47 protein-coding genes are annotated in these 41,321 nt (G+C 66.1%); 16 read left to right on the top strand and 31 right to left on the bottom strand.

Going from position 1 to position 41,321, the window contains the following annotated elements; translation table 11 throughout:
- Positions 1 to 122: 122 nt before the first annotated feature.
- The 6 genes from FK527_RS15705 to FK527_RS15680 form a co-directional block, all read right to left on the bottom strand.
- Positions 123 to 1,325 (bottom strand): MFS transporter, encoded by a 1,203-nt coding sequence (locus FK527_RS15705; RefSeq protein ID WP_144735413.1) that lies wholly within the window; start codon positions 1,323 to 1,325, stop codon positions 123 to 125.
- A 44-nt stretch (positions 1,326 to 1,369) separates the two neighbouring features.
- Positions 1,370 to 2,746: a CoA transferase gene (locus FK527_RS15700; protein WP_144735411.1), complete on the bottom strand. Its 1,377-nt coding sequence runs from the start codon at positions 2,744 to 2,746 to the stop codon at positions 1,370 to 1,372.
- A 214-nt stretch (positions 2,747 to 2,960) separates the two neighbouring features.
- Complete coding sequence (locus FK527_RS15695; RefSeq protein WP_144735409.1) at positions 2,961 to 3,719, bottom strand: sulfite exporter TauE/SafE family protein; 759 nt, start codon at positions 3,717 to 3,719, stop codon at positions 2,961 to 2,963.
- A gap of 12 nt (positions 3,720 to 3,731) precedes the next feature.
- Positions 3,732 to 4,367 (bottom strand): LysE family translocator, encoded by a 636-nt coding sequence (locus tag FK527_RS15690; protein WP_024889569.1) that lies wholly within the window; start codon positions 4,365 to 4,367, stop codon positions 3,732 to 3,734.
- Between the two features lie 13 nt (positions 4,368 to 4,380).
- On the bottom strand, positions 4,381 to 4,593 hold the full coding sequence (locus FK527_RS15685) for a DUF1737 domain-containing protein (protein ID WP_221886791.1): 213 nt from the start codon (positions 4,591 to 4,593) through the stop codon (positions 4,381 to 4,383).
- Positions 4,590 to 5,201, bottom strand: coding sequence for an RBBP9/YdeN family alpha/beta hydrolase (locus FK527_RS15680; RefSeq protein WP_024889571.1), 612 nt, complete (start codon positions 5,199 to 5,201; stop codon positions 4,590 to 4,592). Before FK527_RS15680 ends, FK527_RS15685 begins: the two co-directional genes overlap by 4 nt.
- Positions 5,202 to 5,385: 184 nt before the next feature.
- On the opposite strand from FK527_RS15680, the gene FK527_RS15675 reads away from it, so the two are divergent.
- Together FK527_RS15675 and FK527_RS15670 are read left to right on the top strand one after the other, a co-directional pair.
- Positions 5,386 to 6,045, top strand: coding sequence for a LysE family translocator (locus FK527_RS15675; RefSeq protein WP_121411126.1), 660 nt, complete (start codon positions 5,386 to 5,388; stop codon positions 6,043 to 6,045).
- A 61-nt stretch (positions 6,046 to 6,106) separates the two neighbouring features.
- The gene (locus FK527_RS15670) at positions 6,107 to 6,994 is read left to right on the top strand and encodes a PhzF family phenazine biosynthesis protein (protein ID WP_134552533.1); all 888 of its coding nucleotides are present in this window, start codon (positions 6,107 to 6,109) and stop codon (positions 6,992 to 6,994) included.
- A gap of 103 nt (positions 6,995 to 7,097) precedes the next feature.
- On the opposite strand, the gene FK527_RS15665 is transcribed toward FK527_RS15670, so the two are convergent.
- From FK527_RS15665 to FK527_RS15645, 5 genes are read right to left on the bottom strand one after another with little or no spacing between them, the layout of a single operon-like run.
- Positions 7,098 to 8,006 (bottom strand): LysR family transcriptional regulator, encoded by a 909-nt coding sequence (locus tag FK527_RS15665; RefSeq protein WP_121411124.1) that lies wholly within the window; start codon positions 8,004 to 8,006, stop codon positions 7,098 to 7,100.
- A gap of 37 nt (positions 8,007 to 8,043) precedes the next feature.
- Positions 8,044 to 8,319 (bottom strand): cytoplasmic protein, encoded by a 276-nt coding sequence (locus tag FK527_RS15660; protein ID WP_114861728.1) that lies wholly within the window; start codon positions 8,317 to 8,319, stop codon positions 8,044 to 8,046.
- Positions 8,316 to 9,158, bottom strand: a complete 843-nt coding sequence (locus FK527_RS15655) for a PfkB family carbohydrate kinase (RefSeq protein WP_024889576.1) — start codon at positions 9,156 to 9,158, stop codon at positions 8,316 to 8,318. The genes FK527_RS15660 and FK527_RS15655 overlap by 4 nt, the downstream gene beginning before the upstream one ends.
- On the bottom strand, positions 9,155 to 9,871 hold the full coding sequence (locus tag FK527_RS15650; protein ID WP_024889577.1) for a glutamine amidotransferase: 717 nt from the start codon (positions 9,869 to 9,871) through the stop codon (positions 9,155 to 9,157). The genes FK527_RS15655 and FK527_RS15650 overlap by 4 nt, the downstream gene beginning before the upstream one ends.
- Positions 9,868 to 10,671, bottom strand: coding sequence for a YggS family pyridoxal phosphate-dependent enzyme (locus FK527_RS15645; protein ID WP_021205431.1), 804 nt, complete (start codon positions 10,669 to 10,671; stop codon positions 9,868 to 9,870). The genes FK527_RS15650 and FK527_RS15645 overlap by 4 nt, the downstream gene beginning before the upstream one ends.
- A gap of 70 nt (positions 10,672 to 10,741) precedes the next feature.
- Here FK527_RS15645 and ptsJ point away from each other — a divergent pair, with 70 nt between their 5' ends.
- Complete coding sequence (ptsJ, locus tag FK527_RS15640; protein WP_144735408.1) at positions 10,742 to 12,043, top strand: MocR-like B6 salvage transcription factor PtsJ; 1,302 nt, start codon at positions 10,742 to 10,744, stop codon at positions 12,041 to 12,043.
- A gap of 65 nt (positions 12,044 to 12,108) precedes the next feature.
- Here ptsJ and ilvE read toward each other — a convergent pair whose 3' ends face one another.
- Positions 12,109 to 13,086, bottom strand: coding sequence for a branched-chain-amino-acid transaminase (gene ilvE / locus FK527_RS15635; RefSeq protein WP_009463302.1), 978 nt, complete (start codon positions 13,084 to 13,086; stop codon positions 12,109 to 12,111).
- Between the two features lie 181 nt (positions 13,087 to 13,267).
- Between ilvE and FK527_RS15630 the strand changes: the two genes are divergently transcribed.
- The 3 genes from FK527_RS15630 to FK527_RS15620 are packed head-to-tail and all read left to right on the top strand — an operon-like array spanning position 13,268 to position 15,266.
- Positions 13,268 to 14,182, top strand: a complete 915-nt coding sequence (locus tag FK527_RS15630; protein WP_144735406.1) for a LysR substrate-binding domain-containing protein — start codon at positions 13,268 to 13,270, stop codon at positions 14,180 to 14,182.
- 6 nt (positions 14,183 to 14,188) lie between these two features.
- Complete coding sequence (locus FK527_RS15625) at positions 14,189 to 14,692, top strand: GNAT family N-acetyltransferase (protein WP_186298451.1); 504 nt, start codon at positions 14,189 to 14,191, stop codon at positions 14,690 to 14,692.
- Between the two features lie 4 nt (positions 14,693 to 14,696).
- Entirely contained in the window at positions 14,697 to 15,266 is a 570-nt protein-coding gene (locus FK527_RS15620) for a peroxiredoxin (protein ID WP_029578119.1), read from the top strand.
- Positions 15,267 to 15,328: 62 nt separating this feature from the next.
- Here the strand turns inward: FK527_RS15620 and FK527_RS17290 are convergent, their stop codons facing one another.
- From FK527_RS17290 to FK527_RS15590, 7 genes are read right to left on the bottom strand one after another with little or no spacing between them, the layout of a single operon-like run.
- The gene (locus FK527_RS17290; protein WP_020649398.1) at positions 15,329 to 15,466 is read right to left on the bottom strand and encodes a hypothetical protein; all 138 of its coding nucleotides are present in this window, start codon (positions 15,464 to 15,466) and stop codon (positions 15,329 to 15,331) included.
- The gene (locus FK527_RS15615) at positions 15,463 to 16,707 is read right to left on the bottom strand and encodes an MFS transporter (protein WP_169518324.1); all 1,245 of its coding nucleotides are present in this window, start codon (positions 16,705 to 16,707) and stop codon (positions 15,463 to 15,465) included. The genes FK527_RS17290 and FK527_RS15615 overlap by 4 nt, the downstream gene beginning before the upstream one ends.
- A complete protein-coding gene (locus tag FK527_RS15610; protein ID WP_144735403.1) occupies positions 16,704 to 17,666 on the bottom strand; it encodes an alpha/beta hydrolase family protein in 963 nt (320 codons plus the stop codon). Before FK527_RS15610 ends, FK527_RS15615 begins: the two co-directional genes overlap by 4 nt.
- Complete coding sequence (locus FK527_RS15605) at positions 17,659 to 17,958, bottom strand: DUF1330 domain-containing protein (RefSeq protein ID WP_144735401.1); 300 nt, start codon at positions 17,956 to 17,958, stop codon at positions 17,659 to 17,661. The genes FK527_RS15610 and FK527_RS15605 overlap by 8 nt, the downstream gene beginning before the upstream one ends.
- Positions 17,955 to 18,356, bottom strand: coding sequence for a cupin domain-containing protein (locus FK527_RS15600; RefSeq protein WP_144735399.1), 402 nt, complete (start codon positions 18,354 to 18,356; stop codon positions 17,955 to 17,957). The genes FK527_RS15605 and FK527_RS15600 overlap by 4 nt, the downstream gene beginning before the upstream one ends.
- A complete protein-coding gene (locus FK527_RS15595; RefSeq protein ID WP_021205444.1) occupies positions 18,353 to 18,745 on the bottom strand; it encodes a nuclear transport factor 2 family protein in 393 nt (130 codons plus the stop codon). The genes FK527_RS15600 and FK527_RS15595 overlap by 4 nt, the downstream gene beginning before the upstream one ends.
- 4 nt (positions 18,746 to 18,749) lie before the next feature.
- Entirely contained in the window at positions 18,750 to 19,343 is a 594-nt protein-coding gene (locus FK527_RS15590) for a LysE family translocator (protein ID WP_020649404.1), read from the bottom strand.
- 231 nt (positions 19,344 to 19,574) lie between these two features.
- Here FK527_RS15590 and FK527_RS15585 point away from each other — a divergent pair, with 231 nt between their 5' ends.
- From FK527_RS15585 to FK527_RS15570, 4 genes are all read left to right on the top strand, one after another.
- Positions 19,575 to 20,369: an enoyl-CoA hydratase/isomerase family protein gene (locus tag FK527_RS15585; RefSeq protein ID WP_114861716.1), complete on the top strand. Its 795-nt coding sequence runs from the start codon at positions 19,575 to 19,577 to the stop codon at positions 20,367 to 20,369.
- Positions 20,370 to 20,373: 4 nt separating this feature from the next.
- Positions 20,374 to 20,832 (top strand): PaaI family thioesterase, encoded by a 459-nt coding sequence (locus FK527_RS15580; RefSeq protein ID WP_024889590.1) that lies wholly within the window; start codon positions 20,374 to 20,376, stop codon positions 20,830 to 20,832.
- Positions 20,833 to 20,896: 64 nt separating this feature from the next.
- A complete protein-coding gene (locus FK527_RS15575) occupies positions 20,897 to 21,490 on the top strand; it encodes a biotin transporter BioY (protein WP_144735397.1) in 594 nt (197 codons plus the stop codon).
- Between the two features lie 31 nt (positions 21,491 to 21,521).
- A complete protein-coding gene (locus FK527_RS15570; protein WP_144735395.1) occupies positions 21,522 to 21,938 on the top strand; it encodes a nuclear transport factor 2 family protein in 417 nt (138 codons plus the stop codon).
- Positions 21,939 to 21,977: 39 nt separating this feature from the next.
- Here FK527_RS15570 and FK527_RS15565 read toward each other — a convergent pair whose 3' ends face one another.
- The 10 genes from FK527_RS15565 to FK527_RS15520 form a co-directional block, all read right to left on the bottom strand.
- Positions 21,978 to 22,754, bottom strand: a complete 777-nt coding sequence (locus FK527_RS15565) for a DsbA family protein (RefSeq protein WP_144735394.1) — start codon at positions 22,752 to 22,754, stop codon at positions 21,978 to 21,980.
- 12 nt (positions 22,755 to 22,766) lie between these two features.
- Positions 22,767 to 25,646, bottom strand: coding sequence for a conjugative transfer ATPase (locus tag FK527_RS15560; RefSeq protein ID WP_144735392.1), 2,880 nt, complete (start codon positions 25,644 to 25,646; stop codon positions 22,767 to 22,769).
- Complete coding sequence (locus FK527_RS15555; protein ID WP_032972565.1) at positions 25,646 to 26,077, bottom strand: TIGR03751 family conjugal transfer lipoprotein; 432 nt, start codon at positions 26,075 to 26,077, stop codon at positions 25,646 to 25,648. Before FK527_RS15555 ends, FK527_RS15560 begins: the two co-directional genes overlap by 1 nt.
- Complete coding sequence (locus tag FK527_RS15550; RefSeq protein ID WP_144735390.1) at positions 26,058 to 27,476, bottom strand: TIGR03752 family integrating conjugative element protein; 1,419 nt, start codon at positions 27,474 to 27,476, stop codon at positions 26,058 to 26,060. The genes FK527_RS15555 and FK527_RS15550 overlap by 20 nt, the downstream gene beginning before the upstream one ends.
- Positions 27,466 to 28,353 (bottom strand): TIGR03749 family integrating conjugative element protein, encoded by an 888-nt coding sequence (locus tag FK527_RS15545; RefSeq protein WP_144735388.1) that lies wholly within the window; start codon positions 28,351 to 28,353, stop codon positions 27,466 to 27,468. The genes FK527_RS15550 and FK527_RS15545 overlap by 11 nt, the downstream gene beginning before the upstream one ends.
- A complete protein-coding gene (locus FK527_RS15540; protein WP_032958271.1) occupies positions 28,350 to 29,039 on the bottom strand; it encodes a PFL_4703 family integrating conjugative element protein in 690 nt (229 codons plus the stop codon). The genes FK527_RS15545 and FK527_RS15540 overlap by 4 nt, the downstream gene beginning before the upstream one ends.
- Positions 29,036 to 29,446, bottom strand: a complete 411-nt coding sequence (locus FK527_RS15535; protein ID WP_144735386.1) for a TIGR03750 family conjugal transfer protein — start codon at positions 29,444 to 29,446, stop codon at positions 29,036 to 29,038. Before FK527_RS15535 ends, FK527_RS15540 begins: the two co-directional genes overlap by 4 nt.
- Positions 29,447 to 29,452: 6 nt before the next feature.
- Entirely contained in the window at positions 29,453 to 29,758 is a 306-nt protein-coding gene (locus FK527_RS15530) for a TIGR03745 family integrating conjugative element membrane protein (protein WP_245540490.1), read from the bottom strand.
- 77 nt (positions 29,759 to 29,835) lie between these two features.
- Complete coding sequence (locus FK527_RS15525; RefSeq protein ID WP_144735384.1) at positions 29,836 to 30,069, bottom strand: TIGR03758 family integrating conjugative element protein; 234 nt, start codon at positions 30,067 to 30,069, stop codon at positions 29,836 to 29,838.
- Complete coding sequence (locus tag FK527_RS15520) at positions 30,066 to 30,431, bottom strand: integrative conjugative element protein, RAQPRD family (protein WP_124086387.1); 366 nt, start codon at positions 30,429 to 30,431, stop codon at positions 30,066 to 30,068. Before FK527_RS15520 ends, FK527_RS15525 begins: the two co-directional genes overlap by 4 nt.
- 80 nt (positions 30,432 to 30,511) lie before the next feature.
- Between FK527_RS15520 and FK527_RS17830 the strand changes: the two genes are divergently transcribed.
- Both FK527_RS17830 and FK527_RS15510 read left to right on the top strand, forming a co-directional pair.
- Entirely contained in the window at positions 30,512 to 30,856 is a 345-nt protein-coding gene (locus FK527_RS17830) for a helix-turn-helix domain-containing protein (protein ID WP_425328440.1), read from the top strand.
- A gap of 61 nt (positions 30,857 to 30,917) precedes the next feature.
- On the top strand, positions 30,918 to 32,537 hold the full coding sequence (locus FK527_RS15510) for a DNA cytosine methyltransferase (protein ID WP_124086385.1): 1,620 nt from the start codon (positions 30,918 to 30,920) through the stop codon (positions 32,535 to 32,537).
- Here the strand turns inward: FK527_RS15510 and FK527_RS15505 are convergent.
- Complete coding sequence (locus tag FK527_RS15505; protein ID WP_009397211.1) at positions 32,534 to 32,992, bottom strand: very short patch repair endonuclease; 459 nt, start codon at positions 32,990 to 32,992, stop codon at positions 32,534 to 32,536. The two genes, FK527_RS15510 and FK527_RS15505, sit on opposite strands and share 4 nt — an antisense overlap.
- Positions 32,993 to 33,127: 135 nt before the next feature.
- Here FK527_RS15505 and FK527_RS15500 point away from each other — a divergent pair, with 135 nt between their 5' ends.
- The 4 genes from FK527_RS15500 to FK527_RS15485 are packed head-to-tail and all read left to right on the top strand — an operon-like array spanning position 33,128 to position 40,293.
- Complete coding sequence (locus tag FK527_RS15500) at positions 33,128 to 34,606, top strand: ATP-binding protein (RefSeq protein ID WP_124086383.1); 1,479 nt, start codon at positions 33,128 to 33,130, stop codon at positions 34,604 to 34,606.
- A complete protein-coding gene (locus FK527_RS15495) occupies positions 34,603 to 37,263 on the top strand; it encodes a Z1 domain-containing protein (protein ID WP_144735382.1) in 2,661 nt (886 codons plus the stop codon). The genes FK527_RS15500 and FK527_RS15495 overlap by 4 nt, the downstream gene beginning before the upstream one ends.
- Positions 37,256 to 38,221: a PD-(D/E)XK motif protein gene (locus FK527_RS15490; RefSeq protein ID WP_144735380.1), complete on the top strand. Its 966-nt coding sequence runs from the start codon at positions 37,256 to 37,258 to the stop codon at positions 38,219 to 38,221. Before FK527_RS15495 ends, FK527_RS15490 begins: the two co-directional genes overlap by 8 nt.
- Entirely contained in the window at positions 38,221 to 40,293 is a 2,073-nt protein-coding gene (locus FK527_RS15485; protein ID WP_144735378.1) for an AIPR family protein, read from the top strand. Before FK527_RS15490 ends, FK527_RS15485 begins: the two co-directional genes overlap by 1 nt.
- A gap of 83 nt (positions 40,294 to 40,376) precedes the next feature.
- Here the strand turns inward: FK527_RS15485 and FK527_RS15480 are convergent, their stop codons facing one another.
- A complete protein-coding gene (locus FK527_RS15480; protein ID WP_050411167.1) occupies positions 40,377 to 40,853 on the bottom strand; it encodes a Mov34/MPN/PAD-1 family protein in 477 nt (158 codons plus the stop codon).
- Positions 40,854 to 41,321 lie beyond the last annotated feature (468 nt).

The following is a 41,321-nucleotide window of genomic DNA, read 5'->3' as shown; positions in this document are numbered from 1 at the left end:
GCGGGTCGAGTTAGCTTTCGCGGTCTGTAGCCATCAAAGGTTTTCGCGACCTCAGCCCTGGCGCAACTGCACTCCTATTGTGTCTTTCATGATCGGGGGTGTGTGAACTCCACTCATGAAAGTTAGCCGAAGAGACAGGCCCACGCAATGGTGGTGCTGAGCATGCCAAAGGCGCAGACCCCGGCCCATCCATGGGCAGTGAAGGCCCACCCGCATGCAGCAGCGCCGAAGGCCCCGCCAAGCAGCATCGTGCCCATGAACACGGTGTTCAGCCGGCTGCGCGCACCCGCATCCAATGCATAGACCATGGTCTGGTTCGCCACCTGGGCCGACTGCACGGCCACGTCGAGCAAGAAGATGCCGAGGACGAGTGCGGGGATCGATGAGCCCCCCAGGTACAGCACGGCAAATGCCATGGCGGTGCACACTGCGCCGGCACGAACGACTGCGCCGTGTCCGCGCCGGTCGGCAAAACGGCCAGCCGCCGGTGCAGCCAACGCGCCGCACACGCCAACCAGCGCGAACAGGCCGGCGGATACCGCGCCGAGCTGCAGCGGCGGCCGCTCCAGCCAGAGCGCGAACGTTGCCCAGAAGCCGATCGTGCTGGCAAACAGCAGGAACTGGACGGCCACAGCCTGGCGCAAGGAAGCGTGCTTGCGCACCAAATGCCACATCGACAGCAGCAATCGTCCATAGCCGAGATCGGAGGACGGTGGTACCACCGGCAGCGTCCATGCCAGCCGAAAGCCCAGTACCAGCATCAGTGCCGCAGAAAAACCGAAGACGGACCGCCAGCCCCAAAGCTCGGTCATCCAGCCGCTCACCACACGGGCCAGCAGGATGCCGATCAGGATGCCGCCCGTCACCACGCCGAGCACCTGCCCCTTGCGGTGGGAGGGCGCCAGGTGGATGGCCAAGGGAACCAGTTGCTGCGCCACGGTGGCGCACAAGCCCACGGCGAGGCTCGCCAGTGCCAATTGAACGAAGCCGGAGGACGCGGCTGCCAGCACCAAGGAGAGCACCAGCGCCGCCAGCGTTCGCAGGATGAGTGACTTGCGCTCCAGGCGGTCACCCAGTGGTGCCAGGAACAGCACGCCCAGGGCATTGCCCGCCTGGGTGAGCACGGGCAGCCAGGTCACGGTCCCCGCAGAGAGCGCGAACTCCCGGCTCAGTTCGCCGAGAAGCGGCTGGTTGTAGTGGCTGTTGGCCACGGATGCGCCCGCCGCCAGGGCAATGGTCCACAGCAGATGGGAGGGCAAGGCTGACGTGGCAGGCATCGGTGCGCCACGCGATGCATCGCCCGGGTGACCTGGGATATCGCTCATTCAAGGGGGCCGGCCGCATCAAGTCTCGGCTTGCGGACAAGCGCTCACCAGTTCGAGCGATCCGTTCCCGGCGGCACCGATGGTCGCGCGTAGCCGGCCGGTGTTCGCGCCAGTTGCGCGCTGGGGCGCACGGCGCGCAGCAGGCCGAAGCCGGAGACTTCGTCGGCGAGCCAGGGGCTGAGGTCCGGCCTGCCAGCCCGCAGGCCCTCTTCGATGCGCCCCAGCCCGCGCAGCCAGTGCCCGGTCTGCGCCAGCGACACCTGCACGTGCCAGCTTCCCCCTTCGCGCGACTGTCGCCACAGCGCGGCGGCGGCGCCGAAAGCCATCAGGAAGCCGCTGGCCTGGTCGAGGATCTGCATCGGCAGCGCGCGCGGCTTGCCGTCGCCCGCCGCCTCGCCCTCGGCGTGGTTGAAACCCATCGCCGTCTGCACCAACGAATCGAAACCGCGCCGACCGGCCCAGGGCCCTTGCGTGCCGTAGGCGGTCAGCGACACGGCGACGATGCCGGGCCGGCGCGCGGCCAGGGCCTCGGGCGAGAAGCCGAGCGCGGCCAGGCCTCCGGGCCGGTACCCCTGTGAGAACACGTGGGCGTCTTCCACGAGCCGCCACAGTGCTTCGCGTCCGGCCTCGCTGCGCAGGTCGATGTGCGCCGAGCGCTTGCCGCGGCTGGTTTCGGCAATGGCGGCGATGTTGGGCAGGTTTGGTGAATTGACCAGCATCACGTCCGCGCCGAACGACGCCATCGCCCGCCCACCGACGGGTCCGGCCAGGATGCGCGTGAGGTCGAGCACGCGCAGGCCGGCGAGCGGCCGCTCATCGGCCGCCAAGTGCGGCAGTGCGCGCGGTGGCGCATCGGCGATTCGGGTGATAGTCATCAGGGGTTGCGAGGCCACCGCCTGACCCTGGGGCGTGGCATCCCACTCGGCGAAGCTGCGCAACGCCGTGGCCACCAGTGCGTGGTCGGCCGCGGCCTGCTCGAAGTCCAGCGCCTTCCAACCCCGCAGGGCCTGCTCGGCGTCGGCGCGTGTGGCAGTTGCGGGGTCCAGGCCCAGCAGGCGCAGTGCGCCATCGCGGTGGTGCGGGAAGTTGGTGTGGACACGCACGTGGCCATCGGCGCAGCGGTACAGGCCGGCGAACGGGTCCCACAGCTCGGGCTCCTGGCCGTCGAGCGTGAACCAGCCGGTGCATTCGGCGGCGGCGTGGGCCATGTCCACGGCGACACGCTGGCGCGGAGCGCCCCGCGCATGGCCCAGTTCGCAGGCGGCGAGCGCGGCCGCGGCAATGCTGGCCTGCGCGGCGGTGCCGACGGCGAAGGACGAGGGAAACACCGGGTCGCGGCCCGCCAGCGCGATCCCGGCCAGCGCCTGCGGCGGCAGCCCGCCCAGCGACCAGAGCGCGGTCAGTGCATCGAGTGGATTCATCGAATGGACTCCTCACAGAAAGTTCGCCAACTGAATCGACACGCTACCCCGTCGGCCGAGTCGGGTTGGCAGATCCAGGCGGGCGGCAGGGTCGGCGCCGCGTTGTCCGCAAACGCAGCGGAGCGCGGAAAGCGGCATCGCCCGCCATTGGCGATGCCGGGGAGCGCCGTGTTCGCACAGGCGTGGGCGTCACGCGCCCGCTGCAAGCGATCCATCATGCGCCCGCCTTCAGCCCGAAGTACGCAGAGAGCGCCAGGCCGGTCGCCACGATCGTCCAACGCAGCGCCAGCGGCGGAATCCAGCGCGCCAACCGAGCGCCGGCATAGCCCCCCACGATCGCGCCCAGCAGGACCGCACTGCCTTGCGCCCAGGCGATGGACCCGGTGGCGACGAAGAGCATCACCGCGGCACTGGTCACGACGGTAGCCATCGCATTCTTGACGGCGTTGGCCTCCTGGACATCGCGCACACCCAGCAAGGTCAGGATCGCCATCAGCATGATGCCCAGGCCGGCGCCGAAGTAGCCGCCATAGAGTGCGGTCAGGAACTCCGCCCCCGCAGCCGCCAGGTGCGGCACCTGACCGCGAGCATGCCGCTCGATGGCCTGGCGCAGCCAGGGCCCCAGGGCGAACAGAACGGTCGCGACGAGGATCAGCCACGGCACCAGACGGCTGAACTGTGCATCTCCGGTGAACACCAACAGTGCGGCGCCCACCAGCGAACCGGCACCGACCACGGGCAGGCTGCGCCGCAACGCGGCGCGGTGGCGCCCGAGTTCGCTGCGATAGCCGAGCAGACTGCTCGCATGCCCCGGCCAGATCGACACCGCGCTGGTGGCGTTGGCCACCACGGGTGGTACGCCGGCAGCCAGCAGCGCGGGAAAGGTGAAGAATGTGCCGCCGCCGGCCACCGCATTGCAGATGCCGCCGATCATGCCGGCACCGGCCAGCAGCAGGAAGGTTCCGATGTCCATGCCGCTCGCACCTCAGCTCGTCGGCCTGGACAGGGCCAGACGCAGGCCAAACCCCATCAGTGCCAGGCCGGTGAGCGCATCGAGCGAGCGCATCACCGTGGGCCGGCGCAGCCAGCGTGCCAGGGGCCGCGTGGCCAGCACCAGTGCGGCGAACCAGAGCAGTCCCATCGCGGCGTGGATGCCGGCCAACAGCACGCTGAACGCGACCACCGGCACATCGGCGGGAACGAACTGTGGCAGGAGGCTCACGTAGAACACCCCGACCTTGGGATTGAGCAGATTCGTCAGCAGACCGCGCAGGAACCAGCGCTCGCCACGCACGAGCGGCGGATCGTCTGCGGGCAGCGTCGGCCGGCTCTTGAGCGCGCCAGAGATCAGCTTCCAGCCGAGCCAGAGCAGATAGGCCGCGCCCGCGATCTGCAGCAGGGTGTAGGCGAGTCGGGAGACCGCGAGCACCGCGCCGAGCCCGAGGGCCGCGATCAGCCCCCAGATCAGCACGCCGGTCACGATGCCGCCGCCCGCCCTCATCGCCTTGCGCCCCCCTTCCACAGCGGCCGTGCGAAGTACCAGCGCCGTGTCCAGGCCGGGGGTCAAGGTGAGCAGCAGCGCCGTCAGCGTGAAGCCCAGGATCGCAGTCGATGCATCCATTGGGGGATCTCCGTCAGAGCACAGACAAGTCCAGTGACTCGCTGTACGTCGTCGATTCGATGGTCTTGACGATGGCCTGGCCGCAGATCACTGCGCCACGCGCCGCGTCGTAGGTCAGGCTCGGCGCGCCATACAGCTCCCAGCCGCTGTTCAGGGCCGCGGTGACGCGGTGGCAGAACGCCGCGTCGTCGATGCCGGTCAGGTAGCGGTACGCGCGCATGCTCATGCTCCCGGTCGATTCGATGCCGGCATCTGGACGCGCAGCCCCGCTCCGAATGCCTGCAGCAGATGCCAGCCGGTGTCCCAGTCGCCCACGCCGCTGGCGGCATTGATATGCCCGAGGGCGCCGACTTCCAAGCATCCCGCTGCCCAACCCATGGCCATGCGCCGGGCGTGCTCCGGCGAGCCATAGGGGTCGTCGCTGCTGGCGACCACCAGTGCGGGAAACGGCAGGGGTTCGGTCGGTGGCGGGCCGAACTCGCTCGCCTCGCCTGGAAACGCCGGTGCGCCGGGGTCAGGGACGGCAACCAGGAAGGCGCCCCGGACCTGGGCGATCCGATGCTGGATGTCTTCTCCGATTCCCGGCCGCGATGCCCAGTGCGCGACGAGCAGGCACGAAAGGCTGTGTGCGACCAAGACGACGGGCGCACCGCACTCGTCGATAGCCGCATCGAGTGCCTGCAGCCAGTCGGCCAGGTCCGGCCTGTCCCAGTCGGCAGGCTGGAATCGCCGGCCATGCTCCTGGCGCGACGCCCAGCGCGTCTGCCAATGCTCCGGCCCGGAATTGCCGATACCGGGAAGCATCAAGAGGCGAACGGTCTGAAGGTGGCTCATGGTGGCGTGCGCGGATATCCGGGGTGAGGTTGTCTGGCTGGAAACCTTAAGACCGATGCGTCGAATTGCCGAGTGAGAAGGTCTCAGCAAGCGTCGAGAAAAGCTCAATGGTCAGCTCGAATGGCCTTGGCTATCGTCGAAGTGCACTTCCTTCACAACCGACGAAGAAGCCCCCGAGTTCGCCATGTCCGATATCCCGCTCCTGATTTCCTACGTCCTGGCGGCCTGGCTGTCCATCCTTACGCCCGGCCCGGCCATCCTGCTGGCGATGCGCAATGGCGCTCGCCAGGGCGTGGTCGCGAGCCTGTGGTCGACGCTGGGCAACATGTTGGGGTTGCTCGTGGTTTCCGCGGCGGCCGCGTGGGGCGTCGGCCTGTTCCTGCTTGCATCCGTCCACGCGATGACCGCACTGCGGCTGGCCGGCGCCGCCTACCTGGCGTACCTCGGTCTTCGCCTGCTTGTGCAGGGCAGACACACACGGCCGCCGGACGCCGGTGCCCATGACGCAGGGCCGGTGCAGGCCTTCGCGCTGGCGAAGGAAGGATTCCTGGTGGCGACATCCAATCCGAAGTCGATCCTCTTCTTCACCGCCTTCTTCCCCCAGTTCATCCGGGCCGACCAGGCGCTCATCCCTCAGTTCATGGGCCTGACCGCGATCTTCGTGATCCTCAGCGGCGCCACCTTGACCGGCTATGCCGCCATTGCAAGCCGGGTGCGGGGAGCATTGGGCACTTCCGTCTGGCGCCAGCGCTGCACGCGCCTGGCGGGCATCGGCTTCCTCGGATTCGCCGCATGGATTCTTTTGTGGAGACCGTCGAGCGGCGCCAAGGCCCTGGCCGCGTGATTCATTCCCGGCCACGCGCACGCAACCGAGCACAGGCGGTGCGACCGAACCTGGAGAAGCGATGAACAAATCCTTCCTGCAAGTCGATGTGTTCACGAGCCAGCCGCTCAGGGGCAACCCGGCTGCCGTCGTGTTCGATGCCGACGACCTCGATGCGCGGACCATGCAGCGGATCGCGCGCGAGATGAACCTGTCCGAGACGGTCTTCGTGCTGGCCCCGGAATCGCCCGACACCGACTATCGGGTGCGCATCTTCACGCCCTCCAGCGAGCTGCCGTTCGCGGGGCACCCCACCATCGCCACTGCGAGCGCGGTGCGTGCGCACCGTGGCGATCTGGTCGATGCAAGTCTGCTGCGGCAGGCCTGCGGCATCGGCATCGTGCCTGTCGAAGTCGTTCCGACCGAGGGCTCGCCGATCTACTGGATGACCCAGGCCAGCCCGCAGTTCCGCAACACGGCCATCGGTCCTGGGGAAATGTCGGCCCTGCTGGGCTGCGATGCGAACATGCTGGCCGCGATGCCGGTAGAAGTCGTCTCCACCGGCATCCCGTGGCTGATCGCCGAGCTGCGCAGCGTCGCCGCCCTGGCGTCGCTGCGTCCCAACCTGCCTCGCATCGCCGAACGCTGCCGCGCATCGGGTGCCGTCGGCGTGACCGTCTTTGCCGAGCACGAGGCCGACGCGCCGGTACGCTTGCGCCTGCGCACGTTTGCGCCAGGCGAAGGCGTGGCCGAGGATCCCGTCTGCGGGTCTGGAAACGGGTGTGTCGCGGCATTCCTGGCAAGGCACCGGCACGCATCGGCTCTCCAGGGTGGCTACCTTGCGGAGCAAGGCATCGAGATGGGACGCGACGGCCTGATCCATGTCGAATGGACCCGAAACGGCGACGAACTGACGGTGCGCGTCGGAGGCCAGGCCGTGACCGTCGCCAGCGGCACCCTGCATCTGTAGACGCGGCGGCACGTTCAGCCGCTCGGTCGCCCATGGCTTACCATGGCGCCTGCGCGGCGTCCCCGACGAAGGCCTGTGCTGCGACGAAGGCGGTTGCGCAGGGCTAGATCGGATCGACGGCGGGACTGTCGTCGCGCGAGAGCATGGCGCGTTCGATGAAGTGCTGCAGCGGTTCCGAGGGCTCGCTGTCCGGCCGCAACAGGTAGGTGGTCATGCATGCCGACGGGTCCGACAGGGGCCGCGCAATGATCTCGGGATGGCGGCAGACCGAAATCTGCGCCGCCGTGGCGAGACCCAGTCCGTAGCCCGCAGCCACCAGCGTCAACATCAATTCCAGTGTCGCGACCCGCTCGGCAATCCGGGGCTGGATGGCGGCCGTGCGGAGCAGCCGTTTGATCTGCCGGTACGCGCCCTCGCAAGCTTCCGGGTGGCACTTGATCAGGGGATAGCGCAGCAGTTCATCCAGAGGGACCTGCCTGAAGGCCAGCAAAGGATGGCGCGTCGGAATGGCCACCAGGATGGGATCGGACCAGACCGCCTCGCACAGGATGCCCTCTCCAGCCTCGTCAGACTGCGCAAACCCGGCATCGAAAGTGTCGTCGCGCAACCCGCGCACTTGCGATGCGAGCGGCGTCTCGAACAGGCGGATTTCCACATCGGGCTCCTCCTCCCGGCACAGGGCCAGGAGTGCCGCGAGGCGTGTCTGCGCGATACCGTCCGACAGCGCGAGGCGCAGCATGCCGCGATAGCCCGTGGCGGCGGCCCGGACGTTGGTTCGTGCCTGTTCCAGCACCGCGAACACGCGGCGGGCATCTTCCAGCAGCACCTGGCCCGCCCAGGTGAGCTGGGTGCCGCGCCGATTGCGCTCGAACAGCGTGGCGCCGAGGTCGGACTCCAGCTCCCGGATGGTGCGCGACAGCGGAGACTGCTCGATATGGAGCCGCACCGCCGCACGCGTGAAGTGCAGTTCCTCGGCCACTGCCACGAAACAGCGCAGGTGTCGCAGCTCCATCGCGCCACCTACGCGTACGTGAGGCCGGGAGCTTGATTCACGCGAGCGGCTCCTCGGGCGCCGTGCCGGACAGCAGCGCCGTGATCGGCAAGGGTTGGAACAACGGCTCACGGCCGAGGACCTTCAGACCGCCAGGACCGCTTTCGAGCAATCTGCGCTCTTCGCGCGCGACGAACAGTTCGGTGCGATAACCATCGCATTCGGGAAGTCGCTGTAGCAGGTCGCGGATCGCGTCACCCGCCCAGGGCGTATCGCTGTCGAACTGACCCAGCAGCCGGCCATGCCGGGAAATCACGAGGCGGTAGGCATTCATGGCCGGACGCTCCCGGCCATAGCGTGGATGGCCATTTCCTCCCAGCCCAGGCGCCGGGTGCGGGTCAGTTGCTCGGCGGTTTCGCCGCAGGCGCGCTCGACGGCCTGAGGCATCTCTATGCCAAGCAGGCAATGGCCGGTCAGGCGCGCGGCGAAGTAGTCGCCGGCCCCTTTCACCACGCAGGGCACGCGGGGATGCTCGAAGAGGCGCGATACCCCCTCTCGCGTCTCCAGCAGCGTCTGGACGACGGCGCTTTCAGGATCATCCTGGACACTGGTCACCACCACCCATTGGGTGGGGCCGCGCAACAGCGCACGGGCAGCCTCGCGGCAATCCGCCAGACCCTGCAGCGTTCTGCCGGTGACCTGTTCCAGCTCGAACCGATTGGGGACGAGGCCGTGGGCTTCTGGAATCAGCAGCGTGCGCCAGGCCTCGGCCATGCCAGCCGCCGCATACACGCCTTGGTCGTAGTCGCCAATGACCGGATCCAGGTGCAGGCGCAGTTGCGGGTGGCGCTCGCGCATCGTCGACCACCAGGATGCGAGGATCCGTGCCTGCGACGGCGCGCCGAGGAAGCCGACCTGCACAACGCGAGCGCACGCGGGGATGCCGCGCGCCTCCAGGTCATCCAACCAGCCAGCGAACCACGCGTCGGGCACCGCACCGCCATGGACCGAGGGATAGTGCGGGGTGTTGCTGAGCAGCGCGGTCGGCACCGCGGTCGTAAGCAGCCCGCAGGCTTCCAACGCGGGAATCGCCGCGTTGTTGCCGACCCGCCCGTAGACCACCTGGGACTGGATGCTGATGACATCGATGGGCACAGGTTGGGTCACCGTCATTCAGGACGCCCCCCCGTGTCCTGCTGCCGGTCCAGCCACGCGCCGATCGTGCGGTGGGCCGCAGCCTTCAGCGTTGCCCCATGCCGCTCGGCATCCGCGCGCAGCGTGCGCGGATCGACGCCGGCCTGGCCCAGCTCGCAGCAATGGCCGACCAGCCAGCGTTCGATTCGGCTGGCATCGGCTTCCAGGTGGAACTGCAGACCCAGCACCCGGTTGCCGACCGCGTAGGCCTGCTGCACGCAGCTTTCGGTGCTCGCCAGCAGTTCACTGCCCTCAGGCAGCTCGAAGCGGTCGCCGTGCCAATGCAGCACCGGCACGCCGGCCAGCGGTGCCAGCACCGAGCGGCGGCCCGCATCCGTCAGCGTCAGCGCGCCGAAGCCGATCTCCTTGAAGCCCATGGGGGCGACGGCGGCGCCGAGCAGGCGCGCGATCAATTGCGCGCCCAAACAAATGCCGAGCAGCGGCCGGCCGCTGGCCAAGCGCCGTTCGAGCAGACGCAGTTCGTCGGCAAGAAAGGGATAGGCCCGCTCGTCGAAGGCGCCGATCGGCCCACCCAGTGCAATGAGAAGATCGCTTGCCGCGGCCTCCTCACCGGCCAGGTCGTCCGTCGCGGGGTCGAGGTAGCGCACGTCGAATCCACGCTCGCGCAGCAGCGGTTCGAGCGTGCCGAGGTCTTCGAAATGGATGTGGCGCAGGGCCAGGGCGGTCTTCATGCGGTCTGCTCCGATGCGGTCGATGTCGCAGCCCGGTCGTCGTCGGGCCAGTAATGGCTGTCCGGCGTCGCGCGAGCGCCAAAGATGGCCTGGCCGACGCGCACGACGGTGGCGCCTTCCTCAATGGCCAGCTCGAAGTCGCCGGACATCCCCATCGACAGTTCGTCCATGCCGATGCCCGCCGGCGCCTCCTGGCGCAGCCGATCACGCAGTTCGCGCAACAGCACGAAGCAGGGACGGACCCGCGCCGGATCGGCCGACAGCAGCGCCAGTGTCATCAGGCCTCGCACGCGCAGGGTGGAGAAGCCCGGCAGCGCCCGGACGAAGCCGGCCACCTCGGAAGGCGGCAAGCCGAACTTGCTGGCCTCGCCCGAGGTGTTGACCTGCACGAACACATCCAGTGCGCGCCCTTCGGCTTGCAGGCGACGGTCCAGCGCCTCCGCCACACGCAGGCTGTCCAGGGCCTGGAACTCGCTGGCGAAGCGTGCCACGACCTTGGCCTTGTTGGTCTGCAGGTGGCCGATGACCGACCAGCGCAGGTCGGCGAGATCCACCATCGCTTCGGCCTTGCGCTGCGCCTCCTGCACCTTGTTCTCACCCAGGTCGCGGCAGCCGGCGGCGTAAGCCAGACGGATGCGCTCCTCCGGCACGGTCTTGCTGACCGGCAGCAGGCGCACATCGGACGGATCGCGTCCCGCGCGGGAGCAGGCATCGGCGATGCGCCGATGCACCGCCGCCAGATTGCGCCGAAAGTCCTCGACGCTGTGTGCGGTGGGCCAGGGATGCGTCTGCGCGTTCATGGACAAGGGGTTCTCCGTGCTGCTAACATTGTCATAGGACAAAATATACATTGTCACGGGACAAACGGGAATGGCAGAAAAGACCGCGTCGGACATCTTTGAGCGCATTCGCCGCGAGGCACATGCGGGCCAGCTTGCCGCGGGCCAGACACTGCCGTCCGTGCGCGAGATGGCCGATCAACTGGGCGTCAACCGCAACACGGTCGCCGCCGCGTACCGGAAGCTGGTGGCCGCAGGCATTGCCGAGACGCTGGGGCGCAACGGAACGGTGATCCGGCCAGCGGCGCGTCTCGGTGAGCAGGAGGGCCTGCAGCCCGGCTCGGCGCTGGCGGATCTGGCCAGCGGCAATCCGGACCCGGCCTGGCTGCCCGATCCATTGCAGGCGCTGGCAGCCAGCGGCTACCGGCCCGCGCTGTATGGCCAGCCTGTACTCGACCCAGCACTCGAACGGCTGGCGCGGCAGTGGTTCGGAGCGGATCTCCGGGAGGGTGACGGTCTGGTGCTGGCGCATGGTGCGGTCGATGCGATCGAGCGTCTGTTGGCTGCCTACCTCGTCGCCGGCGACAAGGTGGCGGTGGAGGACCCGTGCTTCCTCGGCAGCCTCAACATCCTGCACAGCACGGGCCTGGCAGCGGTGCCCGTGGCCATGGATGCGCACGGCATGCGCCCGCAGGCGCTGGAAGCGGCGCTGGCCAATGGCGCCCAGGCGGTGCTGTGCACACCAAGGGCGCAAAACCCCACCGGCTGCGGCCTGAGCGAGCAGCGCGCCCGCGAACTGCGCCGCGTGCTCGCCCGCCATCCGCACGTGCTGGTGATCGAGGACGACCACTTCGCCTTGCTGGCCGAGACGCCGTACTTCTCTATCGCGCCCGCGGCCACCACGCGGCGGGCGCTGGTGCGCTCCGTGTCCAAGGGCTTCGGCCCGGACCTGCGGCTGGCCTTCATCGCTACCGATGCGGGGACCGCCGCAAGGCTCGGCATGCGACTGGCTCCCGGCACGACCTGGGTCAGCCACCTGCTGCAGGCGGCCGTGCGCGGCCTGCTCGGATCCGACGCGGCCACGGCGCGCCTGCATGCGGCCAAGACCGCCTACGCCATGCGTCGCAAGGCCCTGATCGATGCACTCGGCGCCGTGGGCATCGCCGCCTGGCAGCCCTGCGACGGGTTCAATGTGTGGATTCCGTTGCCGGAAGACCGTGACGTTCACCGCACCGCGCAAAGCCTCGCACGCTGCGGCTGGGCCGTGCGAACCGGCGATGCCTTCGCGATCGCGCCCGCGGCCCCCGCGCTGCGAGTCACGGTCTCGACGCTCGAACCCGGGGAGGCGGCGCGCTTTGCCGCGCAACTGCGCGACTGTCTGGGGCGTGTATGAAGCCAGTCTGCATGGCATCGTGCCTGTCCTCTCGCGGGTCCGTCTGCGTACCGGTCCATGGCGCGCTACGGCGCCTGCAAGGCGGAGGCGACGCGAGCGGGCCACGGGCGCCGTTCCAACAAGCCGGTCTCCCGTTCCCGCAGCGTCCGGCCGACCTGGCTCGCCTCGGTCACGGACGCGCGAAAGTCCCGGATCAGTTGTCGCGTCACCGGCCCCACGGGCCATTCGGTGGTCGCCGCATCCTCGACCAGCGCCACCACCGGCTGCAGTTCGACCGAGGTGCCGGCGGTGAATACCTCGGAGGCGGCGCGCAGTTCGTCCAGCGTCACGGTCCGCTCCTCGACCCGCAGCCCGCGCTGGCGCGCCAGTCCCATCACGTGCCGCTTGGTGATGCCGTCGAGGAAGCAGGTCGGCAATGGGGTCACCAGCACCCCGTCATGGACCATCAACAGGTTGGTTGCCGTGGTCTCGGCGACCCGGCCTTCGCTGTCGAGCAGCAGTGCGTCGTCGCAGCCCGCCGCTGCGGCGGCATGGCGCGCAAGGGTACCGATCATGTACAGCCCCGAGCACTTGGCCGCGGTGGGTGCGGTGTCAGGACGGGGACGCCGCCAACTCGCCAGCTGCAGCCGGATGCCTTCCTCGGCGCGGCCCTGGGACGCCGCCGTGGGCCAGTCCCAGGCCGCGATCGCCACGTGGATGCGGGCGCGCGGCGAAGCGATGGAAACACTCTCCGCGCCGCGCCAGGCCACCGGGCGGATGTAGGCGTCGTCGAGCTGGTTGGCCCACAGCACCGCCTCGATGGCCTGTGTCAGTTCGCCTTGCGACCACGGCAGGTGGTAGTCCAGCAGCGCGGCGGACTGCTGGAAGCGTTCCAGGTGAGGCGCATTGAGGAAGACATGACCGCCATAGGCGCGCATGCCCTCGAAGACGGCCCCGCCCATATGCAGCGCATGCGTGAGCACGTGCAGGCGCGCCTCGCGCCAGGGCAGCAGCTCGCCATCGAGCCAGATCAGGCCATCGCGATCGTCAAGGGAATTGAGCATGGTGCGCACCGCTGTACAGGTTGTCGATGGCGTAAGTGTGCGGCCGGTTCGCCGTCGGCACGAGTGAGCAAATCTCAGACGATGCTGAGTTTTGGTCCTCGTGTCGGCGAGCGTGGAGACGACGATTTCCGGTTTAATGAGTCCATGAACGACCAATGACTTCCAGGAGGGTGAATCCCCCATGCGCATCCCTGTCCCGTTGAATGCCTTGCGCGCCTTCGAGGCTGCGGCGCGCCATCTCTCGATCAAGGACGCGGCCCTGGAACTGGCGGTCACCCCCTCGGCGGTCAGCCACCAGTTGCGCACGCTGGAGGACATGCTCGGCGTCGAACTGCTGCGCCGCATCGGTACGCGGCTGGAATTGACCAGCGCCGGCCGCCGGCTGGCACCTAGCCTCAACGAGGGTTTCGCCCTGATCGCCGAGGGCGTGAGCAGCTTGCGCGAGGAGCGGCGCGACGGGCCCCTGCGCGTGAACATGCTGCCGACCTTCGCGACCAACTGGCTGTCGCCCCGCCTGAGCCTGTATCCGTTCGAGCGGCGCGGCTTCTCGCTGGACATCTCCACCACGCAGGACGACGTGGATCTGGCCGCCGGCGTGGCCGATGCCGGCATCTGGTATGGCGACGGCCAGTGGGCCGGCCTGCAGGCCGACCTGTTGTTCGAGGCCACCATCGATCTGTACGCGCGCCCGGGCTTTGCCACCGGCTCGCGCCGGGAACGCCTCAAGCAGGTCGCGCGCGCCAACCTGTTCGTGTCGCGGCATTGCCTCAGCTGGCGGCGCTGGATGGACAGCCTGCCCGGTGGACCGTTCGAGCCGGCTGTCGTAACCCGCGTGGACTCGGGCGGCCTGACGATGCAGGCGGCCGCCGATGGGGCCGGCGTGTCGATCGCCGTCTGCGAACTGGCCGAGAGTGCCGTCCGGCTCGGACGCCTGGCCTCGGTCTTCGACCACCCTGTGAGCGCGGGCGTCGGCTTCTGGCTCGTCTATCCCGAGGCGCTATCCGAAGATCGACGGCTGGATAACCTGCGCGGCTGGCTGCGCGAGCAATGTCAGTCGGAAAGCGGAACTCGGAACCCAGAAGCGCGGACAGCATAGACACGTATGAGTAACGCATATCCAAAAGACCAGAAAGCACCGCCGGATGACGATGTGACGCTTCGACGGCTCGTTGCCCATGACGCCGTTGCACTTGCCTCCCTGCTGGCCGCCTATGGCGACGAAATGCGCCACGAGCAAGGCGCCGGGGCGAATGCACTGGCCCGTGCCAATGCCTTGATCGCCGATCCGATCGTGGAAGTGCTGGGTGGCTTTCTCGGCGACGAGCTCGTCGCCTTCGCAGTGTTCTTCGATCTGCCCGAGGCGATCTCCGGAGGGCGGTCGGGTCAGCTCGACGACCTGTACGTCCTGCCCGCCGCGCGCGGGAAACGACTCGCTCAGCGGCTCATCGCGGCCATCGCCGATATCGGTCGATCACGCGCCTGGATCCATCTGCGCTGGCTGGTCCCCGAGGACAACCCCGACGCCATCCGGGCCTACGCGCGCTTCGCCGAACCCGCCGGCTGGAAGAGCTACGTGCTTTGGCTGGCCGGTAGCGAGCGGTGGTAAAGCCATGAACAACCTGCAGCAGGTCGATTGGTCGCGCCTTCCGCAGCCGGAGGATGATGGCGGCGCCCGCCACCTGACGGGCATGCGCCTGCCCACGCTTGAACTGGCATCGACGGATGGTGGCCGTGTCGATCCTTCGCGCCTGCGCGGACGCACGGTGCTTTATCTCTTCCCGATGACGGGCCGGCCAGATGTCGCACTGCCTCCAGGCTGGGACGAGATTCCAGGAGCACGGGGCTGCACCCCGCAATCCTGTGCCTTCAGGGATCATTTCGCCGAACTGAAGTCCTTGGGCGCCGCCCAGTTGTTCGGCGTGTCCACGCAGGACACCGCGTACCAATGTGAGGCGGTGGCGCGCCTGCACCTGCCTTTCCCGTTGCTGTCCGACCATCGCCTTTCATTCGCAACCGCGCTCGGTCTGCCGGTCTTCGAGGTGCAAGGCCTGGCGCTGCTCAAGCGACTGACCCTGATTGCGCGCGATGGCGTGATCGAGCATGTGTTCTATCCTGTGTTCCCGCCGGACCGGAATGCCGACGATGTCGTCGCGTGGTTGAGGCAACAGCCAGCCACTTGACCTTGGCCAGTCAGCGACACGATCAGCGCTCATGGTCGTGCGAAGTTCTCGTCAGGTCCCGCTCACCCGCAGAAGGACCACTGCTCCAACCACACCCACAGCAGTTCCATCGACAGCCAGGCGCGGAACACCAGCACGCCCGCAGCCAGCAGCACAGCCAGCGGTGCCCAACGTTTCAACCATTCGCGGCCTTGCCTCATGAAGTCGCCAACCGTGGATCGGCGCGAACGATGGTCCTGTCGTCGATCGGCCAGTGCAGAACCGTCGCCAGCAGGCCCAGCGCAATCGCCAGCAGCCAGATGCTCAGGTACGACCCAGTAGCCTCGAACATGCGGCCACCAAGCCAGACACCGAAGAATGATCCCAACTGGTGGCCGAAGAAGACGAAACCGAACAATGTGGTGATGTAGCGCACGCCGAAGATCTGAGACACCAGGCCATTGGTCAGCGGAACCGTCCCGAGCCAGAGGAACCCCATCACTGCAGCGAACAGGTAAACGCCCCATGTGCTGAGCGGCAGCAGGACGAACAGGGCCATCGCCACCGTGCGCGCCAGGTACAGGCCTGCAAGCAGGTACTTCCTGCGCAGCGTGCCACCCCAAAGCCCCAGCAGGTAGGTGCCGGCCACATTGGTCAGCGCAATGATCGCCAGCGCGGCGACGGCATCGGTGGCGGCCAGGCCCCGGTCCAGCAGGTAGGCTGGGAGGTGCGTGGCGATGAAGGCGAGTTGGAAGCCACAGGCCAGGAAGCCCAGGTTCAGCAGCCAGAAGCCGCGGTGGCGGAAGGCTTCACCGATCGCCGCCTTCATCGACAGCTCCGTGCCGACCACCGCGTTCGAGATGCTTGCGTCGCGCATCGGGAACGCCAGCGGCAGCAGCAACGCCATGACCACTGACAGAATCAGCAGCGCACCCGTCCAGGCCCAACCGCCGATCAAGGCCTGCGCAACCGGGACCATGGCGAACTGCCCGAGGCCACCGATGGCGCCGGCCAGCCCCAGTGCCCAACTGCGGCGCTCAGCCTGCACGAGGCGGCTGAGCGCGCCGTAGATCGCACCGAATGCCGTGCCCGACAGCGCGATGCCGACGCACACGCCAGCGCCCAGAACAAAGGCCACGTGGCTGTGCGCCTGAACCATGAAGAAAAGCCCCAGCGCATAGAACACGAGCCCGCCCGCGATGACCTTGGCCGAACCGTAGCGGTCGGCAATCATCCCGGTGAAGGGTTGGGCGAGACCCCAGGTCAGGTTCTGCACCGCCATCGCGAAACCGAACATTTCGCGCGACCAACCGCGATCCATCGTCACCGGCAGCAGAAACAAGCCTTGCACGTGCCGCACACCGAGGGCCAAACCCATGATCAGTCCGCCGGCCAGGATCGGAATCCAGAGCGATCGGCGCTCGTTTGCCGATGCTGTCGAGGGGGCGAGGTTCGTGTTCATGTCGTGGCTCCCGCTGCTTGCGGATCGTCCGCAGGTCGATGCTTCAGTACGCCGAGGGGGCGGGTTGGTGGCTCGCCGGTACGCAACCAGTCCAGCGCCAGGGGCCACAGCGCCTCGCGGAAGCGCTCGTGGAAGAAGGCGAAATGGCCGATTTCGGCCTGCTCGATGGCCGCGGGAGCCAAGCGCAGGTGATGACGCTCGCTGCCGGTGTAGTAATCCAGCAGGCGGTCCAGCGCCGGGACCGTGCCGAACGGATCGTCCTCGATGCCCAGCGCCAGGATCGGTGCGCGCACCTGGCCGAAGCGCCGTGCCAGCATTTCGGCTTCGGGCTCGCCTTCCAGTGTCTCCCGACCTCGGCGCACCGTGCCCTCGAAGCGGGGACCCATGCGTGCCCAGTCCAGTGCCACGCCCTTGGGCGTGTCCTCCATCCATCCCAGGCGCTTGGCTGGCACGTAGCCAAGCACCCGCGCCAGCAGCGGCATGGCCACGTGCCAGCGCAGGAACATGGCGCGGCGTGCGGCGGGCGCATAGTCGCGCCAGTAGGCGTACTGCGCCCCCATGGTGAAGATGCGCCGCACGCGGTGTGCGGACGCGGCCAGCCCGATCACGAAGCCCCCAGCGGAGTGGCCGACCACGTCGATCGGCTGGCCGGGGAATCGCCAGGCGAGGTACTGCAGCACACCCTCGAAATCGTGCTGCCCCCAGTCGATCCAGTCGGCCTGCAGCCGACGCAGCCCACGGTGTCGCGATTCGCCGATGCCGCGGTAGTCGTAGGTCACCACGTCCCATCCGTGGCTGTGGAGCCAGTCGGCAAAGCGCGCGTAGTACCGGCAGCGCACCGAGGTGGCCGCGTTGATGACTGCGACCGGATGCGGGCGTCGTGGATCACAGGGGCGGCGCCAGGCAAATCCACCCAGGGCATAGCCGTCGGCGGCGCGAATGTCGATGGGCTCAGCCATTCACAGCGAGACCCTGGACCAGCAGCACCACGGCCTGTGCGCCGGCTTTGCGATCCTGAGCAATGCGTTGGTACTCGTCCGATTCCGCCCAGTCATGGAAGGCGGCTTCGTCGGGAAAGGACATGAGCACGAGCTTCTGGTACGGCCAGGTGCCTTCGATGGTGCGAGGCTGCTCGTCCGCGGCCAGCAGACGTCCCCGGTGGTGGCGGAACACCTCCATGAAGCGGGCCTGGTAGCGGTCGTAGGCGGTCCGGTCGTGGATGGTGAGTTGAGCAATGGCGAAAACGGTCATGACGCAGGCTCCTCGTCCCGATGGCGATCCGGTTTGGCGGCCGAGGCCGATTCGATGCGGTCGCCCTGTGTGCTGGGGCTGGAGAACACCAGAAAATTCACGTCCTCGTCGCCACCATTGGCGGCAATGTGGCGAGTGCCGGCCGGGACATGCACGCCTTGACCGGCTTCCAGCAACACGTCCTGGTCGGGCGTGCTCAGGCACAGGTGGCCACCGAGCACGTAGAAAAACTGGTGAGCCCTGGCGTGCCAGTGGGGTGCCTCGGCGCCGCCTGCGGGCATCCATTCCTGCCGCACCTGCATGTGTTGCAGTTCCAGCAGTCGCCAGCCCAGGCAGACCCCACCCCAGTCATAGCGGTTGCCGTCGTCGGGCCGGACGGCGCGCAGCCGCGCCGTCATGGCGTGCCCTCCTCGGCGGGGACGCCGTGCAGGGCCTCGCCTTGGACCTGCCGTCCATTCTCGAAACGCATGATCTCGCACATGCGCGTGCGCTTGCCGCCAGCCTGCGCCACGTAATGGACGACGACGGTCTGCGCCTCGACGTCGCAGATGGCCGAGATGAGTTCGAACCGCAGGTCCGGCCTGTCGGCGAGCGCGGCCAGCCAGTAGCGGCGCAGCGCGTCCTTGCCTTGTACCCGCGTGCCACCGGTATAGGGCTGCGCCAGCGCGCTCACGAACAGTGCATCGTCGGCATAGGCCGCCAGCACCGCCGGCACGTCGCGGCGGTTCCAATCGTCGATCCAGGCCAGCGCATGGGCCCGGAGTTGATCATGAGAGAGTGTCGTCATGGCATCACATCCAGAAGAGAAGAACGGTCAGGGCGGCCAGGGTCGCCATGGCACGATTGACCACGCGAGCGACGGCGCGGTCGCGCAGCCAGGGCCGCAGGCCGGCGCCGAAGGCGGCCCAGACCAGCATGCAGGGCAGTCCGATGGCGGCGAACACCAGGCTGACCACCAGCAGGCGCAGTGCGTAGCCTTCGCCCGGCGGCAGGAAGGTGGACACCACCGTCACCGAGATCAGCCAGGCCTTCGGATTGACGAACTGGAAGGCCAGCGCCTGCATGAAGCCGATGGGCCGGCCGGCCTCGGTCTCCTCCAACTCGGCCGCGCGCCACAGGCGCGCGGCCAGCCAGAGCAGGTAGAGGCTGCCCACGACCTTCAATGCGACCTGCAGGCGCGGTTCAAGGGCGAACACCGCACCGAGGCCGGCGCCGGTGATCCCGAGTTGCACCATCACGCCCGCAGGGATGCCCAGCAGGTGCGGCCAGGTTCGACCCAGGCCGAAGAGCAGGCCCGAGGACATCAGCATCACGTTGTTGGGACCGGGCGTGATCGACATGACGAAGGCGTAGACGATCAGCGCCACGAGGGCGGTGTGTTCCATGGGAGTTCGCTGGGACGGGGAGTACCGGGGCGTTGAGGGAAAGACGAGGCCCGTCCGCGAATTGATTCTGGGCCGGGCATGGCGTCGGCTCCAGCGAGAAATTTTCAGTCCCACCTGAGATATTCGCGCTTGGCCGCAAGCGTCATCGCGCAGCAGACTTCGCAGGTACTGCCCGGCGCTGCCGAATCGATGACGGCCCGGCACTTCGGGCGGTTCCTCGCAGGAGAACCCATGTCTTCCGATTTCATTCGATGCGCGTCGCACCCAGACGGCTATGCCGAGTTGGTCATCGACCGGCCGGCAGCCCGCAACGCCCTGTGCCGCTCACTGACCGATGCGATGGCCGCGCACCTCGACAGGCTGGCGACCGACGCCGCCGTGCGGGTGGTCCTGCTGCGCGCCGAAGGCGAACACTTCGCGGCCGGTGCCGATCTCAAGGAAATGCTGGGCATCAGCGCGGAGCAGGCGCGGGCCACTGACTTCGCCGGTTGCTGCGCGCCGCTGGGCACGTTCCCCAAGCCCGTGGTGGCGCTGGTGCAGGGCTTCGCGCTCGGCGGCGGCTGCGAACTGGTCGAGATGTGCGACATCGTGCTGGCGGCCGAGAACGCCGTGTTCGGCCACCCGGAGGTTCGCGTCGGCACCATGCCCGGCGCGGGCGGCACGCAGCGCCTGCCGCGCCTGCTCGGCATGGCCAAGGCGCTGGACCTGCTGCTGACCGGGCGCCGCATGGACGCCCGCGAGGCCGAACGCAGCGGGCTGGTCTCGCGCATCGTGCCCCCCGATCACCTGCTCGAAGAGGGCCGCCGGCTCGCCGCCGACATGGCGTCGCTGTCGGGCGAGGTGCTGGTCCTGATCAAGCAGGCCGCGCGTGCCAGCGCCAGCCTGCCCATGGATGAAGGACTACGCCGCGAGCGGGCCGCCTTCCACCACACCCTTTCGCTGCCCGACCACGAGGAAGGCATGCGTGCATTCCTGGAGAAGCGGCCACCTCGATTCAACCCCCTCTCCACTGCAAAGGAACCTTAGAACGATGACCCAAGCCGCCCCATCCTTGCCGCTCGATCCCCAGGTCGAGCGAATCGTCCGCGACAGCTTCGCCCGCCAGGGCCTGATGCACCACCTGGGCGCCGAACTGCACGAGGTTGCGCGCGGGCGGGTCAGCATCCGGTTGCCGTTCCGCGAAACCCTCACCCAGCAGCATGGCTACTTCCATGCCGGCGGCACCAGCGCCATCGCCGACTCGGCCGGTGGCTACGCGGGCTTCACGCTGTTTCCACCGGACAGCTCCGTGCTGACCGTCGAGTTCAAGATCAACCTGCTCGCCCCCGCGCAGGGCGACTACCTTGAAGCGGTCGGTACGGTGGTGCGCTCCGGACGCACCCTGACCATCTGCCAGCTCGAAGTCTTCGGCGTCACCGAGCAGGGACGGGCCCAGGTGGCGCTCGGCCAGCAAACCCTGATCTGCCTGCAGGGCAAGCAGGATCGATGACGTTTCCGGTGTCCGCGCAAGGATGCGCCCGGCGGCCAGTACCGCCATTCATGAAGGAGAACCCATGACCTCAACCTCGACCCAAACCCTCGGGACCCTCGACACAACCCGCTGGCTGCGCGGACAGTCCACCGCGACCAAGGTGCTGGCGGTGCTGTTCGGCACCCTGGTGCTCACCGCGTCGTCCCACGTCAGCGTGCCCATGGTGCCGGTGCCGATGACCATGCAGACGCTGGCCGTCACGCTGGTCGGCGCACTGTACGGCTGGCGCCTGGGTGGCCTGACGATCCTCGTCTGGCTGGCCCAGGGCGCGCTCGGGTTGCCGGTGTTCGCCGGTGGCACGGGAGGCCTGGCGCGCTTCCTGGGACCGACGGGTGGCTACCTGCTGGCCTTTCCCGTGGCCGGCGCGCTGACCGGCTGGCTGGTCGAGCGCGGCTGGCATGGCGGGCGCGTCGTGATGGCCTTCGCGGCGATGCTGATCGGCAACGCCCTGTGCCTGCTGCTCGGCGGCGCCTGGCTGGCCGCGATGGTCGGCGTGCAGAAAGCCATCTCCGTGGGCGTCGCCCCCTTCGTCCTCGGCGGCGTGCTCAAGTCGGTGCTTGGTGCAGCGCTGCTCAAGGCCATCGACAGCGGTACCCGCAAGGCGGCGCTCCGATGACGCGCGTCCCGGGCCGGCCCGGTACATCACGATGAACGCCCTCGATGCGGAGCAGGCGCGGCGCTTTGCGCTGACGTGGCTGCCCGCCTGGACCGGCAACGATCCTCAGCGGCTGGCTGCCTTCTATTCGGAGGATGCCTTCTATCTCGACCCTGCCGTACCCCAAGGGCTGCGGGGAAAGCCCGCGTTGCTGGGCTATTTCGAGCGCCTGTTGGCGCGCAATCCGGCGTGGGTCTGGACGCAGGTCGAGGGCATCCCCATGGAGGATGGCTTCCTCAACAAATGGCGCGCGGACATCCCGGTCGGCGGTGAGGTGTTGACCGTGGTCGGCGTGTGCCTGGTGCAACTGGACGGTCAAGGAAAGATTCGCCGCAACGAGGTCTATTTCGACCGCTCCGAGCTACTGGCAAGAATTGCCGCAGCTATCGAGCCGCAGAACAGCGAATGAACCGGCAGGGCGGGAAGTGTTGCCGCCTTGACAATCATGCTATCTCGCTCGACGCTCGGTCAGAGCGGCATCGCTTTTCGGTGATTCGGATGCCTTGGGTCCAACAGTTTCTTCTGACGCGACCAAGTCCAGAGCCGACAGCAGCGCATCGCCCTCGACCGGACCGTGCAGCAGCAGCGATTTCCCGGTCAGGCCGTCGTCAAGCCGCACGGTGGGCGTGGCGTTGATGCCGCTGCGCAGGGCCTCGTCGGCCTGGGCGCGGACGATGGCTGCGGGGCGGTCGCTGTCCAGGCAGGTCCGCATGGCGGTCGTCAGCCCTCGCCAGGCCTGATCGGTGGGCAACCCCTGGCCATCGCCGCGGGTGTTTTGGTAGAGCCAGGCGATGGCACCGAAGAAGGCCTCGTGGCCTTGCGCTTCGCCTGCGCACTCGGCCACGCGGGCCAGCCGACTCGCCTCGGGATCGTGCATCGCCAGCGGCAGGTGATGCCACCGCAGGCTGGCCTCGGGATGGGCATCGATCCAGGCCATCAGGGTCGGGTAGTAGGCCTTGCAGAACGGACACTCCAGGTCGGCGTACAGCGTCAGCGTGAAGCGAGCATCGGCTGGGCCGTGACGCCAGGGTGGGCCGGCCGGATGCGCCTGCGCGGCCTCAGGCCCCGTGCGTGGTGCCGGCGCACCGGGCGTGCGGTACAGGAGCCAGCCCAGCAGGCCGACTACAAGGATGCCGGCGACCACCCAGGGCAGCCGTGGCAGGCGCCCAGCGCGCTTGCGAATGGCCTGGGATCGGCTCGGCAAGGTGGTTTGCTTCGAGGACATGACGCGCTCCGGTCATTTCGGCAGGGACAGCGGCGGTGATGCGATGCCACGCGCCTGGTCGATCTTTTCGGCCACCTTGAAGGCGGCATCCAGTTCGCCGATGCCGTACTGGCGCATGAGCTGGTAGCGCTCGGCTTTTTCTTCCGGTTCGGTCTGCGCAAGGGCCAGATAGAGGCTGGGCGGCACGGCGCGGAACAGCACTTCCATCGACTTGGACAGGATGACGCCCTCGCTGAACTTGCCCGCCTCCTTGCGCGCGGAAAGCATCAGCGCCTTCTGCGCGGGCGAAAGTTCGCGGAACCGGGCGATCTTCTCCACCTCGTCGGGCGGCATCGACAGGCAGATCCACCACTCGATCATGTTGAGCATGGGCTCGGCGGCCTTGGGCAGGTCGTCGATGTTCTGCGTCGCCAGCCAGTACCACGCACCGAGCTTGCGCCACATCTTGGTGATCTTGACCACGTAGGGCGCGAGCAGAGGGTTCTTGGTGATGATGTGGCCTTCGTCGGTGACGTTGATGATCGGCCGGCCCAGGAACTGGTCGCGCTCGGCGATATTGTTCACCGTGTTGATCAGCGAGATGTAGGCAATGGAGAGCTGCGCGTTGTAGCCCTCGCGCGCGAAGGTGGCCAGATCCACGATGGTGATGTCCGCCTCGGGCCAGGGCGTGCCCGGACGGTCGAACATCTCGCCGTCTGCGCCCTGGCAGAGCATGTCCATCGCATCGGCCATCTCCAGCAGCCGCGCGCGCCGGGCATCCGGCAGGTTGGCGTCGCGGGCGCGTTCGCGCAGCGCGTCGCGCACGTCGCGGGTCAGCACCGTGCGCGCCTGTGCCACGCAGCGCTGGGCGGCATCCAGGATGCACTGGCGAATCAGGCTGCGGTCGGCGCGCGTCATGCGTGCTTCTTCCTTGTCCTCGCCGCCGGTGATCATCAGTCGGGCGGTGATTTCGAGTTCGCCGAGCACGTCCCGCTGGTCATCCCCGTCGTCGGCCGGATGGGTGTCGCCGTCCTCGTCCAGAGCGTCGGCGTCCAGCGTCTGCACCTGGCCCGGTGTATCGACCAGTCGCCAGGCATCGGCGAATGGCGCCAGGCTTACGCCCGCGCCGGGTGCCAGCTTCACGCGATGCACGCTCAGGCCCAGCCGAGCGGCGAAGTCACCGAACAGGCCAAAGCTGTTGCCGGCCTCGACGATGAACAACCTGGGCCGGTAGATCGCCGTGACCTGGTTGAGGATGTTGTTCAGCGTGGCGCTCTTGCCGGAGCCGGTCGGGCCGAAGAGGAACAGGTGGGCGTTCATCTGCCGGTCGAGCCGGTTCAGCGGATCGAAGGTGATCGTGCCGCCGCCCCGGTTGAAGAAGGTGATGCCTGGATGGCCGGTGCCCTGGCTGCGCCCCCACACCGGCGCCAGATTGGCCGCGTGCTGCGCGAACATCAGTTGCGTGTACCACTGCCGCTTGTCCGCCGCCGGGTCGAACAGACAGGGCAGCCAGCGCAGGTAGGTGTTGAGCGGGGCCACCTCGTCCTCTTCGCGCACCGGCTGCAGGCCCGCATTGAGCATGACATTGACCAGTTGCAGGCTGCGGGCGTCGAGCTGCGCCATGTCGCGGCCGCGCAGGTAGAACGCCAGCGTGCCCCGGTACAGCTTGTGCGCGCTGCCGATGAGGCCGCGGGCCTGCTGCACGTCCTGGCGTGCCTGTTCGCTGGCGAGCGTCTCGCCAACCGCCTTGCGGGCCAGGTGGTTGAGGTGCGCCTCCAGCACATCCTGCGGCGTGGCGACCAGAGTCAGGCACATCACCGTGTCCTCAGGCATCTGGTCGAACAGCGCGTTCATCGCATCGCCGCCCTTGCGCGTCTCGCCGGTCACGTGTCCGGTCGCGGGCGGCGAGCGCAGGCGGTCCATGACGATGGCCCGGTGCGGCATGCCGTCGAAGAACCACAGGCCGCGGGCGACATCCGAGCGCGGTTGACCGAAGAACAGGCGTTGTGCGAAGTCGCCGCTGGCCAGTTCGATCTCACCTTCTTCCCGTTCCTCCGGGTAGCGGGCGAGCGCGTAGAAACGTTCCCGGTCTTCGGCCGTGCTGCCCAGCGCGCCGGGATTCGGGTTGAACCAACGCAGCAGCCAGTCGTGAATGTCCGCCGCGCCGAGGCGCCGGGCCTTGACGCCGGCATTCGCCAGGCCGCCGACCAGGCGGTCGCAAATCGTCGCCAGGGCCTGCTCGGGCGATTGCCCCCGCCGGGCCGATGCGGCGTCCGGGGTGCGGCGATAAACCACCATGCGCACGCGCCGGGTCTGGCCGCGCCACGGCAGGCGTGTGACCGTGGTGTCCTCGAACAGGCCGCCCGGCTTCGCGATCGCGCGCAGGTGCTGCCCGAAGAAGCGCAGATAGAACTCGCTGAACGCGCTGCCCTGCGCGCGTGGATGCAGGTACGCCCCCAGCGTGCGCAGGTAGTGGTCCCAATCGGCTTCGTCCTGCGCGTAGATCTGCACCACCCACGGGTTCTCGTCCAGTTCGTCGAAGGAGTCCTGCAGCGCATTCTCCAGGGCATCGCGGGCCTGCCAGAGCCAGGCGGTCTCGCGCCCTTCGGTACCGATCGGCTGCAACTCGAAGAACGCCGCCACCGATTGGCCATCTTCGAGCAGCATGCTCTTCGTGGCCGGCAGGTACTCGACCCAGGGCAGCAGGTCGGCGAAGGACGGCGCCACGTCGTAGAGCGCCGCGTGGTCGGCCTGCGTCGCGGGTCGCCGATGATGCCGCCCAGGGGCGGCGCCAGGTGCGTCGATGCCGTGCGCGGCGAGGCGGTCGACATGCCGCGTCCAGGCGTCCGGCTCGATGTCGGCCTGGACTGGCCTGGGGGCCGGACGACGCGGCCACGGCAGTCGCCAGCCCATCAGTAGTCCTCCAGCCGCTCGCCGGGCATCGCGTACTGCACGCGCTGGTAGAGCGGGAAGACGGTGCTGTAGCCGGGCACCGGTACTGGGTCGGTGCCGGCCAGGTGCGGAAAGACGTACATCACCAGATCGGGGTTCGGCAGTCGATGGAACTGTCGCTGGATCTCGTTCGCTGCCGTGCGGGTATAGGCCGCGTTCCGGGCGGGCGCCGCGAGGGTGTCAGCGTCGGCCAGCGGGCGGCGCAGGTCCTGGCGTGCGTCGAGCAGCAGGCGGCCGGCCTGGCCGCCGCTGTAGCCGCCAGTCTCGTGCTGCCAGATGTCCAGCATGGTGTGCTCGCCCCGGGGCAGCAGCTTTTCCGAGCTGGTGGCACAACCCGCGAGAACTGCGGCGGCGAGGAAGACAAGGGGGCGGTCAATCCAGGTCCGACGCATGCGCTTCTCCCATGAGGTGATTCACCCGGCGCCCCTTGGCGTCGTGGTCGATGGCGATCGGCTGCTCCAGGTGCACGGCCACCCTGGCGCCGGGCTGCACGTAGACCGCAGCGAAGGCCTGACCGTAGAGTTTGTTGACCCAGTCGGCCATGTCGCGCACGCCACCGGCCAAGATGCGGCCCATGGCCTCGTTGCCCGAAATGCCGACCGTGCCCAGCGAACCGTTGTTGTTGGCGACCACGGCCACGCTGCCGTTGTCGGAATTGATGAGCGAGGCGGCGCCTGCGCCTGCCGCGGTGATCAACGCCTGCGATCCCAGGTACTGCTGGGCATTGCTGCGGCGCTCGCCCGAGACGCACGGGATGCCGTAGGGATCGCTGATCCAGCCCAGGCCATCCAGCAGACTGGTGCTGTTCTGGCTTCGACTGCGCTTGCCGTCGTCCTCCGGCACCGTGCGGATGGTGCCGTCGCTAAACACGAAGGTGATGGAACGGATCTGCCCACGCACGCACGAGAGCGTCCAGTCGCCCGAGGCCGTGCCGCTCACCACCGCACCGGCCACGTCGGGAATCTCGATGCCGTTGCCCGCCAGGTTGTCGGCCCCGATCAGCACCTTGAAGGGAAACGGGTCGTTGACGGTGCCGTCGATGGGGATGCGACCGATCAACGCGGTCATGGCGACCGAGCCCATCAGCGTGGCGTTGGTGGGCAACGTATAGACCGCCTGGGTGGTGCCGCCAACGGCCTGCGCCGTCCTGTCGCTGACGGCCTCCGCCGCGGCCGAAAGCTCCGGCGAGGCCGGGCCGAAGCTGGAGGGAAAGGCGGGCAAGCGCAGGCTGCTCGAACCGCCCTTGGGATCGGGCCGGGCGTCATCCGGTTCGATCCAGCGCATGCCGCCATCCTTGAGCGGCAAGCCGTCATGCCCGTCCAGTCCAAGGCCGATCGGCAGGTCGGCGGCACCGCCCTTGCCGGACAGCCCGTCCAGGCGGCGCTGCAAGTCCTGCATCAGCCCTTGCGTCTGCTGCCGGTCGCTGGCGGCCTGGGTTCGCTCCTGCTCCAGGCGGCGGCGTTCGCTGTCGAGGGCGTTCTGGATGCGCTGGTCGATCGCACCCTCGCGGGTACGCAGGCGCTCGTTCTCCGCCTTGTGCTGGCGGTTGTCGCTCAGCGCGGTCTGCAGCTCGGTGCGGAGCTGCTTGACCTGCGCGACCAGGGTGGCGACGGTATCGCGCGGGGTGTCGCCCGCGATGCCGAGCGCCTTCATTTCTTCGGGAGTGAGCTGCCCCGGGACATCCTGCTTGCCAGGTGCAGCGTCACTGCCTGAGAACAACCTGGCACCGACGAACACCAGCAACAATGCCATCGGAATCAGCAGCCACTTCAACAGGGGATTACTCCTCATCGGACGTCCTCCCCGCAGCGGCGGCCGGCGGCAAGTTCGTGCCGGCATCGATGGGGCTGAGCACCGGCATCAGGGACTCGGCCAGGCCACGGCCGCGCGTGACCAGATAGACCACCGTGGTGTCGGTCGAAGCGCCCGCCGGCCCCAGGTCGGGATGCTGGAAGGTCGCGGCCACGAAGTCGCCTTGCAGCACCCTTGGATCGAGATCGATACGGTGAGGCGAGGTGTTGGTCAGGCGCACCGCGGTGACCCACTGGTCTTCGAGTCGCCAGGCCGCCAGCGCCCGCGCCTTGAGCGGCAGCGTTGGCAGCAGTGTGTCCAGCGCGAGCGGGCGCCGCAGCGGCACGCGCCCGATGCCGGCCACGGGCTCGACGGTGCGCAGCGGTGCGTAAAGGTTCTGCGCCGCGTAGCGCGTCAGGACAACGGCTACCGGCGTCTGCCGACGCCTGGCGGGTTGCGCTGCTTGGGTTGGACCGGCGGCAGTGTCACCGCTGGCCTCCGCGGCGGCGTCCTGCAGGACGATGCGTACAGGCTCCAGCGGCTGCTCGCCTTCCCCGGCGTCCGTGGCTGCGATGTCGACCAGCACGATGGCGCCGGATTCCACGTCCTGCAGTTGCAGCCGCGTCGGCGCGATGGCCTCGCTGGCGCGCAGGTAGATGGCTCCACCCGCACTCTGCACGCGCAGCCGCTCGCCCAGGCTCGGGGGCAGGCCGACACGCACGTTGCGGTCGATGAAGACCACGCGCTCCTGGCCGACGACCAGCGGGACGGCCAGCGGCAGCCGCTGCCAGCGCAGGATCTCGATGGCATGGCTGTCCGGCACCAGGCCGAAGCCGAGGGCCAGGCTCGCCACGATGGTGAAGACGTGGTGTTTCATGGGTTGCCTCCCTGCGAAAGGCCGCCGCCGGGCGTGCCGGACGGAGGCACTGCCGGCGACGGTGCCTCGATGCGCTGCGGCGCGCCGTCATAGCAGTCCAGCGCAAGGCCGAAGGGGTTGTGCTGGGGATCGACGTCCAGCCGCACCACTTTCAGCGGATAGCGCACCAGGGCCCGCTTGACCTGCTCGGCGCCGTAGTACTCGTCCGCGCTGACATCGAGCGTGACGATCCAGTCGCGGCTGGAAACCGTCTTTACCCGCATCGTGGGGTTGTCGCCAAAGCCGCGCCCCGGAATCTCGTAGATGCCGCGCACCCGCTGGCGCAATTCGCCACTGCTGCGCCGGTGCTCGTAGTCCTGGCGCAGGAAGGCCTGGCAGGCCGGTGTGAAATAGGCCGACAGCGCGTGGAGGTTGCGCGGGTAGTCCTGTTCGCCATCCGTCGGCCAACGTTGTACCTGCTGCCAGACGTAGAAGGCGAACGCATAGACATTCTCGGGCGGCACATCCCACCAGGCGCGGGTGCTGCCCGAGCGCAGATCGGGGGGCACGTGGATCGTCAGTTGCCTCGGCGCACTCCACCAGCCGAAACCGAGCAGCAGCGCCACCACGAACAACGCACCGGCGCCCAGGCGCAGCGTGCGCACATGGGCCTGCAGGTGATGGACTTCGTTCCTGAAACGGCTCATGAGGCGGCTGCTCCGCGTGAGCGCCGGGTGGTCCAGTACCCCGAACGCGTGATGAGACGGTGCCCACCGAGCCAGGACGCTGCCAGCGGATGGTGCAGCGCCAGGCGCCACTGCAGTTGCCGGTACAGCCAGGTGTCCGGGCGGCCGCGCTTCTGCCGGCGCAGGAAGCCGCCACCACCGAACACGCCAGCCGCCACGCCGGCCACGATCAGGGTCGGCACCATGGCGACGCTGTGCGTGGCCCAGGCCAGCGGCACGCCGGCGATGAACCCCGCCACCGCGGACAGACCGGCGCAGATCCAAAGTTCGTCGGCGGTCAGGCCCCTCACCACCACGGGCTGGCGGTTCAGCCTGTGCGGCAGGAAGGTCACCAACCCGTCACGCGCGATATCGTTCAAGGCAGCCATCGCCGCTCAGAGCACGCCGGTGGCCTTGGTCAGCAGCCAGATGCCGACCACCAGCAGGATCGCACCCACGGCCACGGTGAGACCGAACTGGCCCCAGGTGGCGCGGCCGGTATGGATTTCCGAGTAGCGTGTATAGGCGTGGTAGCACACGCCGACGAACATCGAGGCGACCACCAGCAGCGCGATCAGCAGCACGATGTCGTAGCCGTAGTTCTGCAGCGTCTGCATGATGCCGCTGCCCTGGCCGCGCGAGGGGTCCTCGATGGTCGGCAGGCCCTGCGCCCGGGCCGCCAATGGCAAACCCATCAGCATCAATGGCGCGAGGATGGTGGTGGCAACGCGATGGGGAATCGGATGGGTCTTCATGGCGGTAGGGCCTTTCGTGGTGGTCAGGACAGGAGGAAATAGGTCAGCACCAGGTACATCGCGACGAAGCGCACGACGACACCCAGGAACTGACGCTGGGACAGGCGCTGCTCGGCCCAGCCGGTGTAGGCGGTACACATGGCCCACACGCCCCACAGGAGCAGGACGGCGAACACCAGACCGAGCACCACCGTGGCCACGGCGGCGGGGGCGAAGCCGCCGTTGGCCTGGAAGGCGCTGACCTGGGCGGCGTTCATTGGGGTGCCTCCTGGTCGGAGGGCGGGCTGGACTGGCGGTAGTCACCGGACAGCTCGACCGAATCGCGCGGCTGGGCGCGCGGCGGCGTCAGGTAGTCCTGGATGCCCGCCCGGACGCGCTGAAGATCCTCACGCAGGCGGGCATGGTCGAAGTGGTAGCGGGCGCGTTCCTGCGGAGCGGTATTGGCGGCGTGCTCGGCGAGGCGGTCGATCAGGTCGAGTTGGCGGGCGAGCGCGGCGAGCTGCTCACGCTCCAAGGCGAGGCTGTCGGCGGCGACGGCAGGCTGCAGCGCCGAGAACGACACAGCCAACACCACGGCAAGCGCAGGCCATGCGGATTTGCGGCGGTTGGTCTGTCCCATCGTGTCATTCCCCGTTGATGCGGATGGCACGATGCTGTGGCGCGCTCTCGCTTTGCGCCGCAGGGAATGGGAACTACGGCATGACCGGATTTCCGGGGCGAGCTGGCGATCAACCGTGCAATGCTCCCGGGATTGCGGAGTTGGCCAGCGCCTACCGCAGCTTGGTAGAATTGGCTAAACTTGGCAATCGTAATCTACGAAAGGCCAGATCGGATGGTTTCCGGATGACTGAAGTCGAGAGCGAGATCCTCACGCTTGAGGAGGTCGCGGCCTACCTCAAAGCCGGGAAACGGACGGTCTATCGCCTTGCCCAGAAAGGTGAGATTCCGGCGTTCAAGCTTGGGGGAACCTGGCGCTTTCGCCGCTCGGAGCTGGATCGGTGGATCGCCGAAAGCATCAGCAAGAAGAAGCCGGAGGCAGAGTGAGCGTGCACCAAATCGGCAACCGAATCACGTTCGGGAAAGAACCAAGGGGAGGATTGCTGGCGTGCCAGTTCCCATAATTGATCTTTTTGCTGGCCCAGGAGGGCTCGGGGAAGGATTTGCTTCCCTGCAGGGCCACAAGCGGCAGCCATTCTTCGAGATCGCCCTTTCCATTGAAAAGGATGCTGTCGCACATCGCACGCTGACGCTCAGGGCAGTGTTCAGGCGTTTGCGTGGCACCAAGGACGTCAAGCACTACTACAGCTACATACGGGGCGAGATCGATGAGGCCGCTTTCCGCAGGATCCCTGCCGTGGCCAGCGCCTTCGAGCATGCTGCCGCCGAGGCGAGGTGCCTGGAGCTTGGCAAGTCCGACGAAGCCAGTATCGACAGGGAAATTCGTGCTGCACTGAAGGGGCAGGAAACCTGGGTACTGATCGGCGGCCCGCCCTGCCAGGCGTATTCGCTGGCGGGGCGCTCCAGACGCGCCAACGACAAGGACTTTCACAAGGATGAAAAGCACTTCCTCTACAGGGAGTACCTGAGAATCATCCAGGTGCACAAGCCCACCATCTTCGTGATGGAGAATGTCAAGGGTCTGCTTTCCTCGAAGCACTCCGGCGCCCCAATGTTCGAGAAGATCATTGCGGATCTTTCGATGCCGACCGAGGGGCTCGAATATGAGATCCGATCCTTCACCAAGAAGGGCGACGGCAGTTCGCTGGAACCCACCGACTACCTTATCCATTCTGAGCGCCATGGGATCCCGCAAAGCAGGCATCGCGTGATTCTGCTCGGAGTGAGAAAGGGGCTGGACATGCCTCAACACCAGTTGCTGGCACCAGTAGCAAGGCCTGTCACCGTCAAACAGGCCATTGACGATCTTCCCCGAATCCGCAGCAAGCTGTCGCGTGGCGATTCAGTGGAGGCATGGCGCAAGGCTGTTCAGGCTGCCCCCTCTTACGTCAAGGGATGGAGGACAGAAAACGAGTCCGTCATGATCGGGACAATGCGTGCCTTTGCCGCTGCGGCAACCAGCACCACGACCGGTGGCGCCTTCATTTCACGAGGCTATAGAAGGCCGAAGAAGCCAACCGAGCTTCAGCAATGGCTTCACGACCGAAGCCTGGGTGGTGTCTGTCAGCATGAAGCGCGCGCGCACATGGCATCCGATCTTGCTCGCTATCTTTTCTCGGCCAGCTTCGCTCATTTATGGGGATATTGCCCGCGGCTGGATGTGTTCCCCCCCAAGCTACTTCCCGATCACATCAATGTGCATGTCGATCGGGAATCCGAAGCGATCCCGTTCAAGGATCGGTTCCGCGTGCAGTGCAGGAACGAACCGTCCACCACGGTGGTGGCTCACATTGCCAAGGACGGGCACTACTACATCCACTACGACCCCTCCCAATGCAGAAGTCTCACGGTCAGGGAAGCAGCACGGCTCCAGACGTTTCCCGACAACTACGTCTTCGCGGGCAACCGCACGGAGCAGTACACCCAGGTCGGCAATGCGGTGCCTCCGTTGCTTGCCCACAAACTAGCCAAGATCGTTCGTAGTCTTCTGAACGAGATGAGCAGGAGGAGGCGGAGGCAGGCTGGTGATGCCGTACAGAAGAGGCCGGCGGGAAGCATGCCGCGAAACCTGTCAGAACAGCTTCCGGTGCTTACCGAAGCGGGCTAGTCAATGCTCTGACCAATCACCAGGACATCCTCATCGCCATGCAGCCACTCCTCAACCGCTTGCGCAGTCTCCTCGACCGAGTGCTTCAAGGCGCACTCCCAGACGACCGCCACGCGCCAGCCGAGAGCATGGAGCATCTCCGCATGGCGCCTGTCGCGAGCGACATTTCCCTGGAACTTCTGCCGCCAGAAATCTTCATTGGTCCTGGGAGTGGTTGTGTAGCGGCAGCCTTCATGTCGGTGCCAGAAGCAGCCATGGACGAACACCACTGCTCTGCGCTTCGGGAACACAAGGTCGGGGGAGCCGGGCAGCCCCCGCACATGAAGTCGATATCGAAAACCCCTGGCGAAAAGGAGGGAGCGAAGTATCCGTTCCGGCCGGGTGTTCTTTCCGCGAATGCTCGACATCATGCGGCTGCGCTGCGGAGTGGTAGGAACGCGCATGGTCTTGAGCATCTTCCGCCTGAATGTCTGCAGAGATGGCAGCTCCGCGCTTCCACTTGGTAATGCGAACGGATGAAGACGACACCCGAAGCAGCAATTCGGAGCTTACCATGCACGTGACTCACGAGAAGACGCAAGAGGAAGCCGATGGCTCGTGATCGCAGTCATCCGCCGAGCGCGGCCTGCCTTTCCGAATCGATGCGGGACCTTGGGTACTCGCTCGAAACTGCGATTGCCGATCTGATCGACAACAGCATTTCCGCTGGCGCGGACACCATCGACATCATTTGCGATGTGTCCGGTGAGCATCCTGTGATGGTCATCCTCGACAACGGCAGAGGGATGACGGAAGACGAGCTGCTCGATGCGATGCGTCATGGGACCGGCAACCCCAGGCAGCATCGGTCACCGAAGGATCTTGGGCGCTTCGGCCTTGGCCTGAAGACAGCCTCGTTTTCCCAATGTCGCTCGCTGACCGTTGTGAGCACACGCGATGGAACTGTCTGCGGAGCCGAATGGAATCTGGATCGCATCGATGCTGCCGACGACTGGATTCTTTCCATCCTGGATGATGCGGACATCCATGGCTTGCCTTATGTCGAACGGCTCGGCGCCCGGGGCACGGCCGTCATCTGGCGAGAGCTCGACCGATTGATGGAGGACGAGGCAGGGGATCGTCGAGACGAGATCGTCAATGAGAAGCTTGAGGTGGTGGGCAGACATCTGTCACTTGTCTTCCACCGGTTTCTCTCGGGTGAGATCAAGGGACATGCCAGGATTTCTCTCACCGTCAATGGTCGTCCGATTACGGCATTCGACCCCTTCTGCAGGAAGAATCCTGCCACCCAGGTGCTTCCGGAGGAGATCGTCCGCATCGGCGAGGCCGAGGTGCGCCTGCAGCCTTACGTGCTTCCACACCACAGTCGTCTGTCCGCGTCCGAGTACGACTACTATCAGGATCGCAGTGACTTCATCTCCAATCAGGGGGGCTACGTCTATCGAAACGGCCGCCTGATGGCCTGGGGCGACTGGTTCAGACTCGTGCCGAAGGGTGAGGCCACCAAGTTGGCGCGGATACAGATCGACTTTCCCAACAGTCTGGACGAAGCCTGGACCATCGACATCAAGAAATCCCGTGCCCGCCCGCCGCATGCGGTGCGGGAGCGCCTGCGTCAGATCATCAACAGGATCACTGCCCGCAGCGTGACGGTGCATCGGGGACGCGGGCAGAGGCTTTTTCAGGAAAGCCAGGCCCCGTTCTGGGAGCGCTACGCCGATCACGGCGGCATCCGTTTCGCAATCAACGAGCAGCACCCACTCATCGCATCCCTGGGCACAAGACTCTCGCCCGAGAATGCGGATCTGCTTCGTGTCCTGCTGGATTCGATTGCCGCCTCCCTGCCGGTGGAGATGATCTATTCCGATTACTCGACCCATCCGCGCGAGATCAACCAGAGGGCGGTGGATGAAAGTCAGACTTTGGAGCGCCTGAAGAGTCTCAGGAAGGTGCTCTACGGCGACGGGCCGGGCGATCCGAATGCCTTTCTCCAGATCGTGCGCTCGACGCATCTTTTCGATGGCCAGATCGAACTGGCCGAAAAATTCATCAGCGAGACCTTTGCATGAGCCTCACAGTCATCACGGAAGAACGGAACATCGCCAACGCGCTCATCTCGGGCCTTGCGAACATGGCCGAGACGCCGACGCGCGAGCAGGTGGAGGAGAAGGCGAGACAGATCGCCGCGATCTTCGGCTATACGGGTGATCTCCGCAATATCGTCACCGAGGCGATGATCTCGGTCGACACGCGCATGGGCGCCGGTGTTTCGCTGGTGGATGTCACTGCGAAGCATGATGATCAGTGGGTCCACAAGCGTGAGGATGTCGCCTGGACCTATGCGGAATCCTATGGAAACTTTCTTCTCAAGGAAGGTTGGCCACCGCAGATGGTCCAGTCGCTGAGCGATGTGACGACCCGCATTCTCGGCCACCTGCAGGACCCGTTGAGCGAGGGCACAACCTGGAACCGTCGCGGACTTGTCATCGGTCATGTGCAGTCGGGCAAGACGGCCAACTACACCGGCCTGATAGCACGCGCCGCCGACGCTGGCTACAAGTTCATCATCGTCGTCGCCGGCATTCACAACAATCTGCGCAAGCAGACGCAGCAGCGCATCGATGAGGCTTTCATCGGCCGATCCAGCGATCCCGAGGATCGTCGCAACATCGGTGTCGGCCTCGCGTCGGGCTATCCGCATCCGGCCACCCTCACCAACATCAACGAGGACTTCAACAAGAACACGGCGGAAAAGAGCGGCTGGAAGATCAACGACTTCAGCAAGCCGATCATTCTGGTCATCAAGAAGAACGTCACGACGCTCACGGCCCTTCACAAGTGGCTGAAGGAGCTGAACGCCGAGGGCGATGGCCGGATTTCCGACGTGCCGATGCTGCTGATTGACGACGAGGCCGACAACGCGTCGATCAACACGAACAAGGAGGATCTGGATCCGACCCGAACGAATGCGATGATCCGGCGCATCCTCGGGCTGTTCGCGAAATCGTGCTATGTCGGCTACACGGCGACACCGTTCGCCAACATCTTCATCAACCCCGACGCCTATGGCGATGATGTGCGTGAGGAGCTGTTCCCGCGCGACTTCATCTATTGCCTGGACGCGCCAACGACGTACTTCGGTGCCGAGAAGGTGTTCCTCGACGAGGCGACCAGTCAATCGATCGTGAGGCCGATCGACGATTGCGAGGATCTCATCCCGTACGCGCACAAGCGTGACGATCCCGTCCACGAGTTGCCCCCCAGCCTCTATCGCGCACTCGACGAATTCATCGTCGCCCGCGCCATCCGGAACCTGCGTGGGCAGACCGGCAAGCATTGCTCAATGATGGTCAATGTGTCGCGCTTCGTGCCCGTTCAGAAGGCCGTGCGTGACTTCCTGAGTCTCAGGGAGAAGAAGATCAGGGAAGCGGTTCTCGCCAACTACGCGATGCCGGAAGAGGTTTCCTCAAGAAACGCGTACATGCAGGGCCTGAAGCATGCCTTCGATGCCGAGTATGCCGATGCTGGGTTTACCTGGGCGGAAGTGAAGACTGCCCTCAGCGGCGTCTTCGAGCACCTCCACCTCTATGTCATCAACAGCAAGAGTGACGAGGTGCTCGACTACGCCCGCTACGCGAAGGAAGGAGTCGGGTTGACCGCGGTCGCGGTCGGTGGTCTGAGCCTCTCCCGAGGCCTGACCATCGAGGGGTTGACCGTCAGCTACATGTACCGCAATACGAAGATGTACGACACCCTCATGCAGATGGGCCGCTGGTTCGGCTACCGGCCGGGCTTCGAGGACCTCTGCCGCGTCCATCTCTCGCGCGACTCGATCAACTGGTACTCCCACATCGCCGATGCCGCCGAAGAGCTTGTACAGCAGGTCAAGCGCATGCGGCGCGATCGCCTCAGCCCGAAGGATTTTGGCCTGTACGTCCGCTCGCATCCGGACAGCCTGCTGATCACGGCGGCGAACAAGATGCGATCGGGCCAGGAGGTCACGGTCGAGCAGAGTTTCAGTGGGCGACTGCGGGAGAGCTACATTGTCTCCACCGACCCCGACGTGAATGCCAGGAACCTTGCGCTGATCGCCGATCACTGGCGGAGTGGATTCGGCGGACGACCGGAGGAGTCCACCGAAAAGGGCGTCATCTTCAGGGACGTGCCCGTCGAGGTGATCGACGACTTCCTCACCCGGTTCGAATGCCATTCGACCTTTGCCGGACAGAAGTCGGACGTGGTGAGCTATCTCGAACGGATTGCGACAAAGCGCCCGCTGGCCGATGTTCTGCTGATTTCCCCTTCGGGTGGCTCAGGCGGTGAAAACCCGTTCACCCTGAGGAATCAGGTGCGCGTCGTCGGGAAGGATCAGCCGAACGGCACTTCGTGGCGCCTGAACAAGGACAGGGTTGCCTCGCGTGGCGACGAGAAGCTTGGGCTCAGCGACGCACAACGCAATGAGGCCAGGACGCTGGCTGGCGGCGAAGATGGCTCAGGAGCGGTATCCGACACACATTACCGTATGGTCCGGAACAAGCCGCTCCTCATGATTCACAGCCTGGAGCCCAAGGGCGAGGCCGTGACGGGACCGATCGCCGCCTTCGGCGTCAGTTTTCCCTACGGGGACTATTCGACGACCATCAATGTCGTCGTGAACAAGGTCTGGCTCCAGCAGATGCAGGGTTACGCCGACGATCCTGACGAGGAGGATGACTACGATGCCTGAGTCCTCTCCGTGGGATGACATCGCCGTTCCGGGAGCGGACTTCAATGTCCGCCAGGTTGCGGCGGGAACGGCCGTGCCCTGTTTCTGGGGACGCGATGCCAGTGGCGCCTGCCTGTTCATCGTGGAGCTTCAGGGCGACCACGCAGCCCAGTACCGGATGAACGCGGTCACGGTGAACGGCATCGATGTCGATCTTCGTGCCGGAGATCAGGGGCAGCAGCACTTGGTCCTCGCTCTTGAAAGGCAGGTCGACCGCGATCTCTTCGAAGGACTGTGCCGCACCCTTGCATCCTCGCTGGAGCACGCCACCGACTCGGCGAGTTCTCTCGCGGTCTCTCTGGCACACATCCGCCGTTGGAAGACCTTCCTGTCAGGCCGGAGTCAGCACCTGTCCATCGAGGAAGTCCGCGGTCTCTTCGCCGAAATCGTCTTTCTGACGGAACTGATCGATCGGCAGATGTCGAGCAGTGACGCCGTCGAGGCCTGGCTCGGTCCGGAACGATCACATCAGGATTTCATCTTTGGCAACACAGCCGTCGAGGTCAAATCGCTCTCTGGCGCAGAGCGGAGCAGCGTCCGCATTTCATCGGAAGACCAGCTCGAATCCCTGAACGATGCGCTGTTCCTGCGCGTGTACCGGCTGAGCAGTCTGACCGACGCGGCAGGAGCTCGATCGCTCAACGAGATCGTCACTGCAGTCCAGGCACGGCTCGGCGAGGCGGACGCCGTCGAGGCCTTTGACCGGAAGCTGGTTGCGCACGGCTATGCGCCGCTCCCTGACTACGATGAGCCTCGCTTTGTCGTCAGCGACGTGCGCAGCTATCGTGTTGGTGACGGATTTCCGCGTCTGATGCGGTCGCAACTGCCGCCAGGGATTGCCAACGTGGCCTACGACATCAGGCTGGAAACGATTGCTCCGTACAAGTGTGACGAAGCATCCATCTTCGGGGAGGATTGATGGAGCAGACCGACGAAGAGTTCTTCCACGACTTCCGACAGGAACTGTTGGCGGGCGCCGAAGCCAATGGCAGCTTCCAGCTCTCCGAATTCATGGAGGCCATCGCGAACGACCTTGTCGAGACAGGCTTCACGGAAGGGTTCGAGCTCTGCCATTTCCGGGCGCAGCGTGGCATGCGCGTGGACGGCTACTGGTTCAATGACGAAGGAGTTCTGGACCTCTTCATCGCGGACTTCGACTCCCGAAACGAGCTGGCATCGCTCACCAGAACGGAAGTGGCCGCGGCATTCAAGCGTGTTGCCAACTTCTTCGAGGCCAGCGCCAACAAGGGCCTGGCCGGCGAACTGGAGGTCACATCGCCGGAGTACGGCCTTGCCAGGCAGATTGCGGATCGCAAGGACGCCATTCGGCAGGTCAACCTGGTTCTCTTTTCCGAGCGCACGCTCAGCGAGAAAATCCAGGCCCTTCCCGATACGGAAGTGGCAGGTGTTCCGGTTGCTCACCACATCTGGGACATCTCACGACTTCATCGTCAGCGAAGCTCCCGCAGCCACAAGGAGCCACTCGACCTCGACTTCGAGCAGATGTTCGGCAAGGGCATCGCCTGCCTTCCCGCACACCTGGGGACCGATGCCTATCAATCCTATCTCATGGTCATGCCTGCCGAGGTGCTGGCGACCCTGTACGAAAGATTCGGAGCGCGTTTGCTTGAGCAGAACGTCCGTACGTTCCTGCAGGCGCGCGGCAATGTGAACCAGGGAATAAGGGCGACGATCCTGAACGAACCTGGGATGTTCTTTGCCTATAACAACGGGATTACGGCTACTGCACAGAGTGTCGAGACAGGGATGACGGATTCCGGTCTGGCGATCACGAGGGTTGTCGATCTCCAGATCGTCAATGGTGGCCAGACCACGGCATCGCTGTTCCACACACGGAAGCGGGACAAGGCCGATCTTTCCCAGATATTCGTCCAGTTGAAGCTGTCCGTCATCGACAGCCTGCAGAGCGAAACGGTCGTTCCAAGGATATCGGAGTATGCGAACACCCAGAATCGGGTGAATGCCGCCGACTTCTTCTCGAACCACCCGTTCCATGTGCGGATGGAAGGGTTTTCCCGACGGATCTGGGCACCCGCGCAGAAGGGCGCCCCGCGCGAGACGAGATGGTTCTATGAGCGCGCGCGCGGCCAGTATGCCGATGCACAGTCCAAGCTCACACCCGCGGAGCAGCGTCGCTTCAAGGCGGAGCATCCCAAGCCACAGATGTTCACGAAGACGGACCTCGCGAAGTTCGAGAATGTCTGGGATGACCATCCCAGGTGGGTGAATCTTGGCTCCCAGAAGAACTTTGCGCGCTACGCCGCCCGAATCGGCAGCGAGTGGGAGAAATCATCCGACGCGTTCAACGAGTTCTATTTCAAGAGGGCTGTCGCACGTGGTCTGATCTTCCGCGCCACGGAGCGCATCGTTTCTGCGCAGCCCTGGTACAACGGCGGGTACCGAGCAAACATCGTGGCCTACACGCTGGCGGTACTCGGTGACATCACGAAGCGCAGGAAGGAGAGCATCGACTTTCTGGGCATCTGGAATGCACAGAAGGTCGATCCGGTGCTCGAAAGTGCCATCGCTGTCGTGTCGGGGGTCGTGAACGACGACATCATCAGACCACCGCAAGGCATTTCCAACATTTCCGAGTGGTGCAAGAAGGAGGCGTGCTGGACGAGGATACAGGCTCGTACCGACGCCATTGCCAATCTCCTCCCGCCCGAGTTCTACGATCGACTTGTTCCGCAAGATGATCAGGCAGCGATCGTGAAGACTGCGAAGCAGACGCAGAGGATCGACAACGGCATCGAGGCGCAGCGAAAAGTGCTGGCTGTTCCCGCTGCGGAATGGGCTCGCATCCATCAGTCGCTGCTTGAGAAAGATCTGCTCACCCTGAAGGAAGACGGCGTGCTCAGGGTGGCCATGCAGATTCCCTCCAAGCTCCCGACAGAAAAGCAGAGTGTGGTGTTGCTGGATATTCTGGAGAAAGGGCGTCTCGAAGGCGTGGTTGTGAGCGAGCCCTGAGCGCCGAAGGTTGTCCCGGCGCGCTATTCCGTTCACCGGCCCGACGAAGGCGGCACGCTGCGACGACACTGGTTTGTGTGCCGCTATTCCACAGGGGAGAATACTGATCCTTGGCCTGAGCCTGGCACCAACTCAATATACAGGGCATTTCGGCCAACAATGACAGCGAGCGTTGGTCGCTTATCCCGACGCTTGGCCGACAGACGGTTCCACTCCGATCTATCGAGGCCCGACGGGTTGGGGTTGTCTTCCGGATGGGTGTGCCATTCGCCCAAATAGCGGATGGTTCCCTGGCTCGCCGTCCATCGAGCCAGTGCAATGGCTTCGTGGCCGAATGGCATTCTCTCGAACAGGTAGCGAAACCGTTTGTCCCATGCCGTGGGAACCGTTGCATGCTCAATGAGCATGTGAGTTCCATGGACCGAACCAAGTAGCAGCCCGCCAGCTTCGCAGTCAGAATCACTGGCCTGGACATGCTGGCGGAAGGTCTCCAGCGTGGACTTCGAAAAATGTAGCAGCGTTCTGTTGTCGTCGGCCGCCCAAGAACTCATGAATTGCATAAGGGGCACTCCCGATCCCGCGGAGGATTGCAATCGGGTGTGGCAAGCTGCTGGGCGCGGTCGATCAACCTGGTTCGTAACGCGGGGGTATAAACGCCGTTGACCCAATCGAGGGTCATCTCAGCGCCCAGGCTGGCAGCGTGCACCGACACCGAAGCGGGGAATGGCACGTACAAGCCTTCGCATCCATGCCCCGCCAGAATGGCAGGAAGAGGATCAGTGATAGAACGGAACTCGCCTCTTCTGTTGCTATGCCAAAGACATCGATAGCACGCATCAGATGCTTTCGTCCTCAGGAGCGCACGGACAGCCGTTCCCGGCCCCTCGATCCAGACCGAAAGGTAAGCGTCCGCCCATCCCACCTTGCCCGCATCCGCTGGCTATGGCTGAGCCTCAAACCGAAGCATCAGATGCCAGCGCCGGCTTCCAGCGGTGCGGCAGCAGCTCCCCAATCCGACTATTGGGGTG

The sequence above is a fragment of the Extensimonas perlucida genome (assembly GCF_007655255.1).
Taxonomy (GTDB): domain Bacteria; phylum Pseudomonadota; class Gammaproteobacteria; order Burkholderiales; family Burkholderiaceae_C; genus Extensimonas; species Extensimonas perlucida.
This window is presented reverse-complemented; position numbering and strand designations above follow the sequence as displayed.

What these genes read in the sequence shown, in the direction of transcription:
- FK527_RS15705 (WP_144735413.1), bottom strand. Translation starts at nt 1,325, where the DNA reads ATGAGCGATATCCCAGGTCACCCGGGCGATGCATCGCGTGGCGCACCG.
- FK527_RS15700 (WP_144735411.1), bottom strand. Translation starts at nt 2,746, where the DNA reads ATGAATCCACTCGATGCACTGACCGCGCTCTGGTCGCTGGGCGGGCTG.
- FK527_RS15695 (WP_144735409.1), bottom strand. Translation starts at nt 3,719, where the DNA reads ATGGACATCGGAACCTTCCTGCTGCTGGCCGGTGCCGGCATGATCGGC.
- FK527_RS15690 (WP_024889569.1), bottom strand. Translation starts at nt 4,367, where the DNA reads ATGGATGCATCGACTGCGATCCTGGGCTTCACGCTGACGGCGCTGCTG.
- FK527_RS15685 (WP_221886791.1), bottom strand. Translation starts at nt 4,593, where the DNA reads ATGAGCATGCGCGCGTACCGCTACCTGACCGGCATCGACGACGCGGCG.
- FK527_RS15680 (WP_024889571.1), bottom strand. Translation starts at nt 5,201, where the DNA reads ATGAGCCACCTTCAGACCGTTCGCCTCTTGATGCTTCCCGGTATCGGC.
- FK527_RS15675 (WP_121411126.1), top strand. Translation starts at nt 5,386, where the DNA reads ATGTCCGATATCCCGCTCCTGATTTCCTACGTCCTGGCGGCCTGGCTG.
- FK527_RS15670 (WP_134552533.1), top strand. Translation starts at nt 6,107, where the DNA reads ATGAACAAATCCTTCCTGCAAGTCGATGTGTTCACGAGCCAGCCGCTC.
- FK527_RS15665 (WP_121411124.1), bottom strand. Translation starts at nt 8,006, where the DNA reads ATGGAGCTGCGACACCTGCGCTGTTTCGTGGCAGTGGCCGAGGAACTG.
- FK527_RS15660 (WP_114861728.1), bottom strand. Translation starts at nt 8,319, where the DNA reads ATGAATGCCTACCGCCTCGTGATTTCCCGGCATGGCCGGCTGCTGGGT.
- FK527_RS15655 (WP_024889576.1), bottom strand. Translation starts at nt 9,158, where the DNA reads ATGACGGTGACCCAACCTGTGCCCATCGATGTCATCAGCATCCAGTCC.
- FK527_RS15650 (WP_024889577.1), bottom strand. Translation starts at nt 9,871, where the DNA reads ATGAAGACCGCCCTGGCCCTGCGCCACATCCATTTCGAAGACCTCGGC.
- FK527_RS15645 (WP_021205431.1), bottom strand. Translation starts at nt 10,671, where the DNA reads ATGAACGCGCAGACGCATCCCTGGCCCACCGCACACAGCGTCGAGGAC.
- ptsJ (WP_144735408.1), top strand. Translation starts at nt 10,742, where the DNA reads ATGGCAGAAAAGACCGCGTCGGACATCTTTGAGCGCATTCGCCGCGAG.
- ilvE (WP_009463302.1), bottom strand. Translation starts at nt 13,086, where the DNA reads ATGCTCAATTCCCTTGACGATCGCGATGGCCTGATCTGGCTCGATGGC.
- FK527_RS15630 (WP_144735406.1), top strand. Translation starts at nt 13,268, where the DNA reads ATGCGCATCCCTGTCCCGTTGAATGCCTTGCGCGCCTTCGAGGCTGCG.
- FK527_RS15625 (WP_186298451.1), top strand. Translation starts at nt 14,189, where the DNA reads ATGAGTAACGCATATCCAAAAGACCAGAAAGCACCGCCGGATGACGAT.
- FK527_RS15620 (WP_029578119.1), top strand. Translation starts at nt 14,697, where the DNA reads ATGAACAACCTGCAGCAGGTCGATTGGTCGCGCCTTCCGCAGCCGGAG.
- FK527_RS17290 (WP_020649398.1), bottom strand. Translation starts at nt 15,466, where the DNA reads ATGAGGCAAGGCCGCGAATGGTTGAAACGTTGGGCACCGCTGGCTGTG.
- FK527_RS15615 (WP_169518324.1), bottom strand. Translation starts at nt 16,707, where the DNA reads ATGAACACGAACCTCGCCCCCTCGACAGCATCGGCAAACGAGCGCCGA.
- FK527_RS15610 (WP_144735403.1), bottom strand. Translation starts at nt 17,666, where the DNA reads ATGGCTGAGCCCATCGACATTCGCGCCGCCGACGGCTATGCCCTGGGT.
- FK527_RS15605 (WP_144735401.1), bottom strand. Translation starts at nt 17,958, where the DNA reads ATGACCGTTTTCGCCATTGCTCAACTCACCATCCACGACCGGACCGCC.
- FK527_RS15600 (WP_144735399.1), bottom strand. Translation starts at nt 18,356, where the DNA reads ATGACGGCGCGGCTGCGCGCCGTCCGGCCCGACGACGGCAACCGCTAT.
- FK527_RS15595 (WP_021205444.1), bottom strand. Translation starts at nt 18,745, where the DNA reads ATGACGACACTCTCTCATGATCAACTCCGGGCCCATGCGCTGGCCTGG.
- FK527_RS15590 (WP_020649404.1), bottom strand. Translation starts at nt 19,343, where the DNA reads ATGGAACACACCGCCCTCGTGGCGCTGATCGTCTACGCCTTCGTCATG.
- FK527_RS15585 (WP_114861716.1), top strand. Translation starts at nt 19,575, where the DNA reads ATGTCTTCCGATTTCATTCGATGCGCGTCGCACCCAGACGGCTATGCC.
- FK527_RS15580 (WP_024889590.1), top strand. Translation starts at nt 20,374, where the DNA reads ATGACCCAAGCCGCCCCATCCTTGCCGCTCGATCCCCAGGTCGAGCGA.
- FK527_RS15575 (WP_144735397.1), top strand. Translation starts at nt 20,897, where the DNA reads ATGACCTCAACCTCGACCCAAACCCTCGGGACCCTCGACACAACCCGC.
- FK527_RS15570 (WP_144735395.1), top strand. Translation starts at nt 21,522, where the DNA reads ATGAACGCCCTCGATGCGGAGCAGGCGCGGCGCTTTGCGCTGACGTGG.
- FK527_RS15565 (WP_144735394.1), bottom strand. Translation starts at nt 22,754, where the DNA reads ATGTCCTCGAAGCAAACCACCTTGCCGAGCCGATCCCAGGCCATTCGC.
- FK527_RS15560 (WP_144735392.1), bottom strand. Translation starts at nt 25,646, where the DNA reads ATGGGCTGGCGACTGCCGTGGCCGCGTCGTCCGGCCCCCAGGCCAGTC.
- FK527_RS15555 (WP_032972565.1), bottom strand. Translation starts at nt 26,077, where the DNA reads ATGCGTCGGACCTGGATTGACCGCCCCCTTGTCTTCCTCGCCGCCGCA.
- FK527_RS15550 (WP_144735390.1), bottom strand. Translation starts at nt 27,476, where the DNA reads ATGAGGAGTAATCCCCTGTTGAAGTGGCTGCTGATTCCGATGGCATTG.
- FK527_RS15545 (WP_144735388.1), bottom strand. Translation starts at nt 28,353, where the DNA reads ATGAAACACCACGTCTTCACCATCGTGGCGAGCCTGGCCCTCGGCTTC.
- FK527_RS15540 (WP_032958271.1), bottom strand. Translation starts at nt 29,039, where the DNA reads ATGAGCCGTTTCAGGAACGAAGTCCATCACCTGCAGGCCCATGTGCGC.
- FK527_RS15535 (WP_144735386.1), bottom strand. Translation starts at nt 29,446, where the DNA reads ATGGCTGCCTTGAACGATATCGCGCGTGACGGGTTGGTGACCTTCCTG.
- FK527_RS15530 (WP_245540490.1), bottom strand. Translation starts at nt 29,758, where the DNA reads ATGCTGATGGGTTTGCCATTGGCGGCCCGGGCGCAGGGCCTGCCGACC.
- FK527_RS15525 (WP_144735384.1), bottom strand. Translation starts at nt 30,069, where the DNA reads ATGAACGCCGCCCAGGTCAGCGCCTTCCAGGCCAACGGCGGCTTCGCC.
- FK527_RS15520 (WP_124086387.1), bottom strand. Translation starts at nt 30,431, where the DNA reads ATGGGACAGACCAACCGCCGCAAATCCGCATGGCCTGCGCTTGCCGTG.
- FK527_RS17830 (WP_425328440.1), top strand. Translation starts at nt 30,512, where the DNA reads ATGACCGGATTTCCGGGGCGAGCTGGCGATCAACCGTGCAATGCTCCC.
- FK527_RS15505 (WP_009397211.1), bottom strand. Translation starts at nt 32,992, where the DNA reads ATGCTCAAGACCATGCGCGTTCCTACCACTCCGCAGCGCAGCCGCATG.
- FK527_RS15500 (WP_124086383.1), top strand. Translation starts at nt 33,128, where the DNA reads ATGGCTCGTGATCGCAGTCATCCGCCGAGCGCGGCCTGCCTTTCCGAA.
- FK527_RS15495 (WP_144735382.1), top strand. Translation starts at nt 34,603, where the DNA reads ATGAGCCTCACAGTCATCACGGAAGAACGGAACATCGCCAACGCGCTC.
- FK527_RS15490 (WP_144735380.1), top strand. Translation starts at nt 37,256, where the DNA reads ATGCCTGAGTCCTCTCCGTGGGATGACATCGCCGTTCCGGGAGCGGAC.
- FK527_RS15485 (WP_144735378.1), top strand. Translation starts at nt 38,221, where the DNA reads ATGGAGCAGACCGACGAAGAGTTCTTCCACGACTTCCGACAGGAACTG.
- FK527_RS15480 (WP_050411167.1), bottom strand. Translation starts at nt 40,853, where the DNA reads ATGCAATTCATGAGTTCTTGGGCGGCCGACGACAACAGAACGCTGCTA.